The 56,751-nt window shown below is 69.5% G+C and carries 56 protein-coding genes, 2 tRNA genes and 1 pseudogene (1 of these 59 running past the window's edge); 30 read left to right on the top strand and 29 right to left on the bottom strand.

The genetic code is table 11. From position 1 onward, the window contains the following. The 5 genes in view from ACZ6D7_RS15180 to ACZ6D7_RS15200 are tightly spaced (at most 52 nt apart) and all read right to left on the bottom strand, a layout consistent with a single transcriptional unit that may run on beyond the window. Positions 1-676: the 5' portion of a class E sortase gene (locus tag ACZ6D7_RS15180; RefSeq protein WP_469489970.1), read on the bottom strand. The gene continues 440 nt to the left of window position 1, outside the view; the window shows 676 of its 1,116 coding nt (coding positions 1-676); the start codon lies at positions 674-676; its stop codon lies beyond the left edge, outside the window. Continuing rightward, positions 673-1,311, bottom strand: coding sequence for an aminodeoxychorismate/anthranilate synthase component II (locus ACZ6D7_RS15185; protein ID WP_469489974.1), 639 nt, complete (start codon positions 1,309-1,311; stop codon positions 673-675). Before ACZ6D7_RS15185 ends, ACZ6D7_RS15180 begins: the two co-directional genes overlap by 4 nt. Further along, positions 1,308-1,469: a hypothetical protein gene (locus tag ACZ6D7_RS15190; RefSeq protein WP_469489979.1), complete on the bottom strand. Its 162-nt coding sequence runs from the start codon at positions 1,467-1,469 to the stop codon at positions 1,308-1,310. Before ACZ6D7_RS15190 ends, ACZ6D7_RS15185 begins: the two co-directional genes overlap by 4 nt. Before the next feature lie 52 nt (positions 1,470-1,521). After that, a complete protein-coding gene (locus ACZ6D7_RS15195) occupies positions 1,522-2,214 on the bottom strand; it encodes a class E sortase (RefSeq protein WP_469489982.1) in 693 nt (230 codons plus the stop codon). A gap of 38 nt (positions 2,215-2,252) precedes the next feature. Beyond that, positions 2,253-3,020, bottom strand: a complete 768-nt coding sequence (locus ACZ6D7_RS15200) for a DUF881 domain-containing protein (protein WP_469489985.1) — start codon at positions 3,018-3,020, stop codon at positions 2,253-2,255. A gap of 139 nt (positions 3,021-3,159) precedes the next feature. Here ACZ6D7_RS15200 and crgA point away from each other — a divergent pair, with 139 nt between their 5' ends. Next, positions 3,160-3,414, top strand: a complete 255-nt coding sequence (crgA, locus tag ACZ6D7_RS15205; protein ID WP_093778975.1) for a cell division protein CrgA — start codon at positions 3,160-3,162, stop codon at positions 3,412-3,414. A 254-nt stretch (positions 3,415-3,668) separates the two neighbouring features. Here the strand turns inward: crgA and ACZ6D7_RS15210 are convergent, their stop codons facing one another. Both ACZ6D7_RS15210 and ACZ6D7_RS15215 read right to left on the bottom strand, forming a co-directional pair. Next, complete coding sequence (locus ACZ6D7_RS15210; protein ID WP_469489988.1) at positions 3,669-4,559, bottom strand: rhomboid family intramembrane serine protease; 891 nt, start codon at positions 4,557-4,559, stop codon at positions 3,669-3,671. A gap of 181 nt (positions 4,560-4,740) precedes the next feature. Next, on the bottom strand, positions 4,741-5,274 hold the full coding sequence (locus ACZ6D7_RS15215; RefSeq protein WP_469489992.1) for a peptidylprolyl isomerase: 534 nt from the start codon (positions 5,272-5,274) through the stop codon (positions 4,741-4,743). Positions 5,275-5,682: 408 nt separating this feature from the next. On the opposite strand from ACZ6D7_RS15215, the gene ACZ6D7_RS15220 reads away from it, so the two are divergent. Further along, positions 5,683-6,411 (top strand): DUF5324 family protein, encoded by a 729-nt coding sequence (locus ACZ6D7_RS15220; protein WP_469489996.1) that lies wholly within the window; start codon positions 5,683-5,685, stop codon positions 6,409-6,411. 70 nt (positions 6,412-6,481) lie between these two features. Here ACZ6D7_RS15220 and ACZ6D7_RS15225 read toward each other — a convergent pair. Beyond that, positions 6,482-6,554: transfer RNA gene (locus ACZ6D7_RS15225), tRNA-Ala, on the bottom strand. Positions 6,555-6,736: 182 nt separating this feature from the next. Here ACZ6D7_RS15225 and ACZ6D7_RS15230 point away from each other — a divergent pair. After that, positions 6,737-7,285, top strand: coding sequence for a helix-turn-helix domain-containing protein (locus tag ACZ6D7_RS15230; RefSeq protein WP_469489998.1), 549 nt, complete (start codon positions 6,737-6,739; stop codon positions 7,283-7,285). Between the two features lie 449 nt (positions 7,286-7,734). After that, complete coding sequence (locus tag ACZ6D7_RS15235) at positions 7,735-9,270, top strand: serine/threonine-protein kinase (RefSeq protein WP_469490001.1); 1,536 nt, start codon at positions 7,735-7,737, stop codon at positions 9,268-9,270. On the opposite strand, the gene ACZ6D7_RS15240 is transcribed toward ACZ6D7_RS15235, so the two are convergent. Beyond that, positions 9,234-10,637: a hypothetical protein gene (locus ACZ6D7_RS15240; RefSeq protein ID WP_469490004.1), complete on the bottom strand. Its 1,404-nt coding sequence runs from the start codon at positions 10,635-10,637 to the stop codon at positions 9,234-9,236. The two genes, ACZ6D7_RS15235 and ACZ6D7_RS15240, sit on opposite strands and share 37 nt — an antisense overlap. 337 nt (positions 10,638-10,974) lie before the next feature. After that, the gene (locus ACZ6D7_RS15245; protein WP_003999697.1) at positions 10,975-11,103 is read right to left on the bottom strand and encodes a DLW-39 family protein; all 129 of its coding nucleotides are present in this window, start codon (positions 11,101-11,103) and stop codon (positions 10,975-10,977) included. A 347-nt stretch (positions 11,104-11,450) separates the two neighbouring features. Here ACZ6D7_RS15245 and ACZ6D7_RS15250 point away from each other — a divergent pair, with 347 nt between their 5' ends. From ACZ6D7_RS15250 to ACZ6D7_RS15260, 3 genes are all read left to right on the top strand, one after another. Further along, positions 11,451-11,828, top strand: a complete 378-nt coding sequence (locus ACZ6D7_RS15250) for a DUF6344 domain-containing protein (protein WP_469490007.1) — start codon at positions 11,451-11,453, stop codon at positions 11,826-11,828. A gap of 269 nt (positions 11,829-12,097) precedes the next feature. Continuing rightward, complete coding sequence (locus tag ACZ6D7_RS15255; RefSeq protein WP_469490010.1) at positions 12,098-12,886, top strand: GntR family transcriptional regulator; 789 nt, start codon at positions 12,098-12,100, stop codon at positions 12,884-12,886. A 7-nt stretch (positions 12,887-12,893) separates the two neighbouring features. Next, positions 12,894-13,691 (top strand): glycosyltransferase family 2 protein, encoded by a 798-nt coding sequence (locus ACZ6D7_RS15260; protein WP_469490013.1) that lies wholly within the window; start codon positions 12,894-12,896, stop codon positions 13,689-13,691. An 81-nt stretch (positions 13,692-13,772) separates the two neighbouring features. Here ACZ6D7_RS15260 and ACZ6D7_RS15265 read toward each other — a convergent pair whose 3' ends face one another. After that, positions 13,773-14,354 (bottom strand): hypothetical protein, encoded by a 582-nt coding sequence (locus ACZ6D7_RS15265; RefSeq protein WP_469490016.1) that lies wholly within the window; start codon positions 14,352-14,354, stop codon positions 13,773-13,775. A 461-nt stretch (positions 14,355-14,815) separates the two neighbouring features. Between ACZ6D7_RS15265 and ACZ6D7_RS15270 the strand changes: the two genes are divergently transcribed. Then, positions 14,816-19,039, top strand: coding sequence for an NACHT and WD repeat domain-containing protein (locus ACZ6D7_RS15270; RefSeq protein WP_469490019.1), 4,224 nt, complete (start codon positions 14,816-14,818; stop codon positions 19,037-19,039). Between the two features lie 202 nt (positions 19,040-19,241). On the opposite strand, the gene ACZ6D7_RS15275 is transcribed toward ACZ6D7_RS15270, so the two are convergent. Beyond that, positions 19,242-20,291 carry a macro domain-containing protein gene (locus ACZ6D7_RS15275; protein ID WP_469490023.1) on the bottom strand — a complete coding sequence of 350 codons (1,050 nt, stop codon included), beginning with the start codon at positions 20,289-20,291 and terminating at the stop codon, positions 19,242-19,244. Between the two features lie 180 nt (positions 20,292-20,471). Between ACZ6D7_RS15275 and ACZ6D7_RS15280 the strand changes: the two genes are divergently transcribed. After that, positions 20,472-22,970, top strand: a complete 2,499-nt coding sequence (locus tag ACZ6D7_RS15280) for an SIR2 family protein (RefSeq protein ID WP_469490027.1) — start codon at positions 20,472-20,474, stop codon at positions 22,968-22,970. A 71-nt stretch (positions 22,971-23,041) separates the two neighbouring features. Here the strand turns inward: ACZ6D7_RS15280 and ACZ6D7_RS15285 are convergent, their stop codons facing one another. From ACZ6D7_RS15285 to ACZ6D7_RS15295, 3 genes are all read right to left on the bottom strand, one after another. Further along, positions 23,042-23,395: a VOC family protein gene (locus ACZ6D7_RS15285; RefSeq protein WP_469490761.1), complete on the bottom strand. Its 354-nt coding sequence runs from the start codon at positions 23,393-23,395 to the stop codon at positions 23,042-23,044. A 130-nt stretch (positions 23,396-23,525) separates the two neighbouring features. After that, positions 23,526-23,816, bottom strand: a complete 291-nt coding sequence (locus ACZ6D7_RS15290) for a hypothetical protein (RefSeq protein ID WP_469490034.1) — start codon at positions 23,814-23,816, stop codon at positions 23,526-23,528. A gap of 611 nt (positions 23,817-24,427) precedes the next feature. Then, positions 24,428-25,162 carry a GntR family transcriptional regulator gene (locus ACZ6D7_RS15295; RefSeq protein ID WP_469490037.1) on the bottom strand — a complete coding sequence of 245 codons (735 nt, stop codon included), beginning with the start codon at positions 25,160-25,162 and terminating at the stop codon, positions 24,428-24,430. 57 nt (positions 25,163-25,219) lie between these two features. Here ACZ6D7_RS15295 and ACZ6D7_RS15300 point away from each other — a divergent pair. Further along, positions 25,220-25,690: pseudogene (locus ACZ6D7_RS15300) on the top strand (tyrosine-type recombinase/integrase); the annotation flags it as partial. A gap of 627 nt (positions 25,691-26,317) precedes the next feature. Beyond that, positions 26,318-26,920, top strand: coding sequence for a hypothetical protein (locus ACZ6D7_RS15305; RefSeq protein ID WP_469490043.1), 603 nt, complete (start codon positions 26,318-26,320; stop codon positions 26,918-26,920). Positions 26,921-27,272: 352 nt separating this feature from the next. Here ACZ6D7_RS15305 and ACZ6D7_RS15310 read toward each other — a convergent pair whose 3' ends face one another. The 5 genes from ACZ6D7_RS15310 to ACZ6D7_RS15330 all read right to left on the bottom strand — a co-directional run bounded on the left by ACZ6D7_RS15310 (position 27,273) and on the right by ACZ6D7_RS15330 (position 29,779). After that, complete coding sequence (locus ACZ6D7_RS15310; RefSeq protein ID WP_469490046.1) at positions 27,273-27,758, bottom strand: hypothetical protein; 486 nt, start codon at positions 27,756-27,758, stop codon at positions 27,273-27,275. Then, positions 27,755-28,390: a hypothetical protein gene (locus tag ACZ6D7_RS15315; protein ID WP_469490051.1), complete on the bottom strand. Its 636-nt coding sequence runs from the start codon at positions 28,388-28,390 to the stop codon at positions 27,755-27,757. The genes ACZ6D7_RS15310 and ACZ6D7_RS15315 overlap by 4 nt, the downstream gene beginning before the upstream one ends. Positions 28,391-28,528: 138 nt before the next feature. Continuing rightward, the gene (locus tag ACZ6D7_RS15320; RefSeq protein WP_469490054.1) at positions 28,529-28,903 is read right to left on the bottom strand and encodes a hypothetical protein; all 375 of its coding nucleotides are present in this window, start codon (positions 28,901-28,903) and stop codon (positions 28,529-28,531) included. Beyond that, positions 28,897-29,325 (bottom strand): ATP-binding protein, encoded by a 429-nt coding sequence (locus ACZ6D7_RS15325; protein WP_469490060.1) that lies wholly within the window; start codon positions 29,323-29,325, stop codon positions 28,897-28,899. The genes ACZ6D7_RS15320 and ACZ6D7_RS15325 overlap by 7 nt, the downstream gene beginning before the upstream one ends. Before the next feature lie 46 nt (positions 29,326-29,371). Continuing rightward, positions 29,372-29,779, bottom strand: a complete 408-nt coding sequence (locus tag ACZ6D7_RS15330) for an NUDIX hydrolase (RefSeq protein ID WP_310717833.1) — start codon at positions 29,777-29,779, stop codon at positions 29,372-29,374. A 110-nt stretch (positions 29,780-29,889) separates the two neighbouring features. Here ACZ6D7_RS15330 and ACZ6D7_RS15335 point away from each other — a divergent pair, with 110 nt between their 5' ends. The 11 genes from ACZ6D7_RS15335 (at position 29,890) to ACZ6D7_RS15385 (ending at position 37,012) form a co-directional block, all read left to right on the top strand. After that, positions 29,890-30,678, top strand: a complete 789-nt coding sequence (locus ACZ6D7_RS15335) for a GntR family transcriptional regulator (protein WP_319276142.1) — start codon at positions 29,890-29,892, stop codon at positions 30,676-30,678. 170 nt (positions 30,679-30,848) lie between these two features. After that, the gene (locus ACZ6D7_RS15340) at positions 30,849-31,205 is read left to right on the top strand and encodes an SCO3933 family regulatory protein (protein WP_107443038.1); all 357 of its coding nucleotides are present in this window, start codon (positions 30,849-30,851) and stop codon (positions 31,203-31,205) included. Continuing rightward, a complete protein-coding gene (locus ACZ6D7_RS15345; protein ID WP_469490069.1) occupies positions 31,205-32,587 on the top strand; it encodes an FtsK/SpoIIIE domain-containing protein in 1,383 nt (460 codons plus the stop codon). The genes ACZ6D7_RS15340 and ACZ6D7_RS15345 overlap by 1 nt, the downstream gene beginning before the upstream one ends. An 83-nt stretch (positions 32,588-32,670) precedes the next feature. Beyond that, complete coding sequence (locus tag ACZ6D7_RS15350; RefSeq protein ID WP_469490072.1) at positions 32,671-33,315, top strand: DUF2637 domain-containing protein; 645 nt, start codon at positions 32,671-32,673, stop codon at positions 33,313-33,315. Between the two features lie 3 nt (positions 33,316-33,318). Next, positions 33,319-33,504 (top strand): hypothetical protein, encoded by a 186-nt coding sequence (locus ACZ6D7_RS15355; protein ID WP_469490075.1) that lies wholly within the window; start codon positions 33,319-33,321, stop codon positions 33,502-33,504. Between the two features lie 2 nt (positions 33,505-33,506). After that, the gene (locus tag ACZ6D7_RS15360) at positions 33,507-33,698 is read left to right on the top strand and encodes a mobile element transfer protein (protein ID WP_010985414.1); all 192 of its coding nucleotides are present in this window, start codon (positions 33,507-33,509) and stop codon (positions 33,696-33,698) included. 16 nt (positions 33,699-33,714) lie between these two features. Next, positions 33,715-33,909 (top strand): hypothetical protein, encoded by a 195-nt coding sequence (locus tag ACZ6D7_RS15365; RefSeq protein WP_469490078.1) that lies wholly within the window; start codon positions 33,715-33,717, stop codon positions 33,907-33,909. Positions 33,910-33,933: 24 nt separating this feature from the next. After that, positions 33,934-34,188, top strand: a complete 255-nt coding sequence (locus tag ACZ6D7_RS15370) for a SpdD protein (protein WP_469490082.1) — start codon at positions 33,934-33,936, stop codon at positions 34,186-34,188. 159 nt (positions 34,189-34,347) lie between these two features. Continuing rightward, complete coding sequence (locus ACZ6D7_RS15375) at positions 34,348-35,670, top strand: replication initiator (RefSeq protein WP_469490767.1); 1,323 nt, start codon at positions 34,348-34,350, stop codon at positions 35,668-35,670. Beyond that, positions 35,667-35,855: a helix-turn-helix domain-containing protein gene (locus ACZ6D7_RS15380; protein ID WP_359163764.1), complete on the top strand. Its 189-nt coding sequence runs from the start codon at positions 35,667-35,669 to the stop codon at positions 35,853-35,855. Before ACZ6D7_RS15375 ends, ACZ6D7_RS15380 begins: the two co-directional genes overlap by 4 nt. Further along, positions 35,855-37,012, top strand: coding sequence for a tyrosine-type recombinase/integrase (locus tag ACZ6D7_RS15385; protein WP_469490086.1), 1,158 nt, complete (start codon positions 35,855-35,857; stop codon positions 37,010-37,012). Before ACZ6D7_RS15380 ends, ACZ6D7_RS15385 begins: the two co-directional genes overlap by 1 nt. 78 nt (positions 37,013-37,090) lie before the next feature. Here ACZ6D7_RS15385 and ACZ6D7_RS15390 read toward each other — a convergent pair. The 9 genes from ACZ6D7_RS15390 to dnaA all read right to left on the bottom strand — a co-directional run bounded on the left by ACZ6D7_RS15390 (position 37,091) and on the right by dnaA (position 50,111). Continuing rightward, positions 37,091-37,167 (bottom strand) — tRNA-Ile (locus tag ACZ6D7_RS15390). A gap of 99 nt (positions 37,168-37,266) precedes the next feature. After that, positions 37,267-38,046, bottom strand: coding sequence for a DUF3566 domain-containing protein (locus ACZ6D7_RS15395; protein WP_469490090.1), 780 nt, complete (start codon positions 38,044-38,046; stop codon positions 37,267-37,269). Between the two features lie 18 nt (positions 38,047-38,064). Beyond that, on the bottom strand, positions 38,065-40,659 hold the full coding sequence (gyrA, locus tag ACZ6D7_RS15400; RefSeq protein ID WP_469490094.1) for a DNA gyrase subunit A: 2,595 nt from the start codon (positions 40,657-40,659) through the stop codon (positions 38,065-38,067). 42 nt (positions 40,660-40,701) lie between these two features. Continuing rightward, the gene (gene gyrB / locus ACZ6D7_RS15405) at positions 40,702-42,762 is read right to left on the bottom strand and encodes a DNA topoisomerase (ATP-hydrolyzing) subunit B (protein ID WP_469490770.1); all 2,061 of its coding nucleotides are present in this window, start codon (positions 42,760-42,762) and stop codon (positions 40,702-40,704) included. A 409-nt stretch (positions 42,763-43,171) separates the two neighbouring features. Continuing rightward, positions 43,172-43,708 carry a DciA family protein gene (locus ACZ6D7_RS15410; protein WP_469490100.1) on the bottom strand — a complete coding sequence of 179 codons (537 nt, stop codon included), beginning with the start codon at positions 43,706-43,708 and terminating at the stop codon, positions 43,172-43,174. Next, entirely contained in the window at positions 43,705-44,826 is a 1,122-nt protein-coding gene (recF, locus tag ACZ6D7_RS15415) for a DNA replication/repair protein RecF (RefSeq protein ID WP_469490103.1), read from the bottom strand. Before recF ends, ACZ6D7_RS15410 begins: the two co-directional genes overlap by 4 nt. A 69-nt stretch (positions 44,827-44,895) precedes the next feature. After that, positions 44,896-45,771 carry a phosphogluconate dehydrogenase (NAD(+)-dependent, decarboxylating) gene (gnd, locus tag ACZ6D7_RS15420; RefSeq protein WP_469490106.1) on the bottom strand — a complete coding sequence of 292 codons (876 nt, stop codon included), beginning with the start codon at positions 45,769-45,771 and terminating at the stop codon, positions 44,896-44,898. Positions 45,772-45,973: 202 nt separating this feature from the next. Further along, a complete protein-coding gene (gene dnaN / locus ACZ6D7_RS15425) occupies positions 45,974-47,104 on the bottom strand; it encodes a DNA polymerase III subunit beta (RefSeq protein ID WP_030795063.1) in 1,131 nt (376 codons plus the stop codon). A gap of 1,018 nt (positions 47,105-48,122) precedes the next feature. Then, positions 48,123-50,111, bottom strand: coding sequence for a chromosomal replication initiator protein DnaA (gene dnaA, locus ACZ6D7_RS15430; RefSeq protein WP_469490110.1), 1,989 nt, complete (start codon positions 50,109-50,111; stop codon positions 48,123-48,125). A gap of 374 nt (positions 50,112-50,485) precedes the next feature. Here dnaA and rpmH point away from each other — a divergent pair, with 374 nt between their 5' ends. From rpmH to ACZ6D7_RS15470, 8 genes are all read left to right on the top strand, one after another. Continuing rightward, positions 50,486-50,623, top strand: a complete 138-nt coding sequence (gene rpmH / locus ACZ6D7_RS15435) for a 50S ribosomal protein L34 (protein WP_018846094.1) — start codon at positions 50,486-50,488, stop codon at positions 50,621-50,623. A 21-nt stretch (positions 50,624-50,644) separates the two neighbouring features. Beyond that, positions 50,645-51,016 (top strand): ribonuclease P protein component, encoded by a 372-nt coding sequence (gene rnpA / locus ACZ6D7_RS15440; protein WP_469490113.1) that lies wholly within the window; start codon positions 50,645-50,647, stop codon positions 51,014-51,016. Continuing rightward, entirely contained in the window at positions 51,013-51,366 is a 354-nt protein-coding gene (gene yidD / locus ACZ6D7_RS15445; protein ID WP_469490118.1) for a membrane protein insertion efficiency factor YidD, read from the top strand. The genes rnpA and yidD overlap by 4 nt, the downstream gene beginning before the upstream one ends. A gap of 3 nt (positions 51,367-51,369) precedes the next feature. After that, positions 51,370-52,620: a membrane protein insertase YidC gene (gene yidC / locus ACZ6D7_RS15450; protein ID WP_469490122.1), complete on the top strand. Its 1,251-nt coding sequence runs from the start codon at positions 51,370-51,372 to the stop codon at positions 52,618-52,620. Positions 52,621-52,635: 15 nt separating this feature from the next. Continuing rightward, positions 52,636-53,148: a Jag family protein gene (locus ACZ6D7_RS15455; protein WP_469490125.1), complete on the top strand. Its 513-nt coding sequence runs from the start codon at positions 52,636-52,638 to the stop codon at positions 53,146-53,148. A gap of 117 nt (positions 53,149-53,265) precedes the next feature. Then, complete coding sequence (gene rsmG / locus ACZ6D7_RS15460) at positions 53,266-53,982, top strand: 16S rRNA (guanine(527)-N(7))-methyltransferase RsmG (RefSeq protein WP_469490128.1); 717 nt, start codon at positions 53,266-53,268, stop codon at positions 53,980-53,982. A 295-nt stretch (positions 53,983-54,277) separates the two neighbouring features. Beyond that, positions 54,278-55,351 carry a ParA family protein gene (locus tag ACZ6D7_RS15465; RefSeq protein WP_469490772.1) on the top strand — a complete coding sequence of 358 codons (1,074 nt, stop codon included), beginning with the start codon at positions 54,278-54,280 and terminating at the stop codon, positions 55,349-55,351. After that, complete coding sequence (locus ACZ6D7_RS15470) at positions 55,348-56,448, top strand: ParB/RepB/Spo0J family partition protein (protein WP_469490131.1); 1,101 nt, start codon at positions 55,348-55,350, stop codon at positions 56,446-56,448. Before ACZ6D7_RS15465 ends, ACZ6D7_RS15470 begins: the two co-directional genes overlap by 4 nt. The last annotated feature ends 303 nt before the right edge of the window (positions 56,449-56,751 follow it).

Consider the following 56,751-nt stretch of genomic DNA (forward strand, 5'->3'; position numbering starts at 1 on the left):
CGTCCAGCTTGGGGATGTGCAGGATGGCGAAGCCCTGTCCGGGCGAGAAGGTGCCCGGGTTGCGCTTGCCGTTCGCCCAGTCGTCCTGGAGGTTGTCGGCCTCCTGGCTGGCCTGCGCGTGCGCCCGGACGTTGGTCCACCACAGCTGGTAGGTGACGAACAGCAGCATCAGCACACCGGTGGTGATGAACACCTCGCCGACCGCCCGGCTCGCGACCACCGCCGCGCTCGGTCTGCGCGCCCGTTGCCGCCGGCGGGCCTCCACCCGCGACAGGGGCCGTTCGCCCTGCGACGGCATGTCTGACGGGTCGTGCGGAACCGGGGATGCGCCCCCGCGACGGCCACGGCGGCCCTTGGCTGCCTTTCTGCGGGCCGCGCGGCCGCCCGGAGCGGTTCCGGTGGCGGCAGAGGCCGTACGGGCGTCAGAGGCGGACAGGGGCCCGCGGCCGAACGTCGTCGGCGGTGGCTCCGGGATCCGCAGCGCCACCGTCTCGTCGTCGAGGGGCGGCAGGTACGGCTCCCCGCCCCGCGGCTGCCCACCGTGCGTCTGCCCGCCGCGCGTCGGTCCGCCGCGCGTCGGTCCGCCGTACGGTTCCCCGCCGTACGGATCACCGCCGAAGGACTCGTACGGCGCCGTGCCGTACGAGTCCTCGCGCTCGGGGCGCAGCGCGGTCACGCCGTGGCCCTGCCCACCACCGGGGCGAGCCCCGCCGACCTCGCCACCGCGCCCTGGTCGCCGCACTCCACCAGCCAGTTGGCCAGCATCCGGTGCCCGTGCTCGGTGAGCACCGACTCCGGGTGGAACTGCACGCCCTCGACGCGCAGTTCACGGTGGCGCAGCCCCATGATGATTCCGTCGTGGGTGCGGGCCGTGACCTCCAGCTCGGCCGGGACCGTCGCCGGCTCGGCGGCCAGCGAGTGATACCGGGTCGCCGTGAAGGGGGTCGGCAGGCCGGCGAAGACACCCTTGCCCTCGTGCTCCACCAGCGAGGTCTTGCCGTGCAGCAGCTCCGGCGCCCGGTCCACCACCCCGCCGTACGCCACCTGCATCGACTGCATGCCCAGGCAGACGCCGAAGACGGGGACATCGGTGGCCGCGCAGTGCCGGACCATCTCGATGCAGACGCCGGCCTCCTCGGGCGTACCCGGGCCGGGGGACAGCAGAACGCCGTCGAAGCCGTCCTGGGCGTGAGCCGTGGAGACCTCGTCGTTGCGCAGGACCTCGCACTCGGCGCCCAGTTGGTACAGGTACTGGACCAGGTTGAAGACGAAACTGTCGTAGTTGTCCACGACGAGAATGCGCGCGCTCACTGGTTGTCCACCGTCACATCGTTGAAGGGAAGCAGCGGTTCGGCCCACGGAAAGACGTACTGGAACAGGACATACACGACAGCCAGTACCAGCACGATCGAGATCAGCGCCCTGACCAAGGCGTTTCCCGGCAGATGCCGCCAGATCCAGCCGTACATGCCGTCCCTTCCGTCGCACCACGGCACCTGACTCACGCCGTACGCCACCAGACTAACGGCGTAGGGCCTTCGGTTCGCCTGCCTCCACAGGCTGTGTGGAGTCCAGGTGCGCCCAGACGATCAGCCGGTGACTGTGCCCCCATTCCGGATCGCACGTCGTCAGCGTCAGATACCGGCCCGGACGCGTATACCCCGACTTACGTGGCACAGCGTCGATCACCTCGACGTCCGAGGGCACGGTTTTGTAAGGCCCTTGGTCGATCCGATACGTGAACCAGGTCGTCCCGTCCGTCAGCACCACCGCGTCCCCCCGCCTGAGCTGGGGGAAGTCCTTGAAGGGGTCGCCGTAGGTGCGGCGGTGGCCGGCGACGGAGAAGTTGCCGGTCTGCCCGAGCCGGGCCGTGCCCGCGTAGTGCCCGAGGCCCTTCTTCAGGGTGCCGGTCGAGGTCCCTTCCAGGACCGGCTTGTTCCACGTGGAACCGAGCCGTGGGATGTACATGATCGCGAAGGGCCTGCCACTGCGGTACGGGGCCGCAGGCTCCGGCTCCCGCTCCGACTCCGCGCCGGGGGCCGCCGGGGGCCGTACCTCCTGGCGCGCCCACTGGTCCTGGAGGTCGGCGATCTGGTCGTCCATGGCGTTCTCGGCGCGGACGCCGGTCCAGAACAGCACGTAGACGACGAAGAGCACGATGACGGCGCCCACGGTGACACACAGTTCGCTGAACGTCCTGACGATCACCCGCACCGGCGGCTCCAGTAAGGACAGGACTCGCTCCCGACGCGCTACTCCACGGGCTTGGCGTAGTGCAGATCCACTGTGCCCGAGTAGCCCGGCAGAGTCACCGGCCCGTCCTCGGTGACTTTCCAGCCGAGGCCGTAGACATTGACGTAGACCATGTAGTTCTGGATCGCCGGTGCCTGCGCGAGCGCCTTCTGGAGCTTCTCCGAGTCCCCGACCGCCTGGATCTTGTACGGCGGTGAGTAGACGCGGCCCTGGAGGATCAGGGTGTTGCCGACACAGCGCACGGCGCTGGTGGAGATCAGCCGCTGGTCCATGACCTTGATGCCCTCGGCGCCGCCCTGCCAGAGCGCGTTCACCACGGCCTGGAGGTCCTGCTGGTGGATGACCAGGTAGTCGGGCTGCGGCTCGGGGTAGCCGGGGAGCTTGGCGGTGGCGTCGGGCGGGGCGTCGTTCAGGGTGACCGTGATCGCCTCGCCCTTGACCGGGTCCGTGCCCGCGGCCCGCTCCAGCCCGGCGAGCTTCTCGTCCTCGGCCGAGGTGCTGCCGTCACCGGCCTTGGCCAGGGACTCCACCTCGTCACGCAGGGTCGCGTTGGACTCGTCCAGATCGCCGTTCTTCTGGCTGCGCTCCTGGATGAGGTCGGAGAGCTTCAGCAGGGAGGCGTCCGTGCGCAGGTTGGTGCCCTTGGCCGTGTTGAAGCTGGTGATGAAGAGGAGACCCGCCAGAGCGAAGACCCCCGCGGTGAGCACGCGCACCGGACGGAAGCGGGGCGTTGAACCTGTCCCGGGGGAGTCGGCAGAATTGCTCAACGTACCCTTATCTCCTTCGGCGCCGTAGAAGCACTACGCTAACGGACGCCCGGGGGAGCCCTTCAGTCCCCTAGTACGCAGCCCCCGAGCCCGACCAGCACCTGCGCGGCCACGCAGCGCATCGACAGGAGAGACCCTCGTGCCGAAGTCACGTATCCGCAAGAAGGCCGACTACACGCCGCCGCCGGCGAAGCAGGCGACGGCGATCAAGCTCACCAACCGCGCCTGGGTCGCGCCCGTGATGCTGGCCATGTTCCTCATCGGACTGGCCTGGATCGTCGTCTTCTATGTGACCGACGGGTCGCTGCCCATCGACAAGCTGGACAACTGGAACATCGTCGTCGGCTTCGGGTTCATCGCGGCCGGGTTCGGCGTCTCCACCCAGTGGAAGTAGCCGCCCGACCAGTTCTGCCCAGGGCTGTTCGGTGAGTTATCCACAGCGGTTTTCCACATGGGGAAAAGAAAGACGATCTGTGGATAACTCGCCGAGGGTTGACGCCGGTGTGACGTAACTACCGGCTGTCACCACCACTCGAAAACTCGTTCGCCCCCTGTCTGACCAGCGCAAATGCTGGCCGATGACAGGGGGCACAGTTGTTCCCGCACGTTGTGCACAAGATTCGCCACCCACTGTGGACAACAGGGCGCTCAGGTGAGCTGGACGGTCCTCAGGAGGGTCGCCACGACCACCACCACGAACACCAGCGCACAGGTCCCGAACTGCACCAGGGCCCGGCGCTCACGCGGGGCGTGGACCATGCCGTACCCCATCACGACACCGGCGACCAGGCCGCCGATATGGGCCTGCCACGAGATGCCGCTCATCCCGAAGGTGATGATCAGGTTGATCACCAGCAGGGCGATGATCGGCCGCATGTCCTGGCGCAGCCGGCGCATCAGGACGGCCGTGGCCCCGAAGAGGCCGAAGATGGCGCCGGAGGCGCCGAGGGTGGCGGTGCCCGGGGCGGCCACCAGATAGCTCAGGGCACTGCCGGCCAGGCCGGAGACCAGGTACAGCGTCAGATAGCGGACCCGGCCGAGGGCCTGCTCCAGCGGTCCGCCCAGCCACCAGAGGCTCAGCATGTTGAAGGCGAGGTGCCACACGGCCTCGTGGGTGAAGACCGAGGTGAGCATGCGGTACCACTCGCCCTCCGCCACGCCCTCGGTGGGCGTGAAGGGGAAGGGCGGCCACTGGCCGACCAGGACCAGGGAGTCCAGCAGCGAGGAACGCACCTGCACCGCGATGAACACCGCGAGGTTGATCCCGATCAGGATCTTGGTGAGCAGCCGGGGGTCGGCCGCGACCACGCCCCCGGCGATCGTCCGCGGCCGGGACGCCGACGGGGCCGGACCCGTGCCCGAGCCGCCGCGGACGCACTCGGGGCACTGGAAGCCGACCGAGGCGCTGACCATGCACTCCGGGCAGATCGGGCGCTCGCACCGCGTGCAGCGGACGCCGGTCTCCCGGTCGGGGTGCCGGTAGCAGACGGGCAGGCCGCTGTGCGCGTCGTCCTGCCGGCTGCCTGGCGCCTGGTCCATGGGCTCCCCCAGTTCAGGTGGACGGTGGGGCGGGCGACGCGACCGCCTCGCTCCTCCATACGGACGGGCGGGACATTTGGTTCCCAAGGGTTCCCGATGGTGGCCGATGGTGAGCGATGGTGGCCGATGGAACCTGATGGGCGTTTTCGGCGCGGCGCCCGCCCGCCCGGGGCCGTCGGGGTCAGCGCTCGCGGGACTCCACGACCACCGATTCGATGACCACGTCGTCGAGCGGGCGCTCGGTGCGCGGGTTGATCCGGGCGCCGGCGATGTCGTCCACGACCTTCTGGCCGGCCGCGTCGGTGACCTCGCCGAAGATGGTGTGCTTGCGGTTCAGCCAGGCCGTCGGGGAGACGGTGATGAAGAACTGCGAGCCGTTGGTGGCCGGGCCGGCGTTGGCCATGGCCAGCAGGTACGGCCGGTCGAAACGCAGGTCCGGGTGGAACTCGTCCTCGAACTGGTAGCCGGGACCGCCGGTGCCGTTGCCCAGCGGGTCACCGCCCTGGATCATGAATCCGCTGATCACCCGGTGGAAGAACGTGCCGTCGTAGAGATGGCCGCGGGACCGCTCACCGGTGGCGGGGTGGACCCACTCCCGGCCCCCGGTGGCCAGCTCGACGAAGTTGCGGACCGTCTTCGGTGCGTGGTCCGGAAAGAGCCGGATCTCGATGTCGCCTCGGCTGGTCTTCAGGGTGGCGTAGAGCTGCTCGGCCACGGTGTGCCTCCGATGTCTTCCTGTGATCCCATCGATCCTCGCACGGCCGGAAACGTACGGTGCCCGATCCGCCCGCCCCCGCCCCCATCCGCCCAACCGCGCCCCGATCCGCCGACCCGTGCCCCGATCCGCCGACCGCGTTCCGTCAGGGGGACCCGGCGCCTCCGGTCCGGCGCGGAAAAGCGTGCCGGGTCGCCCCGGACGGGAGCGGGCGGCGCCGATCCGTGGCATTGTCGGCTGTGTCGACGACAAGCTCCCTGTTACCCCTCAGTTGCCCCGTATTCACCCGTTATCACAGGGATCGGCACCCGTATGCCCGTCCCTGCATGCCGGGACGGCTCACGGCAGGCATGATCCGTAAAAGGGTGGAAAGTCGAAATACCGTACGCCACCGAGGAGGAGGAACCCGTGACCCGCATCGACAGCGTGCGCGCCGCGACCGGCTCGGCGAAGGACAGCGTGCTGCACGCCGCGGAAGTGGTGGCGCCCTACGCCGACACGGCCAAGGAGAGGGCAGCGCTGTACGCGCAAGAGGCCCGTGTACGACTCGCGCCCAAGGTGTCGCTGGCCGCCGAACAGGCCCGCGTCCAGTACGACGCCCATGTCGCGCCCCGGCTCGAACAGGCGCTGGCGCATGTCCCGCCGAAGGTCGACCTGGCCGCCCAGGAGGCCGCCGCCCGCGCCCGGCTGGCCGCACGGCAGGCCGCCGAGTACTCCCGCCAGGCCGCCGAGTACTCCCGGCCGAGGATCGAGCATGCGGTCGCCGCGGCCGGACCCGTGAAGGACGAGGCCGCCGCCCGGGGCGTCGCCGCGCTGGCCGCGCTGCGCGGACAGGTGACGCCACAGGAGATCGAGAGGCTGGTGCGCAGGCACCGGCGGCGCGCGAAGGCGGGCAGGCTCGCCAGGGCACTGCTCGTGGTCGGCGTGGTCGCCGGTGGTGCCTTCGCGGCCTGGAAGTGGTGGGACAAGCAGGCCAACCCCGACTGGCTCGTCGAGCCGCCGGCCGCCACGGAGGTGCCCGCCTCGGGCGGTCTGGCCTCGGTGGACGGCAGCCCGGACGCCTCGGTGCTGGACCCCGAGGTGGAGGCGAAGCAGGCCGAGGAGGAAGCGGCCAAGCGCGACGACGAACGCGGCTGAACGCCTGCCGCCCCCACGAAGAACGCCCTCCGAATCTGCGTTTCCGCAGTTCGGAGGGCGTTTTTCTCTGTGGAGCCTAGGGGAGTCGAACCCCTGACATCTGCCATGCAAAGACAGCGCTCTACCAACTGAGCTAAGGCCCCGGAAGGGACGTCCGGCCGGTGGAAGGTGGTACCGGCGGGCGCCGCAGACCAGAGTACCGGGTCACCGGGGGTATCTCGCAAAAAGATTGGGGGTCCCCGCGGATGACCACTCTCCGTAAGATGCTCGACGTGGTTCGCTACAGCGAACCGTGGATGTTCTGGGGAAGCGATGGGGAGACGCAATGGACGCCGCACAGCAGGAAGCGACCGCTAGAGCGCGGGAACTTCAGCGGAACTGGTACGGAGAGCCGCTGGGGGCGCTCTTCCGTAAGCTCATCGACGATCTTGGTCTCAACCAGGCTCGTCTCGCGGGGGTACTGGGACTGTCCGCGCCGATGCTGTCCCAGCTGATGAGCGGTCAGCGGGCGAAGATCGGCAACCCGGCCGTGGTGCAGCGGGTGCAGCTGCTCCAGGACTTGGCCGGACAGGTCGCGGACGGCAGCGTCAGCGCCGCCGAGGCGACCGAGCGGATGGACGAGATCAAGCGGTCGCAGGGGGGCTCGGTGCTCAGCAACACCACCACGACGACGAGCAGTTCGGGGGCACCCACGGTCAAGCGGGTGGTCCGCGAGATCCAGTCGCTGCTGCGCTCGGTGGCCGCCGCCGGCGACATCATCGACGCCGCCGACACGCTCGCCCCGACCCACCCCGAACTGGCCGAGTTCCTCCGGGTGTACGGCGCCGGCCGTACGTCGGACGCGGTCACGCACTACCAGTCCCACCAGGCCTGACCTCGTCCCGGTCGCCGAAGGGGGTTCGGCAGCCGGTGAGTTGAGGGCCAGGGGGAAACAGGGGAACGCAGGGGGACGCGGACGACACGGGGGACGCGCACAGCCACGGGGGATGCGCACAGTCACGGGGGACGCGCACCGTACGGGGGACGCGGACGACACGGGGGCGCGGACGACACGGGGGACGCGCACAGCGCGGGGGCCAAGGGTTCTACGGGGGCTCGGGTTCTACGGGGGCTACGGGGGCTCGGGTTCTACAGGGGCTACGGGGGCCTCAGGTTCTACGGGGACTACGGGTTTTACGGGGGCCGCGGGGCCGCGGGGCCACGGGGGCCACAAGGAGCACAGGGGACTCGCACGCCACGAGGGCCACGGGGGTCGTATCGCTCGTCGAGGGGTAGCGAGGGGAGTAGCGGGGGGAATCCGGAGGGGAGGGGCGACGCACTGCCATGGGTGAGGTCTTCGCCGGACGGTACGAACTGGCCGACCCGATCGGGCGTGGAGGAGTCGGCGCGGTCTGGCGTGCCTGGGACCACCGCCGGCGCCGCTATGTGGCCGCCAAGGTGCTCCAGCAGAGCGACGCCCACACCCTGCTGCGGTTCGTCCGCGAGCAGGCGCTGCGGATCGACCATCCTCATGTCCTGGCGCCCGCCAGCTGGGCCGCCGACGACGACAAGGTCCTGTTCACCATGGACCTGGTGGGCGGCGGTTCCCTGGTCCATCTCGTCGGCGACTACGGCCCGTTGCCGCCCGCGTTCGTCTGCACCCTGCTCGACCAGTTGCTGTCCGGGCTCGCCGCGGTGCACGCGGAGGGCGTGGTGCACCGGGACATCAAGCCCGCCAACCTGCTCCTGGAAGCCACCGGAACCGCCCGCCCCCGGCTGCGGCTGTCCGACTTCGGCATCGCGATGCGGCTGGGCGAACCGCGGCTGACCGAGACCAACCTCGTGGTGGGGACGCCCGGTTACCTCGCCCCCGAGCAGATGATGGGCGCCGAACCCGACTTCCCGGCCGACCTGTTCGCCGTCGGCCTGGTGGCGCTGTACCTCCTGGAGGGCGCGAAGCCGGACGCCAAGGCGCTCATCCAGTACTTCGCCGAACACGGCACCCCGGGCGCGCCCAAGGGCATCCCCGAGCCGCTGTGGCAGGTGGTGGCGACCCTGCTCCAGCCGGATCCGCAGGCCCGTTTCCGTACGGCCACGGGGGCGCGCAAGGCGCTGGCTTCGGCCGTCGAAATACTCCCGGAGCCCGGTCCCGACGACGAGCTGATCGAGATCTTCGACCAGATCGGGCCACTGCCGAAGGGGTTCGGCCCCGAGGGCCCGCTGAAACCGGCGCGCGGCGCGGCACCCCCGCCCGTCGGACCGGCCCGGCCGCCCACGAACCCGCCCCACCCGGGCACGGGGTCCACTCCCCTGCCCGCCGCTCCGACCACACCACCCACACCCCTGCCTGCCCGCCCGGACCGGCCTCCCGTCCCGGCCCACCCGGCCACGGGGTCCGTCCCGGAACGCCCGAACATCCCTCCCCACCAGGACCGTCCGGGCACGGATTCGCTGCCCGCGAGCACCACCCCGTCCATGTCGGACACCGGCAGCTTCCCGCTGCCGCCCCCGCGGCCGACTCCGGCGGCGCCCGCCCTCGCGGCCCCGCCCCACGAATCCACCTTCGTGCTGCCCACCCGCGGACCTGCCAGTGGACCCACCCGTGGACAGGGACAGCGGAGCGGTCACTCCACCGGCCACTCCGCCAACCCCGCCAACCCCTCCACCGCCTCGTACACCGCCCAGGACGCGCCGATCACCGCGCCGCCCACCAGTACTCCGCCCTCCGCCGCGCCGACGGCCGCCGGGCCGGCGCGGCGCGGCCACCGGGCCGTACGGCGGCGCGCGCGGCCCGGGCCGCCGGTCAGGGTCGCGGTGCCGCTGCTGCTGCTCGCGCTGGCCTGCTACGCCGTCGGGTTCTGGGCGCTGGCGCGGATCTGAGCAGCGGCCCGGCGCCGGGCCGTCAGGGTCCAGCCGCCGAGGACGAGCAGCAGCGCGGTCCCGGCGCCGAGACCGGCCGCGGCGACGGCCCGCATGGCGGTGTCCCCGCCCGCCGCCGCCCGCACCTCGCCCGTACGGCCGTCTCCCCCGGCCCCGGGCGTCCCGGCGCCGCCCGTGTCCTCCCCGAAGATGCCGCGCGGCGCGGACCGCCCCGCGTATCCGGGCCCGGACTGCGCGCTCCCGCCGAGCCGGACGCGCAGCGTCAGCCCGTAGGGGCCGTCCCCGAAGGCCTCGGCCACCTGGGGGGCGAGATGGACGACGAGGTAGTAGGAGCCGGCGAAGCGCAGGCTCTTGGTGGGGTTGGTGGGGGAGTACCGGTTGACGTAACGCACGGGCGGGGCGGGGGCCAGGGTGGCCGACTTCTGGGTGCCGCCGTAGCCGACGCCCGCCTCCTCGACCCTGGCGCGCACCGGATTGTGGAGCGTGAGCTCCAGCGCGTCGACCACGAACCCGGAGCTCTTCTGCCCGCTGCCCACCTCGACGGAGGCGTACAGCTGGCGGCCCCAGTCGAGGGGGACCCGGTAGAAGAGGGTCTGGCCGGGGACGATCTCGTCGTCCCAGACACCCTGCTCCACGGCGGCGGCCTCGGTGAAGCCCGCGCCGCCGCGCACGGACAGCGGTTCGCCGACCGGCGGCGCGGGGGTGGCGGAGTTCCACGTCTGGGGCACGCTCGTCGCGGCGGACTTCGCCAGGGGCGGCTCGGAGACGGGCGCGAGTTCCAGCTCCCAGGGGTTCTCGCCGGAGGTGCCCGCGCCGGTGCTCAGGGGCTCGACGACGACGTAGTACGTGCCCGGCTCCTGGCACAGACCCATGCCCGGCCGGATCTCGCGCGCGGCCCAGGCGGTGATCGGCTGCGGGCTCTGCGCGGCGCCGACGGTCACGGAGTCGGAGGAGCAGGTCGCGCCGTCGGCGTTCTGCACGGCGACTCCGATGCCGTCGCCGGCGGCGAGCGCGGCGTCGGGGCGGGGGATCGCGGTGACGGAGACGTAGGTGGTGGAGGTGGAGTCGAGTTCGAGCCGGTAGTAGACCTTGCCGTCGTCCTCCTCGCCCTGCCCGTCCCCCGCGGCGCCGCCCGGGAGTGAGCTGCGGTAGGTCGCGCCCGGCTCCAGGCGCACCGCGTCGCCGGTGTCGTCGGCCGCCGGGGCGTCGCGGACGTCGTCGGCGAAGGCGTACGCCGGGACGTCCGGCGCGGCCACGGCCACGGGACCGGGCAGCGCCACCATCGACGTGCCGACCACCACGACCGCGACGGCACCCCGGACGACCGCCGTGCGGGCGATCCGTGCCGCCGCTCCTCGCCGGGCCATGCGAACCCGCCCCCTCGTCCTCGACCGAACGTGGGCCATCCTGCCCCGCCGCCCCGTCCCGCACCCGCGCATTCCGTGCGAGCGTCCGAAACGCCCCCTCTTAACCGCGGGCCGCCGCGCGCGCAACCCGAGACATACGCGCCCCGGGCACGGCCACCCGGGCGACCCGGGTCCGGACACCGTCCAGAACCCCACCGAAGCCCCACCGAAGCCCCACCGAAACCCCATCGGGACATCAGCCGGACCCGTCCGGACCCCTTCCGGAAGTCACCCGGACAACACAAAACCCCGACCGCGAAGGCGGCCGGGGTCCGGTTTCAGTTTTTGGTGTCGGTACTCACGAACCCGTGGGCACGGAGTCGGTCGCCTCCGTCCACAGATCCTGCTCGGCGCGATCCGCCTGGATCTGGCGGTACACGAGGAGCCCGCCGATGGCGGCCAGTGCGACCAGGAGAAGCTTCTTCACCGCGCGACCTCGTCTTTCCTTGACGTAAGGGGACCTCTGGCGCCCGACTATACACACCGACCGATATCGATCGGTGACCTGCGCCCTCCTCCCAACTGCCGCCTTCGAGGCCGCAGTACAAGCGGACGACACCGCTCCGATCTGAGGGTGATCACACCCCCACGGACGGTCACTTGAGCCTGATTTCCGGCTTTTCTTCCACTGTGCACCCATCCGGGTGGTGTTCATCGGAACAACGCCACGCCACGAGCGTCGGTCCACCACTTCGCGACCCTCATACACATCATGAGGAAAGTACGCAAATCGCCCAACCTGAAAGTGAGGGGCCCATGACCGGGAATAGGGTCATGAAACTGTGGACGACCATCGTCACCGCCTTCCTCGCGCTGTTCGCGGCGCTCGGACTCGTCACTGCGACGGCCACGACCGCGGCCGCGCAGACCGGACCGACGCAGACCGACGGCGAGAGCACCACCAGTGGCGGTGCCGCGGTCGGCACCGCCGCCGCGCACATGCCCGGCTGGCCGGCGGCGGCTCCCTGGGACCGGCCCCACGCCCGCTCCCTGCCCCCCACGATGAAGCAGCGCATCCGCGCCGAGGCCCACGGCAAGTCCCCGAGCTGCCGCCCCCGCCCCCTCACGGACACGGAGTCGGAGTCCTGCACCCCCGAAACCGCCGAGGACGCCGCCGAGCAGGACGACCCCGCCAGACCCCTGAACCTCTGAACCTCTGAACCTCCGGGCACGGCCCCGTTGTCCACACAGACCAGACACAGACCAGACTTCAACGATCCAGACCCGACGGACATGATGTAACGGCGATCTTGCGTACAGCCGCACGATGCAGGCCCGGCAGCTCCCCCCAGGGGCAACCGGGCCTTCGCCGTGCGGCCGCCGTGCGTCCGTCGCACAGCCGCCGCACGTCCTTCGTGCGTCCGCCCCGCATCCGTCGGTCCGGCCGGGCGTCGCGTGGTGCGCGGTCGTACGCTGAGGCCGTGCCCAAGGCCTACGAAGTGCTCGCGGAGGATCTGCGGCGGTCCATCCGCGCGGGGGAGCGCGGGCCCGGGGAGCCGTTGCCGTCGGAGACGGAGCTGGCGGCCTCCTACCGGCTCGGGGTGCCCGTGGTGCGGGACGCACTGCGCGCGCTGGACGAGGAGGGGCTGATCGAGCGGCGGGACGGGCATGGCGCCGTCGTACGGCACCGCCGTACCCCCACCCTGCGGGACAACGGCCGCCACCAGTGGGAGAAGGACCGGGCGCGGACGCCGCGCGCGGAGCGGGCCGGGAGCGGCGCGACGGAGTACGACACCGGGCTGGACTCCCGCGACCTGGTCTTCCACGCGGCGTACCGCGAGATCGAGGCGTGCGGGCAGCTCGCGGAGGCGTTCGGCGTCCCGCCGGGAACCGTGCTGCTGGAGCGCTCCTACCGGACCCGGTGCGTGGCCGAGTGCGCGCCCTTCGGCCTGGTCACCTCCTATCTCGTCCGCGCGATGGTCGCCGCCAACCCGGCGCTGCTGGACGCGTCTCACGAGCCCTGGCCGGGCGGCACCCAGGCCCAGCTGCACACCGTCGGCATCGAGGTGGACCGCGTCGAGGAACGGTTCACCGCCCGCCCGCCGACCCCCGAGGAGGCCGAGGAGCTGGACCTTCCGCCGGGGACCCCGGTGATCCTGCTCCGCAAGACCTCGTACGACATCGACGACCGCGTGGTGAACGTCGCCACCGTCACGCTTCCCGGCGACCGCACGGAGCTGCTGTTCACCACCCGACTGGAAAGGTGGTGAGTCCGCAGTGAGCCGGCGCATCGTCGTCGTCACCGCCGTCCACGCCCCCTCCGCCCCCTACCTGCCCGAGGCGTACGGCTCGCTGTGCGCGCAGGAGCTGCCCGGCGGCTGGGAGTGGCACTGGGTGATCCAGGAGGACGGCACGACGGACGACGTCCGCCCGTACGTCCCCGACGACGCCCGGGTGACCTTCCGTCAGGGCCGTCCCGGCGGTCCCGGTGTCGCCCGCACCCTGGCGCTCGCGCACGCCGAAGGCGAGTACGTGAAGGTCCTGGACGCCGACGACCGGCTCACGCCCGGCGCGCTCGCCCGTGACCTGGCCGCCCTGGAGGGCAACCCGGACATCGGCTGGGCGGCCTGCCGGGTTCTGGACCTGCTGCCGGACGGCACCACGGTCGGCTTCCCCGGCGACCCGGCCGAGGGACCGCTGGAGCGCGGGGACGTCCTGGCGTACTGGCGGGCCAACGACTTCCGCTCCCCGGTGCACCCCGCGTCGCTCTGCGTCCGGCGGGAGCTGCTGGCGGCCCTCGGCGGCTGGATGGCGCTGCCGGCCTCCGAGGACACCGGGCTGCTGATCGCGCTCGACACGGTGAGCCGCGGCTGGTTCTCGGCGGAGGTCGGGCTGCTCTACCGGAAGTGGGAGGGGCAGGCGACTGGCCAGGCCGCCCACACCGACCCGGCCGAACGGCGGGCCCGCATGGCGGTCGTGGAGGCCAGGGCCCGCGCCCTCACGTCCTTCGGCTGGCACCACCCGGCGACCCCGGCCGCGCCCACCACCCCAGCCACACCCGGCGCCCCGGGCTGACGCGACCGGCCGCCGGTCACGTCACGCGGATGGCCTGGGACGGGCAGCACTCGGCCGCCCCACGCACCTCCGAGTCGCCCGTCAGTGCCCGGAACCGGCTACGGCCAGCCAGTGCGCGAGCCTGCGCAGGGTGGTCTCGTCGACACGGTCGACCAGGGCCCGGACAGCCGTCACGTCGTCCGGGGCCAGGTCGTAGAGGCCCGCCTTGCTGAGGCCCGCCATGAGGACCTGGTGGCGGCGGTCCTCCATGCGCTCGGCGAGCTTGCCGGGGGCGGGGGAGGACTGGGCGGCCGGATCCGCCCCGGGCCCGATGCCGGTCGTCGCGGCGGGCTCCGGCGCGGGCGCGGGCGCGTCGAAGTGGTGCCAGGTGCCTTCCCGCGGGCCCCACAGCGCGACCGCCACCTCGTCGCCGCGCGCCCGCCCGACCTGGGCCATCTCGCCGATGGCGTACAGCACGGGCCCGCGGTCGGGTGATTCGGCGCCCAGGAGCCAGGACGTCGAGGCGGGGTCGTAGAACATCGCGGCCCAGCGGGGAGGCCCCGGCGGCTGCGGACTCCGGGGACGGGTCTGTCCGGTCTCGCCGGTCTGATTGGTCTCGCCGGTCTGATTGGTCTCGCCGGTCTGGCTGGTCTCGCCGGTCTGATTGGTCTGGCTGGTCTCCATGGCGCTCACCCCATTCCGAACGGGTACGGCGGCAGGGCGACCATATCTGACGGATCGTCAGCTATCCAGGGGCAGACCGGCCCTCCGGCCGGCCGGTGGAGGCATGGAGGCGTGAAGGCATGGAGAGGTGAAGGCGTGAAGGCGTGAAGGCGTGAGGCCGTCGAGGCTTGGGTACCGGTTCCGACGCCGGACGGTGCCGGGGGCGCAGGGGTGCCGTTTCAGCCGAAATCGGAGCGGAGCGCCGTACGGGAACCCGCACACGCCACACCGTTCGGAACCGGTCCCTCCCCTCGTGCGGACCGCTGCCGAACGGTGCGGGTGGCGTTGGGTTACAGGTCGGAATCCTGCCAGCTGAGGCCCCTCAGGAGGAGGGTTCCGGTGTCCGGTCAAGGCCTAAGCCGCAGGTCAGCCATATAAGGTGGGTTTTCCGGTCCGGATTCCAGGTGCGGGGGAAGTAAGGGGTGGAGACCTTGAGTTTCGACTCAGGGGCACGCACGGCCTTCGCGGAACGTCTCGCGCTGCTGTACAAGGAGGCCGGCAACCCGCCGCTCAAGCGGGTCTCCGAGGCCGTCGTCCGGCTCCAGCGGGTGGACGAGCGCGGGCGCCCGGTGCGGGTCTCCGCCCAGCGGATCAGCGACTGGCGACGGGCCCGGAACGTACCGGCCCAGTTCGCCGCACTCGCCGCCGTCCTCTACGTACTGATCCCCGAGGCGCGCCGCGCGCGACCGGCCCCGGTCTCCCCCGGGCTCTACGACCTGGCCCAGTGGCAGCGGCTGTGGGAGCGCGCGCTGGCCGGCCCGGTCGGCGACGGCCCCACCGCCGCGGAGCCGGAGAAGGAACCGCCCGCGGAGGGGGACTCGGCCGTCCCCGGCGGCGTCTGCCCCTACCGTGGCCTGGCCTCCTACCGGCAGCAGGACGCCCGCTGGTTCTTCGGCCGGGAGCGCAGCACCGAGGCCCTGGTCGCGCAGCTCCGCGCGGCGGACGGGACGGGCGGCCTGGTCATGCTGGTGGGCGCGTCGGGGGCCGGCAAGTCGTCGCTGCTGAGCGCCGGACTGGTGCCCGCCCTCCAGAAGGGCGGGCTCGGCGACGAGGACTGCCCGGGACGGCATGTCCTCCAGCTCGTCCCGGGCGCGGACCCCCTGGCCGAACTGGCCGCGCGGATCCCGGAACTGGCCCCGCTGCTGGGCACACCACGGCGTGACCCGCTCGACCGGCCTGACAGGTCTGACCGGCATGACCGGCATGACCGGGCGGAAGCCCCTCGGGCCCCCCTCGGTCCGGCGAGCCCCGCCGCGGCCGTCCCCGAGGAGCCCGGCAGCCCAGAGGCGGAACCTGACACTCCGACATCTGACACTCCGAAGCCTGACACTCCGAAGCCCGACGCTCCGGAACCCGATGCTCCGGATCCCGGCACTCCCCGGTTCGCGCGCGCCGTCCGGGACGCCGTCTCGGCCTGGGCGCTCCGCGAGGACCCCGAGAACGGCGCCCCTCCGGTCGTCCTCGTGGACCAGTTCGAGGAGACGTTCACCCTCTGCGCCGACGAGACGGACCGGCGCACCCTCATCCAGGTCCTGCACGCCGCCTGCACCCCGGCCGGTCCGGGCGGCCTCGCCCCCGTGCTGGTCGTCCTCGGCATCCGCGCCGACTTCTACGAGCAGTGCCTCGGCTACCCGGAACTCGCCGACGCCCTCCAGCACCGCCACATGGTCCTCGGGCCGCTGACCGGAACCGAGCTGCGCGAGGCGGTCACCGGCCCCGCCAAGGCCGTCGGGCTGGAGCTGGAACCGGGCCTGGCCGAGCTGATCGTCCGCGAGGTCAGCGCCGACGGCCCGCGCGGAGCGCACGACGCGGGCGTGCTCCCGCTCCTCTCGCACGCCCTGCTCGCCACCTGGCAGCGCCGCAAGGCGGGCCGGCTGACCCTGGCCGGCTACCGCGCGGCGGGCGGCATCCAGGGCGCGGTGGCCGCGACCGCCGAGCGGGCCTGGTCCGGCCTGGACCCGGCGGCCCGCACCGCCGCGCGGCTGCTGCTGCTGAGGCTGGTCCGGCTCGGCGAGGACACCCAGGCCACCCGGCGGCGGGGCACGCGCCGCCAGCTCGCGGCGGAGTCCACGGACCCCGGCAAAACGGAGGAATCGCTGGAGGCGCTGGTCCGCGCCCGGCTGGTCACCCTGGACTCGGAGTCCGTGGAGATCACCCACGAGGCGCTGCTGACCGCCTGGCCCCGGCTGCGCGAGTGGATAGACGAGGACCGCAGCGACCATCTGCTGCGCCAGCGGCTGGAGGAGGACGGCCGGTCCTGGGAGGGCTCGAACCGTGACTCCTCGCTGCTCTACCGGGGCTCCCGGCTGGAACAGGCCCGCACCTGGGCGAAGTCCGCCGGCGACACCTTCCTGACCCGCTCCGCGATGGACTTCCTGGCCGCCTCGGTACGACTGCGCCGGCGCACGGTGTGGATCGGCCGGGCCGCGGTGTCGGCGCTGGTCGTCCTGGCGGTGCTGGCGGTCGGCGCGGCGGTGGTCGCCTGGCAGCAGCGCAACGACGCCGTGTTCGAACAGGTGGTCGCCGAGGCCGACCGCGTCCAGTACACGGACCCGTCGCTCTCCGCCCAGCTCGACCTGGTCGCCCACCGGCTGCGGCCCGGCGACGAGGGCGCCGGCAACCGGCTGATATCCATCGTCAACGCGCCCCTGGCCACCCCGCTGCTCGGCCACACCGGCGCCGTCTACCTCACCTCGTTCAGCCCGAACGGCAAGCTCCTGGCGACCGCCAGCTACGACCGCACGGTCCGCCTGTGGGACGTGACCGACCCGTCCCGGCCCGAGCCGCTCGGCAAGCCGCTCACCGGGCACACCAGCTGGGTGAGCAGCGCGGTCTTCAGCCCCGACGGCCGCACGCTCGCCAGCGCCGGCGACGACGGCACCGTACGGCTGTGGGACCTGTCCGACTCCGCCCGGCCCAAGGCCCTGGGCAAGCCGCTCACCGGCCGCGACGGCACGATCTACCTGCTCGCCTTCGCCCCGGACGGCCGCACCCTGGCCACCGCCAACGAGGACGGCACGGTCCGGCTGTGGGACGTGACCGACCCGGCCCGCCCGGCGGGCCTCGGCACCCTCACCGGCCGCAGCGCCGCCGTGCGCTCCCTGGCGTTCAGCCCCGACGGGCGGACCCTGGCGGCCGGCGGCGACGACAACGCGGTCCGGCTGTGGAACACGGCCGACCCGCACCACCCGAAGCCGCTCGGCACCCCGCTCACAGGCCATGAGGGCACCGTGCACTCCGTGGCCTTCAGCCCGGACGGCCGCACCCTGGCCAGCGGCAGCGCGGACGACACCATCCGGCTGTGGAAAGTGACCGACCCTGCCCACGCGACCCGGCTGGGCTCGACCCTCACCGGCCACACCGGCCCCGTCTGGTCGGTGGCCTTCAGCCCGAACGGCTCGATGCTCGCCGCCGCCAGCGCGGACAGCACCGCGAGCCTGTGGAACGTCAGCGACCCGGTGTACCCCTCGCAGGTCGGCGAGCCCCTCGCGGGCAGCAGCGGCGAGATGTACGCCCTGGGGTTCAGCCCCGACGGCCGTACGCTCGCCACCGGCAGCGGGGACAACAAGGTGCGCCTCTGGTCGATCCCGACGTCGGACATGATCGGCCGCAGCGGCGCGTTCCGCCCCGACGGCAAGCTGCTGGCCACGGCCGCGCGCGACGGCCGGATCCGGCTCTGGAACGTGGAGACGCCCGACCGCCCCCTCGCGCTCGCCGAACCGTTCATGCCGGCCGACGGCGGCGACCGCTCCCTCGTCTTCTCCCCCGACGGCCGTACCCTCGCGGTCCTGACGGCGAGCCGGGCGGTGTACCTGTGGGACGTCACCGACCCCACCCGCCCGGTCTCCTCCGGCCCGCCCCTCACCCTCAAGACCCGCTTCATGGGCCCCGAGGCACTGGCCTACAGCCCGGACGGCCGCACCCTCGCCACGGCGTACGACGACCGCACCATCCGCCTGTGGGACATCACCGACCCAGGCCGTGTGGTCCCGCTCGGGGCGCCCCTCACCGGCCACAAGGGCTTCGTCCACTCGCTGCTGTTCACACCCGACGGCCACACCCTGGTCAGCGGCAGCGCGGACGGCACGATCCGGCTGTGGAACGTCACCGACCCGGCCCACGCGACCGGACGGGGCGCCCCGCTCACCGGCCACCTCGGCCCGGTCAACTCCCTCGCCCACAGCCCCGACGGCACCACCCTGGCCAGCGGCAGCGACGACGACACGGTCCGCCTGTGGGACATCACCGACCCGGCCCACGCGACCCGGCTGGGCTCCCGGCTCACCGGCCACACCGAGGCGGTCGTGTCACTGACGTTCAGTCAGGACGGGCACACCCTGGCCAGCGGCGGCAACGACAACACCGTCCGGCTGTGGAACGTCACCACGCCCTCCGACGCCTCCCCCATCGGCCAGTCGATGAGCCCCAACGCCAAGACCGGCAACTTCCTGTCCTTCAGCCCCAACAGCCGCATGCTCGGCGTCTCCAGCGGCGCCGACACGGTCCGCCTGTGGAACCTGGACGTCGACCAGGCCATCGACCGCATCTGCTCCACCACCCGAGGCGTCCTGACCCCCCAGAAGTGGCACGAGTACCTCCCGCGCCTCTCGTACGATCCTCCGTGCGACGAGGCCCAGGAAGAGTGATCCCGATCACAACCACCCATTCGTCCCGACCAGTCGCCTCCCGCTGATCAAGCACCCTTGTTAGCCTTGGCCATAGCCCGGTCGCTGGTGCATCCCCCGTCGCCAGCGACCGGGCCTTTTCATGCCCTCGTCCGGCCTGAACCTGTCGCCGGACCTCGGCGCCTCGGGCACACGGCAGGCTCGGGCACGCGGCCGGCTCGGGTCACCTGTCCTGCGTCGCGAGATCCGGTTCCCCGTCCAGGGCCGCCCTGCAGAGGGAGGCCTGTACATCTGTGTAGGCCAGCAGGTAGACGACGCGTATACGGGATGCCGGGTGGGAACCGAAGTAGCCCACGACCGCCGCCAGCAATCTCTCCACGGTCTTGGGCAGGTCGCTGTTACCGCCCCCGGTTCCGAGCAGTGGCAGTACCACCGAACGCAGGGGTTCACCCGCGGCACCCAGCCGGTCGACCTCGCCAAGAATGTTGCGGACACACCGTTCCAGATCGATGACCTGGCGGAACCCTGAGCCCGGCTCCCCCTCCACGGCGGCAACGTGGAGAATCCGGCGGACCTGGTGGCTCTCCCCGAGTTCTCCTGGACCGGTCACCAGCACCTGACCTGCCGACACATGCGACCGGGAGGCCATGCGCTCCGCCAGTTCTCCGGCGATGACGTCCTCGATCAGCTGGCCGGCGTCGTCCCTGCGCCCGCCGTGATAGCGGATGACCGCGGAAATGGTGGGCTCGTCGACGCGCGACATCTCCATCCGGGTGTTCTCGGGATTGACCCACACATCCGTCCCCAGGACGTTGACCAGGTTCCCCGTGATCATTCCCACCCGGTGCCGCCGGCCGCCGCGCAAGGGCACTTCGTACCGGGTGCTCCGAGTGAGCGCGCGCGGAGCGCCGTCCGCCGGGCGCTCGTCGAGCAGCTGCCGGCGCAACGCGGCGTTCTCGCGCTCCGCCTTCTTCAACTGCCCTGCCAGTTCGTCCCGTCGACGCGTCCTGGCGAGCCAGGTGAACGAGGCCGTCATGAAGAACGCGGCGAAGCCGGCGGCACCGCCCAGCCCGAACCCCAGCGCCCTGCCCTCGGTCAGCGAGTCGGGGAAGGCGGAGAAGAGGAACAGCGCCGCCGCGAGGGAGTAGAGCAGAATCACGGGCAGTTGGAGGGCGTACTGCCGCTCGGCCCGACGTGGCATCGACGACCAGATCTGCAGCGCGATGCCGGAGACGGCGAGGACCGCCGTGACGGCCAGGTCCAGCGGACTCACCCTTGAACAGCTCCTTCGGTACGTGGCGGCTTCCCGTGACACTCGGTCAAGAAGTGTCGAGCGAACCACAGAAGCCGGACACTCCGGAAGCCCTTGCTGGCTAAACTGCCGACAGGGCGTCAGGTGGCTGAAGCGGATTGCGGAACGCGAACGCGACTCGGGACAACGGGAGATGATGGCGTGACGACTACGACGACTTCCAAGCTGGGTCTCAACGCCAAAGATCTCAAGTCCGCACGGAATGCGGCAAGGGGCGGCGAATACAACCTGCTGTTGGGTGCGGGTGCAAGCAGAGGCGCCAGGAACAACAGGGGACCGCTGCCGGATGCCAGAGGCCTGATCCCCCTCCTCGGACAAGAGTTCAAGGGCGCCCGTATCACCGACTCCATCTCACTGCACCGCGCCTATCAAAGAGCGGTCAGGGTCAGCTCACCCGAAAAGGTCTGGCGGTTTCTGAAGTCCGTGTTCTCGGATGCGGAACACGATGGATGGTTCCAGCGGCTTGCCCTCATGCCGTGGAATCGCGTGTGGACACTCAATGTCGACGACGCCTTCGAGAAAGCGTTCGAAGAGGCGAAGCACAGCACCCGTCGGCGGCTGCGCACCGTGAATTTCGACGACCCGTTCTCGGAGACCGGTGGTCTCGAGGTCGTGCATCTCCATGGGCACGTGATCGGATCAGGCCCGAAGAATCTCATCTTCTCGCTCTCCGAGTACCAGCAGCTGGCGAGCGAGAAGCGGGTCTGGAAGCAGGTGCTCGATGGAAGTCTCAGCACCAAGCCGTTCGTCATCATCGGAGCGAGCATTCTCGGGGATCCCGACGTGGAGGCGGCACTGCTGGGATCGCCGCCCTGCGCGGCCGCACCTTCGATCATTGTCGATCCCGGAATTCCGGACGACAACGCCTGGGAACTCGAGGAGAGCGGCTATCGCATCCTCCGTATGACAGGTGAGGAATTCCTTGGCGCTTGGGAGGAGGACCTCGGGCTCAACGAGTCCACCCTGATGGAGCTCGAGGACGCCCAGATGCTGTCCATTCCCCAGTTCTCCCGGCTGCAGACCAACAGATCAGCGCCGTATCCCCGCGCCCATGACTATCTCGGCGGAGATACTCCGGTCTGGAAGGACGTACTGGACGGCAACGTAGCCGAGCTGGAATGGATGAAGGTAGTACGCAACGACTTCACCCAGTGGCTGGCGGATGAAACCGCGGGGTCGCGACTCCACATCATCTACGGCCGAAGGCTTTCCGGCGCGTCCAGTGGTCTCCTGCTGTCCGCACGCGATTTCATCCGAAATCACGTGGATGTGTTCATCTTCGACGGGTCATCCCGATTCGACGTGGATCTGGTGATCAAGTCCTGTCTCGACGGCAGGCCGACCGTGCTCCTCATGGACTCGGGTGCGGATTTCGCCAACGACGTCGACGAACTGCTCAACGAGGTGTCGCAGAACAACAACGTGCGCATCTACGTGGCCGTCACCGAGGACCCTCGGAATCACCTTCGGATGGAGGGTCGCCTCACCGGGAGTTATTCACGGTCGGTGACGAGGGTCCCGAACAGCCTGGGCCACAAGGAGGCCCAGCAGATCGTCAGGCATCTGGAGAAGTTCGGCCGCCTCGGCGCCCTGGAAGGATCCACCCACCAGGAGAGAGTGAGACAGCTGAAGGGGCGGGACATTTTCTCTGCCCTCGTGGACGTGGAGTACGCCACAGGCTTCCGCAAGAGGATACAGGCGGAGATCAAGGATCTCGACGGAACATGGAAGAAGAACCTCATTCTGCTCCTTGCCCTGTCGGCACAGGAAGCGCTCCAGGTAGGACTTCTGGAAGCATCCATCGCTGTCGGAAGGAAGAGCAGCGACATCACCGAGGCGCTCAAGAAGGACGGGCACCTCAGCGCACTGGTGGAGCAGACCGGCGACGTCCTCCTGGCTCGCCAGCGCGGGAACGCGGTGGATGCGGTCATCGCGGAGATCTCCGACCGGGTCGCCTTCAAGCAGTTCCTCGCCATGGTGCAGAATCTTTCCCCTCTCGTCACCCGAGCGAGCCTCCGCGAGCGCAACCGAGGTGCGCGACTGACCGGCTACCTGATGACGGTCAACCAGTTGCAGAACAATTTCCCGAAAGTGGAACTTGAGTCGGAGTTCTTCTCCAATCTCCATCCCATCTTCGGCGACTGGAACGGCCGCTTCTGGGAGCAGCGCGCGATCTACGCCAAGAGGCAGCGGCGGTGGGAAAGGGCGGATTCCTTCGCCGGCCGAGCCGTCACCCTGTACGACGACGTGTACACGAGGACCACGCACGGCACGATTCTGGTGAACAGAGCGGAAGATCTCGCGGAGGCGGGCGATCCGAAATGGTGGGACTTCTATCAGCGCGGCCGGGATCAGTTCGAAACGGCGATCCGTCGTGACCGACTCAATCGCGTGACAGCGTTCGCCTATCTCAACGCGACCTTGGCGTTGATGAAAGCGTTGAGTGAAACCCTGACAGAAGGGGGGACGCTACCGACGTCGGCCGAGAATCTGCACGAAGTGATGGGCGACTGGGAGCGCGAGTACGCCGTTCTTCGGCTGTCGCTTTCCGGCGAGGAGAACCTGGAGTCGGCTCGGCGCGCAGAGGCTCTTTCCCAGAGATGGGCGTCCCTCAAGATCAAGCCCGACGACTCCCGCTAGAGCCCCTCCTCCTCCTTGGCCCGGCTCAACGCCGGCCGGGCCAAGGTCTACGACGCCGCGGAACCCGGTTCTCACTGACGCCGTTGGCTGAGGACACAGAACTCGTTGCCTTCGGGGTCTGCCATGACGACCCACGGCTGGTCACCCTGGCCGATGTCGACACGCTTCGCGCCATGAGTCTCGAGGCGAGCCACCTCGGCGTCCTGGTCATCAGGCCTGAAGTCGAGATGGAGCCGGCTCCTGGCCTGCTTGCTCTCGTCGATCCGGACGAAGTCCAACCCTGGCAGGCGATCCGGCGCCGAGCGGATCTCGAACTCCACATCAGAGGAGTGGATCACAACCCAGCCAAGAGCCGTGGCCCACCACTGCCCGAGGGCCACCGGATCCACCGAGTGAACGATTACCTGTTCCCATTCCCACCCCAGGTCGCTCAGGTGAGCCTCGGGCGATCCTCGGGCGGGTCCCCGAGACCGTCAGCCGACCGGCACGGTCACGGCACGGATCTCGCTGTACGGCGAGTAATTCCCCGCCGCGTCAGAGCTACGGGCCCGGTACTCATAAGTGGCTACGGGCCCGGTACTCATAGGTGCGCCCGTCGCCCGGCAGCGGGTCGCAGACGGTGGCCGTGGCGGGGGCGACGCGCGGGTTGTACGCCTGGTGCAGGACGACCGACCAGGTGTTCGTCCCCGCCTCGCTGCGCTCGATTTCAAAGCCGGTGAAGTCGCGGATCGGGGCCGGCGTGCTGTCGGTGGCGGTCGCCTGGATGCCGCTCGCGCAGGAGCCCAGGGTCAGGTCGGGGGCGTAGGAGGGGGGCGATGCCGTCGGGGATCCCGAGCCAGAGCTCATTGGTGGCGTTGGCGTCGAGCCACAGCGGGTTGTAGTGGTGGTGCCGCCGTCGTTGGTGACGAGGACGCGGTAGTGGCGCCACTCGTAATCCGCCAGACCGCGGGACCTCGTCCGTCCACGATCGGCGCATCCCGCAGGGTGGTTTTGCCCCCCGCCTCAAGGGCACACGGCCAGTGAGATTCCGCGGAGGTACCGAGATGAGCGCCGGAGAAAGAGCCAAGGCAAAGGCCGAGAAATTCGTCGGAAAGACCGTGCGGAAGGCGGCCCACGCAGCACACAAAGGAACCCTCGAAGCGAAGGGCGCCGCACTCGAAGCACGGGGCATGATGCGGGACGCGAAGGAGCGGGGCAAGGGGTCCCTCAAGAGCTGACACGGTCATGAAAGGCAGTGGCCCGCCGCAAGCTCGTGGACAGATGTCTTCCCCACACCGTGGAGCGGGCGTGGTTCCTGGCGTCCAGGTGGAGCGCGCCACTGTACGAACGACCTGGACGCCAGGGGCCGCGTCTGCTCGGCTCTGCCTGGGTCGACGGCGTAGGGGACGGGCGGCCCTATTCGCCCGGCGGAGCGGAGCGCAGCTGGAGCTTGATGAGGTAGAGATTCCTGTAACGGCTCAGCTGCTCAGGCGGTACTCCAGGACGTACGAACCGGCGTCCAAGAGCATCTGGTCGACCTCCACGGGACGCTCGTCCTCGGTGAAGGCGGTGCGGCAGATCTCCAGGATCGGTGTGCCGGCCGCGAGGCTCAGGGCAGTGCGCTCTTCCTCGCTGGGCATGCGGGCACGCAGTTCCTCGGAGAACGCGACCGGTTCCGCTCCCAGCTCGGCCAGGCGGGCGTCGCTGCCTCCCGGGCCTGTGTTCGGCTGGGCGATCGCCGTGTCCCGGACCAGATCCGCGGGGAGGTACGACGTCGCGATCTGCACCGGGCGGTCCTCGACGACGAACTTACGGCTTCGCACGATGACGGCCGCCCCGGGTTCGAGGTTCAGCAACCGCCCGATCTGGCGCGGAGCTTCGGCCTCGTAGACCTGGACGTCGGTGATCAGAGGGCGCTGGGCCACGTCGGCAGACCAGATCGACTGACCGGCCTCGCGGCGGGACTTGGAGAGACGGTCGTTGGCCACCCTGCGGATCGGCCTGAACTCCCGTACGTAGGTTCCGGATCCGGGTCGCGCGACCACCAGGCCCTCGCTCACGAGGATCTTGAGTGCCTGGTTGGCGGTCATCTTGGCGACGCCGTACGTCTTCACCAGCGAGGGTTCACCGGGCAACCGATCGCCCGGCACCAGCTCTCCGGACTCGATACGCGCCCGGAGATCGTCGGCGATCTGCCGCGCAGTCTCGGGCATGTCTCTGTCCACTCGTCGATGCTCCCTAGGGTGGTCAGCCTACCCCCCACCCCCTTCCGCGCGCACCGCCTCTACCCGGCCTGTGTCCTGGTGCTCGTCCTCGGCCTGCGCCGCAGTGAGGTCCTGGGCCTGCGCTGGCAGGACATCGACTTCGAGGCCGGCCGGTTCACCCCGGTCAAGCAGGTGCAGCGGGAGAAGGGCGTGGACCTGGTCCTCAAGGACCTCAAGACCGAGTCGTCACAGGCGGTGCTTCCGCTGCCCGAGTTCTGCGCCCGCGTCCTCGAGGAGCGGCGGGAGCTCCAGGAGCTGGAACAGAAGATCGCCGGTGCCCACTGGGCCCAGCAGGACGGACACGACCTGATCTTCTCCGCGGAGCACGGCGGCATGATCGACCCCACCGGCTTCTCCCGGACCTTCGATCGCCTCGTGAGGCGGGCCGACGTCCGCCGCATCACCGTGCGGCTGGCCCGCCACACCTGCGGCACCCTCCTGGCCTTCCTGAAGATGCATCCCAAGGTCGCTCAGGCAGGGGTGTCAAAAGACCCCCGGTCCTAGTGGACCGGGGGTCTTTTCGCATGTGGGGCTAACAGGATTTGAACCTGTGGCCTCATCCTTATCAGGTCGGTCACAGGGGGTCGGCGACCTTGGTCAACTGGCCGTGGTGCTCGGCTGAGGGTTCGCCGGGGTTCGGTGTTGATCGCTGCCGTCCGGGGCTGTTGGTGTCAGGCGGTGGTGTCAGCTGCCTGGGGTGGTCTTGACAGGTTCGCCATGCGACCTCTCAGGCTCAGCACAATTATCCCTGCAGGCGGATCCGGGGCCCGTCTGGACCTCAGCCGACGACAGTCAGCCACGACGGTGGGCGCGCCGACCGACCACGCACGCGTGTGCCTCGCCGCACCCCCACCGGCCTCAGCCACGCTGCCATGTCTTGATCGTCGGTCGGGGCAAGCCGTGCCGCGTGTGTCAACGCATGGGCCGGGAGCTCACCTTCCAGGGCGATACTCGCGGCGGGTGTTTCGGGCACGGGTTGCGGGGCGGTTGAGGTGTGCGAGTCGCCTGCTGCGCCCAACCCGACGCCGCACCGGTAGTTCTCCGGGAATATGTTGCCGAAACGCGCTGGAGGAATTTGACCGATCCCCACTCTCGTCACTTTACGTGCTCGCTCGATTGCTCTTTGCTGTCGCCATCCCGGCCGGTCCACCCATCGTGCACCTCGGTCCGGCGGGCCTCTACGGCGGCGACGGCGGCTACCTCGACGTCAACGGCGGAGCGAGCGGCGGTGGCGCCAAGTATCAGGTGTCCACCGCGACCGTCTCCAACCGCGACGGGCTCTCCGGAACGTGGGAGATCGTCTCTGGCTCCTGCCAGGCCGCAGGTTCGCCGGTGAAGAGCGGGGACATCATCTACCTGCGCAACCTCTACCAGAACGACGGCGGCTACCTCGACGTCAACGGCGGCGCCAGCTCCACCCAGAAGAACTCCGGCGGCATCTACGACGTCTCCACCGCCTGGGGCAAGGACCGCGACGGCAACAGCAGCCGCTGGCAGATCTTCGACGTCAACAGCTCACCCCAGGACGGCCTCGTCCGCCTCAACGACACCGTCCAGCTCTGGAACACCTACGCCAACCGCGGCGGTTTCCTGGAGACCAACGAGACCAGCTCCGCCACCGGCGCCCGCTACGACGTGGACACCAACGCCTACTCCAACCGCGGCAACACGAACGTCACCTTCTGGAAGGTCCTGCCGGCGGTCTGACGCGCTGGACTTGGAAACGGCGGGGCGGCTCATCGGTCGCCCCGCCGTTCTTCGCTTGAAAGGAAACATCTGCGGAACACCTCTTCTGAGGCATCAGACGGCTGACTCCTGTGTGCGCGGCACGGGCACCGGCCGGGCTGGAGCGGGACGCAGGCAGGAGCGCAGGCCCGGCCGGGGGCCGGGCCGCGCGCGGGGAGCGGAGCGAGCCGCACTTGAACCAGTAGAGAAAGTTGTAACTCAGTTGGCCGCACGGCCACTTACCGCTGCCCTCAACTTCGGCTGGCCGGCCAGCACACGTACAGCAGTCCCCCCAGAGTGGGCTGGAGGGCACTGGCGGGTTGGCTGGGCTGGATCAGATGGCGTCGATCTGCCAGGCGAGCACGCCTGTCGACTCGGCCGTGCCATCGACGTCGAGTCGAATCGGTCCGTCCGGCGTGATCCGTTGCTGGATCACCGACTGATCGCACGACAGCTCGCTCTCGGCGCCGGCCCTTTTCGGACTGAATGCCAACTGGGCACTCCCGCTGCCGAAGCACACCAGGCTGAGTCTGTAGGTGCGCCCCTTCTTCAGGGTGGGCTCGGTGTGGATGCCGTCGGTCACGCGCTCGGAACCTGCCTCGACCAACGTCCCACTGTGGACGGCGGCCAAGGCTTCCTGAGCCTGTTGGGCGAGCTGTTTTTCGGAGGGCGCAGTCCCGCTCCGGGAGATGCTCGGCGTCGCACGTGCAGTGCTGGCCGCCTGGTCCTTCTCGCCGCCGGGCGTGCACGAAACGAGCAGGATCGCTGATGCCGCCGTGGCGCATCCGGCGATCCGGACACGGGAGCCCAGAGAGGTCATGACTTGGTCTCCCAGTACTTCCATCCGGTCTCGGTGGTGGGCAGTGTCGCTGTGCCACGGCCGATCTCGACGCCGCTGCACCCGGTACCGCTGGACCGGTACTTCTTCCATGTCACTTTCCACCCCCAGTCGCCGTATTGCAGGTGGCCGTACTTGTTCCTGCTAATCTCGTGAGTGTAGTTGTGTCCAGTGGTGATCGATACAGTTCCGGTGACCTTGGCGCTCACCTGGGCTTTCGCCTTGGCGATGATCGCGTTCGACGACCACTCGATTGATCCCGCAATTTCGAGGGCCAGCGAGCCGCCCCTGGTTACGGACACGGCCATGGTGCCACCCGGCCCGTCCTTGAACGAAGTTCCGTTCCACCACGACGGAATGAAGTACTTCTTTTTCGACGTGATGTTATACCAGGTCGACGGGCCATCGCACCGATACGGCTCCTTTTCCAGGATCGGCTGCTCGGTATCGTCCTCCCAATCCTGCCTGTCGTTGATGTCGGTCGTCTGATCGGCGGACGTCGCCGTATCGTCGGCCGGCACCTCCTCTGCGGCAGCAGTGCCCGCCGTTGCAAAGCAGAGGAGGATCGCGGCAGTGGCGGCGCTGGTCGAGGCGCGCCTTGTACCGATGCCCACGTGACACCTTTCCGGTGGACCGCCCCCGTGGCGATCAAGCATCTGAAAGCTACCTGCAGGGCATGCACGCGACAAGCCAAGCGCCGTTTGTCTGAGGAGCATTTGAGGAAGCATTCAGAGGTGCTGGCGGGATTGCCTTCAGCGTGGCTTGAAGTCGTTTCTGCAGGCTGGAAGTTGAATACCTTGACGGTGTGCGATGGGCAGGAAGAGCGCCGGTCGGACTGTCCATGTGATGCGCAGGCTGGCATGCTCGACGGACGCCGCCCAAGGCTCCCGACGCAACAGAGCCCGCCTCGTGTCAATGCGGTGGTCGTGGAGCCGCTGCCAAGCCTCCTGTGATGCAGCCATGTCGAGTGCTGGTGAGATCGTGCGAAGGACCGTCGCCACCCAGTTGTTCGCCTCAATCACCGAGTACGCGTCGTAGGACCCCACCAGAGCTGACGCCTGCTGACCAGCCGCGTCCTGCGTCCAGCACTCGCACCAGAAGCCGGGCTCGATCATTGCCCTCAGCATGGGTGCTCTCCTTGGTGTACGTCGGTGAAGAGCTCCGCGGTGACCGTGTGGCCGGCCTGGCTCTGGTGGACGGCGACGCGGTGGGCGAGTGTGCTGACCATGTCGAGTCCGCGGCCGTGTTCGGCGTCCTGGTCCTGGTGCTCGATCTTCGGGGCCGTGCCTGTGCCTCCGTCGTCCGTCACCGATACGGCAACCACCTGGGCGGACACCGCGACGGCCAGGTGAAAGCTGCCCTGGTCCCGGCCGCTGGCGGTGTGGAGGATCGCGTTCGCGCTCAGCTCGCTCACGATCAGGGCGGCGTCTTCGGCAAAAGGGGAGCCGCGCAGGATGTCGCGGGTCCAGCGGCGGGCCCGGCTCACCTCTTCCGGGAAACCTGGGCAAGACAGTCCCCAGACCCGGGCAGTACTCGTATACTCGTGCATACAAGTTCCTTCATGCTGGTAGGCCGCCATGTGCAGCGGGTTCGGACTAGACGAGTTTCACGCCGTCGTGGGCGCGGACGGCCGGCGGGGACGCCGCGTCGAGTGCGTCTATGACGCGGATCGCGTAGGCCTCGTCGGCGAGTTCGGAGACTTCTTCACGGGTCACCCAGCGCAGAGCGCGGGTCTCGTCCCCGGTGGTCGGCGTGCCGTCGGCCGCCTCGCAGCGGAAGACCAGCGAGACGATCAGGCCCGTCATGTTCTTGTAGATGCCGGTGAGGGTAGCGGGAAGCGCGATCTTGATGCCGGTCTCTTCGAGGACCTCGCGCTGAAGGGCTTCGGGAACGGTCTCCTCGCGTTCGAGGATGCCGCCCGGCGGTTCCCAGTGACCGTTGTCCCGGCGCTGGATCAGGAGGGCCCGGCCCTGGGCGTCGACGACGACCCCGGCCACGCTCACGGAGTGCGGGCGTTCTGTGCTCACGTTCCTCGGCCCTCTCGGATGGCTAGGCTCTCCACCGTAGCAACAAGCACTCGCCCACTCGTCTAGATACCTAAAGGAGTACACACGTGAGCCCTCTTTCCTCGGGCCTGCTCGGTGATCTCGACCCCACGAGTGATCGTGCGGTCTTCCGACAGATCGCCGACCAGCTGCGTGACGCCATCGACCGTGGGCGATTCCGGGAAGGCGAGAAGCTGCCTTCGGAGGCGGAGCTCGTCGACCACTACGGGGTCTCTCGCATGACGGTCCGCAACTCCTTCTCGATCCTCCAGGGGGAAGGCCTGGTCCACGCCGAGCACGGCAAGGGCGTCTTCGTCCGGCCGCGTCCGCCCGTGAGGCGTCTCGCCTCGGACCGGTTCGCCCGTCGTCATCGCGAGCAGGGGAAGTCCGCGTTCATCGTGGAGGCGGATGCGGCCGGCAGCCACCCGCAGGTCGACAGCCTTGAGGTGAAGGAGGAGAAGGCCAGCCAGGACATCTCCACCCGGCTCGGGTCCGTGCGGCGGGTCCTCGCGCGTCGGCGCCGCTACCTCCTCGACGGTCGGCCGGTCGAGTTCGCCACCTCCTACCTGCCGCTCGACATCGCCCGCGGCACGCAGATCGCCGAACCCAACCCCGGCCCCGGCGGCATCTATGCACGTCTCGAAGAGCTGGGCCACCGCCTCGACCACTTCGAGGAGGAGATCCGGGCCCGGATGCCCTCGCCGGACGAGGTACGCACGCTGAGGCTGGCGGCCGGCGTGCCGGTCATTCACCTGATCCGAACCGCCTTCGACACGGAGAAGCGGCCCGTCGAGGTCTGCGACACGGTCATGGCGGCGGACGCCTACGTCCTGGCGTACCAGCTCCCGGCCACGTGAGCGGGTGAGTGGCGGTGGTGCGCGGGGGTGCCTTCCTCGAACTCGTACACCCCAACACGCTTACTCGTATAGACGAGTGGGCAAGTTGTGTGTCAGAGTGATCGTCGTGAGCCCGGGAAATCGGGTTCGCAGATCGCATCTTGTATAGACGAGTAGATAGGAACGCAACTGTGCGCACCATCCGTGTGGAGACCTCCGCCGCGACGATCCTCCTGACGGAGGCTCCCGAGCCGAAGGTCCGCGACCGACAGACCGGCGAGATCGCCAAGGACGCCGTCAGCGGCGAGGCGCTGATGACCATGGGCGTCGTCTACATCGAGGACGGGGAGTCCTCGCTGATCAAGGTCACCGTCCCGGAGGGCGGTGTCTCGGAGGGGCTGAACCTCGGTGCGCCGGTCTCGCTGCCGGGGCTCGTCGCCCGGCCGTGGGAGTCGGTGTTCAACGGGCAGCAGCGTCACGGCATCGCCTTCCGTGCCGCCGCCGTCACCCCGGCCGCCTTCCCGGCCGCCATGGGGGCTACGGCCTGATGACCGATCTCGCGACACTTCTGGAGGTGGGTGGTCCTGTCGCCGCGCTCGGCGGTGGGGCCGCCTACACCCGGGCCAACCACCCGGCCCTGTACTGGTCCGCCGTCGGCGGGCCGATATCCACCGTCCGGCTGCTCAGCTCGTACGCCTCGGTCATGGAAGCCTGCGGTCTGACCGTCACCCCGTCCCGGCTGCGCATCCTCGCCGTCAAGGCCACCACCCGGCGGGAGGTGCGGCCCGTCCCGCCCCGCCGGGGCATCATCCGGCCTACCTCGACCGGCTTACGGCTCCGCCTCCGCCTCGCTCCGGGGCAGGAACCCGCCGACGTCGCCGCCTCGGCCGAACGGCTGCGGCACGCCTGGGGCGTCCACGCCGTCTACGTCACCACCGTCAAGCCGGGCGTCGTCGAGCTGCGGTTGGTCGGCTTCGACGTCCTGCGCAAGGTGCGGATGCCTCGCAAGATCGACGGCGGGTTCCTCACGGTGCCGGTCGCGCTGCGGGAGGACGCCATGCCCTTCGTGCGCGACTACCAGGCCGTTCCCCACCAACTGACCCTCGGCGCGACGCTGTCGGGCAAGTCCATGTACCTGCGCCATCTCGTCTCCGGCCTCGCCCCGCAGAACGTCGCCCTGGTCGGCATCGACTGCAAGCGGGGTGTCGAGCTGGCCCCGTTCGCCGCGCGTCTGTCGGCGCTCGCCACCGACCCGGACGAGGCCTCAGAGCTCCTGCCCGTCCTGGTCAAGGAAATGGAGGACCGATACGACCTGATCAAAGCCCGGCAGGGCATCGCTCCCAGCACTCCTGAGGAAGAGATCACCTCGGACATCTGGGGACTGCCCGAGAGTGAACGTCCCGTGCCCGTCGTCCTGTTCGTCGACGAGGTGGCCGAGCTCTTCCTGACCGGCACCCGCAAGGACGAGGAACGGCGGGACGAGATGGTCACCCACCTCATCCGCCTCGCCCAGCTCGGCCGCGCGGCCGGCATCTACCTCGAAGTCTGCGGGCAGCGCTTCGGTGCCGAACTCGGCAAGGGCGCGACCATGCTCCGGGCCCAGCTCTCCGGCCGGGTCTGCCACCGCGTGAACGATGAGGCCTCCGCGAAGATGGCCCTGGGCGACATCGCGCCGGAAGCGGTCCTCGCCGCCTGCGCCATCCCCGCAGAGCGCCCCGGCCTCGCGGTCGCGGGGGACACGTCCGGCGGTTGGTCCCGCATCCGCACCCCGTATCTCTCCCTCGGCGACGCCGCCGACGCCTGCCGGGAGACGGCCCACCTGGTGCCGGACCTCCCCGCGCTCAAGCCCTTCAGGCCTTACGTGCCCGTACCGCCGCAGCCCGCCGAACAGCCGGGGCCTGTCGTCCAGCCGCGCCCCATCACGGACTGAGTCCACTCCCACCCCGGTCGGCGTGACCGCCTCGCGCCACGTCCCTACCCCTCCCATGCCTGAACCCGGAAGGAGACGCCCTCATGCGCGCCCAACTGGCCCGGGTAGACGCGGTGCTCGTACAAGCGCTCATCGCCGCCGCGCTGTCCTTCGCCCACATTCACGACGTCGCCGTTGCGGCCGGACAGGACGGCTGGAAAGCCTGGGCCTACCCCGTCTCCGTAGACCTGCTGCTCGTCGCCGCCTGGCGTCGACTGCGCTCCGGGTCGTCCAAGGGTGCGGCCTGGTGCTGGTTCGTCATCGCGCTCGCCGCCTCCCTCGGCGCGAACGTCGCCACGGCCGGCCTCCTCGACCTCGGCGACGTCCCGGCCTGGCTGCGCATCCTCGTCGCGGGCTGGCCCGCCGTCGCCTTCCTCGGCGGCACCCTCCTCGCCCACTCGCCCACAAAGGCGGCTGCGGCCGTAGAGGCGACCGAGGACCAGGAGGACGAACCCGAACGGCCCGCACCCGCACCCGATCCGCCCGACCGCCCCGCCAACGACGCACCACCGGAACGCCCCGCCGTCCCGGTCCCGGCCGCCCTCATCAACCACGCCCGCAAGGTCGCCGCCGAGCACCACACCCGCACTGGTGCCCCGATCGACACCCCGACCCTGCGCGCCCGCCTCGGCGTCCCGGCGCCCATGGCCGACGCCATCGCCGCCCACCTCACTCCGACAGGAAGTTGACCCGTGCCCCTCCTCACCTTCAACACCGCCGCCGACTACATCGACGCAGCCCGCCAGATGGCCGCCACCGGCCGAACCACACTCGCCCGCCTCCTCGCCGAGGAAGCCGCCGACCGCACCCAGAACCCCGCCGCAGCCGCACGAATCCTCGCCGAGTTCCCCGCCCCGAGTCTGCGGCAGGAGGACTGACCGTGACCGCCAACCGCCGCTTCCGCAACGTCACCCGCATCGGCCCCGTGCAGGTCGGCACCGCCTACGACCACCGCGGCCGAGAGAAGCACACCGCCGCCTGCACCGCCCCGCGCTGCAACTTCTCCGCCGACTACGACAGCCGCGCCGCCGCCGAACTGGCCGCCCGCACCCACCGCTGCCCCGTCCGCTGAAAGGACCCTGTACCCCGTGACCCTCAACCTCCCGCTCGTCGTCGTCCTCGGCTTCTTCGCCTGGGCGGCGGTCAAGTACCTCGGCGTCCGCACCTGGATCGTCGTCCTGGTCGCCCTCTTCGGCTTCTGGCTCTCGCACACCTTCCTCGCCCCCGCCATCGAGTCCGGCACGCGCTCCGGCGTGACCGTCATAAACGGCCAACACATCTAGACGAGTAGACAGGAGGTCTCGGCCGTGTTCCTGCCCAGGTACCCGGACAACCCCACCCCGCCGCCCGCCCACACGCACACCCCGACCGACCCGGCGGCACCCGCCCCGGTCCGCCGCTCGCTCCCGGCAATCTCCCTCGACCAGAAGACCGTAGCGACCGTGCTCGTCGGCGGAGTCGTCCTCACCGCGCTCCTGGCCGCTGTCGCCGTCACGGCCATCTCGGTCACCGTCGCCGCCGTGGTCCTGCGCTCCCTGCTCCGCGACCACCACCGCCGCTGATCTGCGGCCAGACCTCCGGGGCGGCGTGACACAGCCACGCATCCGCCGCCCCGGCGGCCCACCCCTCCTGAAGTGCCCGTCAGAAGGAGAACCGTCATCTTCGCCCGCGCCACCCCGCCCCCACTCCCGGAACTCAGCAAGCTCGCATCCGGCGGCACCCTGCCCGGTATCCTCCGGCAGCTCTCCGGGCTCGGCGGCTGCACCCACCCCATCCACCTCGACGGCCACCGCACCGACTACGACGTCGACACCACAACCGGCGAGATCGGCCGCATCCTCCGCCACCTCGACTCCTCGGACCTCCCGGCCGGCCAACTCCTCGTCCGCTGCAACAACCGCCGCACGACCCGCTGCCCGGCCTGCTCCGAGGTCTATCGCCGCGACACCTTCCAACTGATCACCGCCGGACTGCGCGGCGGCAAAGGCACCCCGGAACACGTCGCCACCCACCCCCGCGTCTTCGCCACCTTCACCGCCCCCGGCTTCGGCCCCGTCCACAACCGCCGCACCGACGGACGCCCCTGCCGCTGCGGCACGCGGCACGACCAGGAGGACGAAGCGCTCGGCACCCCGCTCAACCCGGACACCTACGACTACGAAGCCGCTGTCCTCTGGAACGCCCACGCCGGTCCCCTCTGGCGCCGCTTCTCGACCTACCTGCGCCGGGAGGTCGGCAAGCGCGCCGGTCTGTCACAGCGCGAGCTTCGCGACCACGCCCGCGTCTCCTTCGCCAAGGTCGCCGAGTACCAGAAGCGCGGCGCGGTCCACTTCCACGCCGTAATACGCCTCGACGGTCCCGGCGGCGGCGCGACTCCGCCCCCGGCCTGGGCCACCGCCGAGCTGCTCACCGACGCCATCAACGCTGCCGCGTCCAAGGCCCGCGTCGACGGCCCGACCATCGACAGCCGCACCCACACCTTCGCCTTCGGCCGCCAACTCGACGTCCGCACCATCCGATCCGCCGACTTCAACGAAGGCCAGGAGCTCACCGAACGCGCCGTCGCCGCCTACATCGCCAAGTACGCCACCAAGGGCGCGGAGACCGCCACAGGAGCTCTCGACCGGCCGCTGAAGTTCGCCGCCGAACTCGCCCAACTCGACATCAGCGAGCATGCCCGCCGCCTCATCCGCACCGCCTGGACCCTCGGCGCACGCAAGGACCTCGAACACCTTCGCCTGCGTGCCTGGGCCCACATGCTCGGCTTCCGCGGCCACTTCTCCACCAAGTCCCGCCGCTACTCCACCACCCTCGGCGCACTCCGAGACGCCCGCGCCGAATGGCGACGAGCACAGGCAGCAGCGGTCACCGACCGCCTAACCACATCCGGAAATCCGGAGGTGCCCACGCCCACGACTCTCGTGCTCGCCCACTGGGCCTTCGCCGGAACCGGCCTCTCCGACGCCGAAGCCTGGCTCGCAGCCAGCCTCAACAGCGACGGGCAATCCGACCACCAGACCTCCCCGGAAGGAGCCGCAGCATGACCACCGCCGCCCCTGAACTGCTCACCGTTCCTGAGGTCATGACCCGGCTCAAGGTCGGCCGCACCAAGGTCTACGACCTCATCCGCACCCGCCGCCTGGTCTCCATCAAGGTCGACGGCTGCCGCCGTATCCCGGACGACGCCGTACGGGACTTCATCCGCCGGGGGATCGGGGAGGCCGCCTGATGGCCAAGAGGCGGCCCAACGGCGGGGGCACGATCTCAAGGCGGGCTGACGGCCGGTACATGGGGCGTGCGTACGTCACCGACACGGACGGCAACCGCGTCCGGAAGACCGTCTACGGGGCCACGTGGGACGACGCCAACGAAAAGCTCGGCAAGCTCCAGGACCAGGAGCGCAACGGCGTCCCGGTGCCGTCCCGCTCCTGGTCGCTCGGCGAGTGGCTGAACTACTGGCTTGAGCACATCGTGGAGCCGGAATGCGAGCACAACACGTACGTCAAGTACGAGTCGAAGGTGCGGCTGTACCTGCTGCCCCAGCTCGGTAAGAAGCCTCTGGTCAAGCTCACCCCGGCCCAGCTCCGGGCCTTCATGGCCGTGCTGAAGCGGGAGAAGGTAGGCGCGGCCACCCGCTTCGAAGTGCTCCGTGTCCTCCGCAACGCGCTCAACCGGGCCATGCGTGAGGAGCTGCTGACGCGCAACGTCGCGCTCCTGGTCGACATGCCCAAGGTCTCCAAGGACAAAGGCACGGCGTGGAACGCGCGGGAGGCGATCACGTTCCTCCGGTCAGTCCGCGCGCACCGCCTCTACGCCGCGTGCGTCCTGGTGCTCGTCCTTGGCCTGCGCCGCAGCGAGGTCCTGGGCCTGCGCTGGCAGGACATCGACTTCGAGGCCGGCCGGTTCACCCCGGTCAAGCAGGTGCAGCGCGAGAAGGGTGTCGGCCTGGTCCTCAAGGACCTCAAGACCGAGTCGTCACAGGCAGTGCTCCCGCTGCCCGAGTTCTGCGCCCGCGTCCTCGAGGAGCGGCGGGAGCTCCAGGAGCTGGAACAGAAGATCGCCGGTGCTCACTGGGCCCAGGAGGACGGGCACGATCTGATCTTCTCCTCGGAGCACGGCGGCATGATCGACCCCACCGGCTTCTCCCGGACCTTCGATCGCCTCGTGAAGCGCGCCGGCGTTCGCCGCATCACCGTCCGCCTCGCCCGGCACACCTGCGGCACCCTGCTGGCCTTCCTGAAGGTGCACCCCAAGGTCGCTCAGGCGATCCTCCGGCACAGCCAGATCAGCATGACCATGGACGTGTACACGCACGTCGTAGGAGACAGCGAGCGGGAAGCTGTGACGATGCTCGCAGAGCTGCTGGAGGACCCGCTGATCGGCTGACCGCAGCCGTTCGCCGCCGTTGGTGTCAACCACTGGTGTCAAAAGACCCCCGGACCGATGGTCCGGGGGTCTTTTCGCTGGTGGGGCTAACAGGATTTGAACCTGTGGCCTCATCCTTATCAGGGATGCGCTCTAACCAACTGAGCTATAGCCCCGCCGCGCTCTGCGGTGTGTGTCCCGCGCGCTGACTCCTGAAGATTAGCGCACGACCGGGGCAGTCCCAAAATCGATAGTCGGGAAGGCTCCGGAAGGGGTCACTCGTCCTCGGCGAGCGTCAGCTCGACGCCGCCGACGAACCCCGCGGAGAGGTTGTAGATGAACGCGCCGAGCGTCGCGAGGGCCGTCGCGAGGACGACGTCGATGACCGCGATGATCGACGTGAACATCAGGACGTGGGGGAGGGACAGGAAGGACTGGAGATCGAAGCCGTTGGACTCGTTCGAGCCCGTCGCCTCCGAGATCGTCCCGCCGACCGTGGAGAAGACGCCCATCGCGTCCATGACCATCCACAGCACCGCGGCCGCCACGATCGTGCAGATGCCCAGCGCGATCGACAGCAGGAAGCTGACCTTCATCACCGACCACGGGTCGGCCTTGGCCACCCGCAGCCGCGCCTTGCGCACCCGGGGCGTGGTGCGGGCGCCGGTGCGCGGCCGGCGTACCGTCCCGGGCGGTGTCGCCGCCGTCGGGTAGGCCTGCGGCGGGTGGTACGGCCCGGCGGGCTGCTGCGCCTGCCGCTCCCCGGGGAGCGGCGAGGCCGGCTGCTGTGCCTGGCCCCGGGTGTCCGTCACGGTTCCCCCCTGGGATCCCTTGGATCCTTGCGTGTCGGCCGCGGTCGGCTTGATCGCCTTCAGCTGGGTCGTGTGGGTGTCCGCCACCCGGCCCTCGGCGCCCCGCGCGTCGGTCGAACGCGCGTCCCCCGCCGCCGCGGCGGAGCCACGACCGCCGCCGTCCTTGTCCGAACCGGCAGCCGTGCCGGCAGACTTACCGGCAGACGACCCGGCAGACGTACCGGCGCCCGTGGCTCCGCTCACGATGACTCACTCCTCGTGCTACTCGGCAGAGGGCGTGTCACCCTCGTCCGTGCCGGTGGTCGCGGTGCCCTCGGCGGTCTCGTCCACGGTGTCGTCACCGTCGACCTCCTCCGCCTCACGCCCCGCTTCGGCGTTACGTGCGATACCCACGACGGCATCGCGCTTGCCCAGATTGATCAGTTGGACGCCCATGGTGTCACGGCCCGTCTCCCTGACCTCGTTGACTCGCGTACGAATCACACCGCCCGACAGCGTGATGGCGAGGATCTCGTCGGTCTCCTCGACCACCAGCGCGCCGACGAGCGAACCACGGTCCTCGACGATCTTGGCAGCCTTGATACCGAGGCCGCCACGACCCTGGACGCGGTACTCGTCGACGGCGGTTCGCTTCGCGTACCCACCGTCCGTAGCAGTGAACACGAACGTACCGGGTCGAACAACATTCATCGAGAGCAGTTGGTCTCCCTCGCGGAAGCTCATGCCCTTGACGCCCGAGGTCGCACGGCCCATGGGCCGCAGGGTTTCGTCCGTGGCGGTGAACCGGATCGACTGCGCCTTCCTGCTGATCAGCAGCAGATCGTCATCGGCCGAGACGAGTTCGGCTCCGATCAGTTCGTCGTCGGAACCGTCCTCCGTCTCCCGGAGGTTGATCGCGATGACACCGCCGGAGCGGGGCGAATCGTAATCCTTCAGAGGCGTCTTCTTGACCAGACCGCCCTTCGTGGCCAGCACCAGGTACGGCGCCGCCTCGTAGTCGCGGATCGCGAGGATCTCGGCGATCGCCTCGTCCGGCTGGAAGGCCAGCAGGTTGGCGACGTGCTGTCCACGCGCGTCACGCCCGGCGTCGGGCAGCTCGTAGGCCTTCGCCCGGTACACCCGGCCCTTGTTGGTGAAGAACAGCAGCCAGTGGTGGGTGGTGGAGACGAAGAAGTGGTCGACGATGTCGTCTTCCTTCAGCTTCGCGCCGCGCACGCCCTTGCCGCCGCGCTTCTGCGCGCGGTAGTCGTCCGCCTTGGTGCGCTTGACGTATCCGCCGCGCGTGACGGTGACGACGATGTCCTCCTCGGCGATCAAGTCCTCGATGGACATGTCACCGTCGTAGGGCACCAGCATGGTCTTGCGGTCGTCGCCGAACTTCTCGACGATCGCGGCCAGTTCCGCGCTGACGATGCCGCGCTGGCGGACCGGCGAGGCGAGGATCGCGTTGTACTCGGTGATCTTCGCCTGGAGCTCGTCGTGCTCCTGGATGATCTTCTGGCGCTCCAGGGCGGCCAGGCGCCGCAGCTGCATCTCGAGGATGGCGTTGGCCTGGATCTCGTCGATCTCCAGGAGCTCCATCAGGCCCGTGCGCGCGATGTCGACGGTGTCGCTGCGCCGGATCAGCGCGATGACCTCGTCGATCGCGTCCAGCGCCTTGAGCAGACCGCGCAGGATGTGCGCGCGCTCCTCGGCCTTGCGCAGCCGGAAGCGCGTACGGCGGACGATGACCTCGATCTGGTGCGTCACCCAGTGCCGGATGAACGCGTCGAGGGACAGGGTGCGCGGGACGCCGTCGACGAGCGCCAGCATGTTGGCGCCGAAGTTCGTCTGCAGGTCCGTGTGCTTGTAGAGGTTGTTCAGGACGACCTTGGCGACCGCGTCCCGCTTGAGGACGATGACCAGACGCTGGCCGGTGCGGGACGACGTCTCGTCGCGGACGTCCGCGATGCCGCCGATCTTGCCGTCCTTCACCAGGTCGGCGATCTTCTGCGCGAGGTTGTCGGGGTTGACCTGGTAGGGCAGCTCCGTGACCACCAGGCACTGGCGGTTCTGGATCTCCTCGACCTCGACGACCGCCCGCATGGTGATCGAGCCACGGCCCGTGCGGTACGCCTCCTCGATGCCCTTGCGGCCCACCACCAGCGCGCCGGTCGGGAAGTCGGGGCCCTTGATGCGCTCGATGAGCGCGTCCAGCAGCTCCTCGTGGGAGGCGTCGGGGTTCTCCAGGTACCACTGGGCACCGGCCGCGACCTCGCGCAGGTTGTGCGACGGGATGTTGGTCGCCATGCCGACCGCGATACCGGCCGAGCCGTTGATCAGCAGGTTCGGGAAGCGGGCGGGCAGGACGGTCGGCTCCTGGGAGCGGCCGTCGTAGTTGTCCGTGAAGTCGACGGTCTCCTCGTCGATGTCACGGACCATCTCCATCGACAGCGGCGCCATCTTGCACTCGGTGTAGCGCATGGCCGCCGCCGGGTCGTTGCCCGGCGAGCCGAAGTTGCCGTTGGAGTCGACGAGCGGCATCCGCATCGACCACGGCTGCGCGAGGCGGACCAGCGCGTCGTAGATCGAGGAGTCACCGTGCGGGTGGTAGTTGCCCATGACGTCGCCGACGACGCGGGCGCACTTGTAGAAACCGCGCTCGGGCCGGTAGCCGCCGTCGTACATCGCGTACAGCACGCGGCGGTGGACGGGCTTGAGACCGTCACGGACGTCCGGCAGGGCGCGCGAGACGATGACGGACATCGCGTAGTCGAGGTACGAGCGCTGCATCTCCGTCTCGAGCCCGACGGGCTCGATGCGCATGGCGATGTCGCCGCCCTCTTCAGGGGTGACGGGTGTGTTCTCGTCGGTCATTGCTGGTGGGGGTCCTTCCTGGTGCGGTCAGCTGAGACCGACTCAGATGTCGAGGAAGCGGACGTCCTTGGCGTTGCGCTGGATGAACTGCCGGCGGGCCTCGACGTCCTCGCCCATGAGGACCGAGAACAGGTCGTCGGCCTGGGCGGCGTCGTCGAGAGTGACCTGGCCGAGGACGCGGTGCTCCTGGTCCATGGTGGTCACGCGCAGCTCCTCGGCGTTCATCTCACCGAGACCCTTGAAGCGCTGGATCGAGTCCTCACGCACGCGCTTGCCGCGCTGGCGGCCCATCTCGATCAGCGCGTCGCGCTCGCGGTCGGAGTACGCGTACTCGATGTCGTCCCGGCCCCACTTGATCTTGTAGAGCGGGGGGCGGGAGAGGTACACGTGCCCGGCCTCGACCAGCGGCCGCATGAAGCGGAACAGGAAAGTCAGCAGCAGGGTGCTGATGTGCTGGCCGTCGACGTCGGCGTCCGCCATCAGGATGATCTTGTGATAGCGGAGCTTCTCGATGTCGAAGTCCTCGTGGACCCCGGTGCCGAAGGCGGAGATCAGCGCCTGGATCTCCTGGTTCTGCAGGATCTTGTCGATCCGCGCCTTCTCCACGTTCAGGATCTTGCCGCGGATCGGGAGGATCGCCTGGTACTGCGGGTTGCGGCCGGACTTGGCCGAGCCGCCGGCGGAGTCACCCTCGACGATGAAGATCTCGCACTTGGTGGGGTCGTTCGACTGGCAGTCGGAGAGCTTGCCCGGCAGGGACGCCGACTCCAGCAGGCCCTTGCGGCGGGTGAGGTCACGGGCCTTGCGGGCCGCCACGCGCGCGGTGGCCGCCTGGATGCCCTTGCGGATGATGTCCGCGGCCTCGACCGGGTTGCGGTCCAGCCAGTCGTTGAGGTGCTCGTAGACCGCCTTCTGGACGAAGGTCTTGGCCTCCGTGTTGCCCAGCTTGGTCTTCGTCTGGCCCTCGAACTGCGGCTCGCTCAGCTTGACCGAGATGATCGCGGTCAGACCCTCGCGGATGTCGTCGCCCGTGAGGTTGTCGTCCTTCTCGCGCAGCAGCTTCTTGTCGCGCGCGTACTTGTTGATCAGCGAGGTCAGCGCCGCCCGGAAGCCCTCCTCGTGCGTACCGCCCTCGTGGGTGTGGATGATGTTGGCGAAGGAGTACACACCCTCGCTGTAACCGCTGTTCCACTGGAGCGCGACTTCGAGGGAGAGGGCCTTCTCCTTGTCCTCCGCCTCGAGGTCGATGACGGAGGGGTGCACCAGCTCTCCCTTGCGGGAGTTCAGGTACTTCACGAAGTCGACGATGCCGCCCTCGTAGTGGTACGTGACGGTCTTGACCTCGTCCTTCTCGTCCGCACCCGCCTCGTCCGCCCCGGCCGTGGCCTTCGCCGACTCGCGCTCGTCCGTGAGTTTGATCGTCAAACCCTTGTTGAGGAACGCCATCTCCTGGAAGCGCCGCGAGAGCGTCTCGAAGGAGTACTCGGTGGTCTCGAAGATGTCCGGGTCCGCCCAGAAGGTGACCGAGGTGCCGGTCTCCTCGATGGCCTCGTGCTTGGCGAGCGGCGCCGTGGGCACGCCCATCTTGTAGTCCTGCGTCCAGCGGTGGCCGTCGGTCCTGACCTCGACGGAGACCTTGGTCGACAGGGCGTTCACGACGGAGACGCCCACGCCGTGCAGACCGCCGGAGACCGCGTAACCGCCGCCACCGAACTTTCCGCCCGCGTGCAGCACCGTCAGCACGACCTCCACGGCCGGCTTGCCCTCGGAGGGCACGATGCCCACCGGGATGCCACGGCCGTTGTCGACGACGCGCACGCCGCCGTCGGCGAGGATCGTCACGTCGATCGTGTCCGCGTGCCCGGCCAGGGCCTCGTCGACAGAGTTGTCGACGACCTCCTGCACGAGGTGGTGCAGACCGCGTTCGCCCGTGGAGCCGATGTACATGCCAGGGCGCTTGCGGACGGCGTCGAGGCCCTCGAGGACGGTGATGGCGCTCGCGTCGTACGAAGCCGTGACCTCGCCGTTCGAGGTGGTGGCAGTGGCGGTCACGCCTTCGTCGGTGGACGGGATGTTCTCGTTGGGGTTGCCGGAATCGGCCACGAAGCGCCCTTTCTGGCACAGCACGAGCCAGGCTCCTCGGCAGGTTGCCGGAGCGGCTGCGGCATGTTGCGTTGGTAAGCCTTGATCAGCGTTGCTCAGCTTTTCCCGGGCGGTCCCCACGTTTGGGGCGGGATTGGCTTCCAGTCTACCGGTAGCACTGACAGTGATGGGGGTTTGCCGGTACCTGAGTCCGGATGTGCCGCCCTCAACCGGTCTCCGACGGGTCCCGATATGTGGAAGGGGGCTCCAAGAGGCTCACGGAGGCACTCAGCGCTTCCGGGTGTCAACCCTTGGCTACCGAGGAGTCAGGTAGGAATTCGCCCCCGCGCGCGGGCCGTTCGAGGGCATACAAGAAGGCGGCCGGGGTGGTACGCAGGTACCATCCCGACCGCCTCATGAGTGATGCAAATCACCCGTAGGTATCACCGGGACCCGTGCTGCCCGGGGCCCGCAGCGGGCCGTACCGGCGGGGCGGGCCGCCCGGCCCCTGCACCTTGAGGTGGCGGACCCGCCCGTGCCCCAGGTCCTCGTTGAGCCGGGCCACCAGCGTCGGCGCCAGCAGCCGCAGGTTCGTCGCCCAGGCCGTGGAGTCACAGCGCACGACCAGGACCCGCTCGTCCTCGTCGTACCGCTCCGGCACACAGTGCTTCGCCACGTCCTCGCCGACGATCTGCGGCCAGCGGCCCATCACCCCGCCCACCGCGGCCGGCGCCTCCCAGCCGCGCTCGGCGAGCAGCCGGTTGATCGCCGAGCCGAGCGCCATGGGGTCGCGCCCGTCCGCACGCGCGCCGGAGCGCAGACCGCCGCCGCGCCGCGCCTGCTTCTTCTGCTGCGCCGCGTCCCCACGCGCGCGTGCCTGCTCGCGCGCCGCCCGCAGCGCCACACGCGCGAGATCGACGCCGGACGGCTCGGGCGTCGTCTTGCCGGGATCCTGCCGCTCACTCATGCGCGTTCCACCGTTCCGTCCGCCACCACGTACCGTGCCCCGGCCAGGAGATCCGGTACGTCGTCGTCGACCGCCGCCGTCACCAGCACCTGCTCGCCGGGCGCGACCAGCTCGGCCAGCCGCTCCCGCCGACGGGCGTCCAGCTCGGCGAACACGTCGTCGAGCACCAGCACCGGCTCGTTCCCCTCGGCCCGCAACAGGTCGTAGGAGGCCAGCCGCAGCGCCAGCGCGTAGGACCAGGACTCACCGTGCGAGGCGTATCCCTTGGCGGGCAGCTGCCCGAGCTTGAGCACCAGATCGTCCCGATGAGGGCCTACGAGGGTGACACCCCGCTCGATCTCCTGCTTGCGGACGTCCGCGAGCGCCGCCGTCAGCTGGACGTACAGGTCCTCGCGCGTGTGGGCCTCGCCGGGCGCGGACGGCTTGTACTCCAGGGCGAGCGGACCGCCGCCGGGGGCCAGCTGCTCGTACGCCTTGTCCGCGAGCGGCTGGATCGTGGCGACCAGGTCGAGCCGCTGCGCGAGCAGCTCCGCGCCCACGCGCGCGAGGTGCTGGTCCCACACGTCGAGCGTGGACAGGTCCATGGACCGCCCACCGTGCCGCCGCGCGAGCGCCGCCGTCTTCAGCAGCGTGTTGCGCTGCTTCAGCACCCGCTCGTAGTCGGAGCGCACACCCGCCATCCGCGGCGACCGCGCGGTGATCAGCTCGTCGAGGAACCGCCGCCGCTCCCCGGGATCCCCCTTGACGAGCGCGAGGTCCTCGGGCGCGAACAGCACGGTCCGTACGATGCCCAGCACGTCACGGGGTCTGACCTGCGAGGACCGGTTGATGCGGGCGCGGTTGGCCCGGCCCGGGTTCAGCTCCAGCTCGACCAGCTGCTGCCGCTCGCCCTGTCTGACCTGGGCCCGGATGATCGCGCGGTCGGCGCCCATGCGCACCAGGGGCGCGTCGGAGGCGACCCGGTGGCTGCCGAGGGTGGCGAGATAGCCGACGGCCTCGACGAGGTTCGTCTTGCCCTGCCCGTTGGGGCCGACGAAGGCGGTGACACCCGGGTCGAGCGGGACCTCGACCCGGGCGTACGAGCGGAAGTCGGCCAGCGACAGATGCGTGACGTGCATGGTCGTTCGCCGACCTCCCCAGAGTGCTCAGGTACCGCTTGGCGCTGTTCCTGCTGTTCCTGCTTGTGGTTACTTCGTCTCGACCGCGTGGCCGCCGAACTGGTTGCGCAGCGCCGCGATCATCTTCATCTGCGGCGAGTCCTCCTGACGCGAGGAGAACCGCGCGAACAGCGAGGCCGTGATCGCGGGCAGCGGCACGGCGTTGTCGATCGCGGCCTCCACCGTCCAGCGGCCCTCGCCGGAGTCCTGCGCGAACCCCTTCAGCTTGTCGAGGTGCTCGTCCTCGTCGAGCGCGTTGACCGCGAGGTCCAGCAGCCAGGAACGGATGACCGTGCCCTCCTGCCAGGAGCGGAAGACCTCGCGCACGTCCGTGACGGAGTCGACCTTCTCCAGCAGCTCCCAGCCCTCGGCGTAGGCCTGCATCATGGCGTACTCGATGCCGTTGTGGACCATCTTGGCGAAGTGGCCGGCGCCGACCTTGCCGGCGTGCACCGAGCCGAAGTCGCCCTCGGGCTTCAGCGCGTCGAAGACCGGCTGCACCTTGGCGACGTTCTCCGCGTCACCGCCGTACATCAGCGCGTAGCCGTTCTCCAGGCCCCAGACGCCGCCGGAGACACCGCAGTCCACGAAGCCGATGCCCTTGGCGGCCAGCTCCTCGGCGTGCTTCTCGTCGTCCGTCCAGCGGGAGTTGCCGCCGTCCACGACGACGTCGCCCGGCTCCAGCAGCTCGGCCAGCTCGTCGATCGTCGACTGGGTGGGGGCACCGGCCGGGACCATCACCCAGACCACGCGCGGGGCCTCGAGCTTGCCCACAAGCTCTTCGAGGCTGTGGACATCGGCGAGGTCCGGGTTGCGGTCGAATCCGACGACGGTGTGGCCGGCGCGGCGGATCCGCTCGCGCATGTTGCCGCCCATCTTGCCGAGGCCGACGAGACCGAGCTCCATCAGTTGTTTCCTTAGGTCGCTGTGTGGCGTGCGGGGCACCTTCGTACCCATGTCCGAGCCTAAACCCGGACCGTCACGCACAGCTGTGGGCATACGCGCTCAGACGTACAGCCTCACCTGCGGGTTTCCCCACAGGCCGGGGACTCTTTCTCCACGGCCTGTGGACAACGTCCGGCGACTCGGCCCCACACCGCGAGCAGGCTCAGCCGCTCAGCCGCACCGGCATGATCAGGTACTTGTAGGCGTCGTCCGCCTCCGCGTCCAGGGCGGGCTTGCCGCTGAGCAGCGCGGGCTTGGTGGACGTGGTGAACGACAGCTGGGCGACCGGGGAGTCGATCGCGCTCAGGCCGTCCAGCAGGAAGGTCGGGTTGAAGGCGATCGAGATGTCGTCGCCCTCCAGCTGGGCGTCGACCCTCTCCACAGCCTGTGCGTCGTCGCTGGAGCCGGCCTCCAGGATGAGCACGCCCTGCTCGAAGCTCAGCCGCACCGGGGTGTTGCGCTCGGCGACCAGGGCCACACGCTTGACGGCCTCCACGAAGGGGGCGGTCTCGATCACCGCGACGGAGTTGAACTCGGTCGGGAACAGCGTGCGGTACTTCGGCAGGTCGCCCTCAAGGAGGCGGGTGGTGGTGCGTCGTCCGGCGCCCTCGAAGCCGATCAGGCCCTCGCCGGCGCCCGAGCCGGAGAGCGCCAGGATGACGCTGTCGCCGCTGGTCAGCGCCTTGGCGGTGTCCAGGAGTGTCTTGGCGGGCACCAGGGCGACGGCGGAGGCCTCGGGGTTCTCCGGCTTCCACAGGAACTCGCGGACCGCGAAGCGGTAGCGGTCGGTGGAGGCCAGCGTGACGGTGTCGCCCTCGATCTCGATGCGCACACCGGTCAGCACGGGCAGCGTGTCGTCACGGCCGGCGGCGATGGCGACCTGGGCGGCGGCGGAGGCGAAGACCTCGCCGGGGACCGTGCCCGTCGCGTTCGGCATCTGCGGCAGCGAGGGGTACTCCTCCACAGGCAGGGTGTGGAGGGTGAAGCGGGAGGAGCCGCAGACCACCGTCGCCCGTACACCGTCTGTGGAAATCTCCACCGGGCGGTTGGGCAGGGCGCGGCAGATGTCGGCGAGCAGCCGGCCGGAGACGAGGACCGTGCCCTCCTCCTCGACCTCGGCCTCCACGGACACCCGTGCGGAGACCTCGTAGTCGAAGCTGGACAGGCTCAGCGCGCCGTCCTCGGCCTTCAGCAGGAGGCCGGCGAGGACAGGCGCCGGCGGACGGGCCGGGAGGCTGCGCGCCGCCCAGGCCACTGCCTCCGCGAGTACGTCGCGTTCCACCCGGATCTTCACTCTTGCCGCCTCCTGCTGTTGCCGGCGCTTCTCGGCCTGCCTGGCTTCGTCGTCTGGTCTCGGTGTGATCGGCCCCTGTGACGGGAAGGACCACCGGGTCCAGTCTGACGCACCGCACTGACAGTAGGTGCCTCTCGGGGTCAAGTCGTGACGAGGGGCAGCCTGACGCCGGAGAGCGAGTTGTGCACAGGACCCTCTTCGAAGCGGATTCCGAGCTCTCTCTAGTCGGGAGTAGTAGTAGGGCCTGTGGATACCGTGGATAACCCTGTTTTCGCAGCTCAGAGGCGAGATTTTGTCCACGGGCCCTGTGGGCGGAGGCGGTGGACAACCGGGCCGATCTGTGGAGAACAAAAAGTTCTGCACACTCCATGCACAGGCGGGCGGCACTTCTCCCCAGCGCCGTCCCCAGGTTTACCCACCTTTCCCACAGCCCAACCCGGCACCTTCGTGTGACGCCTTTCACTCGACACGGTGAGCAGGCGCGTCCCGTTGCCGAACAGTGGACAGTGATGTGGAGAAGCGGGTGATCGCTGGGGACAACCGGCCACAGGCTGTGGGCGGCCGGTGGACAACCGCGTGCACAGGCTGTGGATCATTTCTCTGTCCACAGCCTGTGGACATCCTTCGTCCACGAATCCACACCCGGGTGACCTGGTCTGATGGTCTTTCAACCGGGCTCCCTGTGGATACAGTCTGGACAACTTCCGGGTCCCCAGGGTGTGGACGGGAAAAAGTCACCGAATCTGTGGAGAGTGGCCGTAACCCGGCGAGTATTCGAACAGCGGATGACGGGCGGGACTCGGCGGGGACGCGGTGACGGGCGCGGAGTGGGGCGCGGAGTGGTGGCCGGCGGGCCCGGCGGCGCGTGGAGCGGGCCCCGTGACGGCCGCTGAGGGGCGATCTCCGGCGCGGTCTCCGGCAGGGTCTCCGGCATGGTCTCCGGGCACGGCCTCGGCACGAGGAAGGGCGCCCCGGGAAGTGCTCCCGAGGCGCCCTCGACGGCGGGTGCGCGGTGTTCTCAGCCGGCCTTGATGCGGTTGGTCAGCTCGGTCACCTGGTTGTAGATGGAGCGCCGCTCGGCCATCAGATTGCGGATCTTGCGGTCCGCGTGCATCACCGTCGTGTGGTCGCGGCCGCCGAACAGCGCGCCGATCTTCGGCAGCGACAGGTCCGTCAGCTCACGGCACAGGTACATGGCGATCTGGCGGGCCGTCACCAGCGCCCGCCCGCGCGAGGTGCCGCACAGGTCCTCGACGGTGAGGCCGAAGTAGTCGGCCGTGGCGCTCATGATCGCCGTGGAGGTGATCTCGGGCGCCGAGTCCTCGCCGCCCGGGATCAGGTCCTTCAGGACGATCTCGGTCAGGCCCAGGTCCACCGGCTGCCGGTTGAGCGAGGCGAACGCCGTCACCCGGATCAGCGCGCCCTCCAGCTCACGGATGTTGCGCGAGATCCGTGAGGCGATGAACTCCAGCACCTCCGGCGGGGCGTTGAGCTGCTCCTGCACCGCCTTCTTCCGGAGGATCGCGATACGCGTCTCCAGTTCCGGCGGCTGGACGTCGGTGATCAGCCCCCACTCGAAACGGTTCCGCAGCCGGTCCTCCAGCGTCACCAGCTGCTTGGGCGGCCGGTCGCTGGAGAGCACGATCTGCTTGTTCGCGTTGTGGAGCGTGTTGAAGGTGTGGAAGAACTCCTCCTGCGTCGACTCCTTGTCCGCCAGGAACTGGATGTCGTCCACCAGAAGGATGTCCATCTCGCGGTACCGCTTGCGGAAGCTGTCGCCCTTGCCGTCGCGGATGGAGTTGATGAACTCGTTGGTGAACTCCTCCGAACTGACGTACCGCACACGCGTGCCCGGGTAGAGGCTCCGCGCGTAGTGTCCGATCGCGTGCAGCAGGTGCGTCTTGCCGAGGCCCGACTCGCCGTAGATGAAGAGGGGGTTGTACGCCTTCGCGGGCGCCTCGGCGACGGCGACCGCGGCCGCGTGCGCGAACCGGTTGGAGGCGCCGATGACGAACGTGTCGAAGAGGTACTTCGGGTTCAGCCGCGCGGTCGGCTCACCGGGTCCGCCCCCCGCGGGCGGCTGCGCGGACGGCCCGCCGGGTCCGCCGGGTCCACCGGCCCGGTGCGGATGACCACCGCCGGCCGACGGCTCGGGCAGCTCACGCCGGCCCCCCTCGCGCGGGTCGTAGTCGGGACGCTGCTGCTCGTACGGCGACGGGTCGTACGACGGCCGCTCCATCGGCTGCGGACGGTAGTCCTGCGACGGCGGACCGTAGGAGTCCTGGGACGGCGAGCCGTACGGGTCCTGGCCGCCGTAGGAGTCCTGCGACGGGGACGCGTAGGGGTCGCGCTCGGGGAAGCCCAGGCGCTGCTGCTGCCAGCCGTAGTCGTCCTGCTGCTGCGGCCGCGGCCAGGCGCCGGGCTCGGGGCGCTGGTACTCCGAGGGGTACGCGGGGCGCGCCGTGGGCATCTGCTGGTCCTGGCGGGCGCCGGGATGCTGCTCCTGGCGGCCGCCGGTGTGCTGCTCCGGCCGCGCGCCGGGGTGCTGGTCACGATCGCGGTCGCGGTCGCGGTCGCGGTCGCCGGGCGGCTGGTCGGCGCGGTGCCGGCCGTAGCCCTCGTACGGGCTGTCGTAACCCTTGTCGTACCCGCTGTCGTACGACGGGAGTTCGGGCTCCTCGTAGCGCTGCTGCTGCTGCTGGACCGGGGGCGCCGGCGGGGCCGGGGGCTCGCCGACGGAGTCGTCGACGGTGATCGCGATCCGGATCGGTCGGCCGCACTCGCGGCTGAGGGTTTCGCTGACGATCGGCGCGAGCCGACCCTCCAGCACGCCCTTCGCGAATTCGTTCGGTACGGCGAGCAGGGCGGTGTCCGCCACCAGCGCGAGCGGCTGGCAGCGCCGGATCCAGCGCTCGTCCTTCGCCTCGACACCCTGGCCACGGCCCTCGAGGAGCTGCTCCAGTACGCGTGGCCACACTGCGGCAAGATCGGCAGGTACGTCAGCCACAGGGCACGCTCTCTCGTGGGTCCCACGTTCGTGTGATGGTGGGACGGTCGGGATTCAAATCGGGTGGGGGCAGGGACAAAGGAACGAATCGGAGTTCAGCCACGGTAGTCAGGGCGACGGGTGCGGTTCAAGTTGTTGTCCCCAGCCTGTGGATAGTGTCTCCCGTAGGTCCCTGGTTTGACCGGATGGCGTAGCCGCGCGTACCGTAACCAGGTCGAGTTGTCGATGGCTGCTGCCGCCTGCCTCCGATGGGCACAGATCGCGTCAGGTGATCGGGAAGCGGTGCACTCGGGCGTAACGAGAGCTACTCGTGGGCGCACGGTGACAGCCAGGACGGCACCCCGCCACCACCGATTAGTTTCTGGAGCCCCCGAGTGAGCAAGCGCACCTTCCAGCCGAACAACCGTCGTCGCGCCAAGACCCACGGCTTCCGCCTGCGGATGCGCACCCGTGCCGGTCGCGCGATTCTCGCGAACCGCCGCAGCAAGGGTCGCGCCAACCTGTCCGCCTGAGCCTGATCAGGTCATGACGTCGTGCTGCCTACCGAGCATCGGCTGAGGCGGCGCGAGGACTTCGCGACCGCGGTACGAAGGGGTCGTCGGGCTGGACGCCCGACCCTCGTCGTCCACCTTCGAAGCGGTGCCACGGACCCGCACGCGCCTGGGGAGAGCGCTCCCCCGACGCGTGCGGGTTTCGTCGTGAGCAAGGCCGTGGGTGGAGCCGTCGTGCGCAACAAGGTGAAGCGCAGACTGCGTCACCTGATGCGCGATCGAGTCGTTCTGTTGCCCCCCGGTAGCCTGGTAGTCGTACGGGCGCTGCCCGATGCGGGTGACGCCGACCACGCACAGCTGGTCCAAGACCTTGATGCCGCCCTTCAACGGCTGCTGGGAGGGGGCGCGCGATGAAGTACCCGCTGCTGGCCCTGATCAAGCTCTACCAGTGGACGATCAGTCCGCTGCTCGGGCCGGTGTGCAAGTACTACCCGTCGTGCTCCCACTATGGCTTCACGGCCATCGACCGGCACGGCGCGATCAAGGGAACGGCACTCACTGCCTGGCGCATCCTGCGGTGCAACCCGTGGTCGCTGGGGGGTGTGGACCATGTCCCGCCGCGGAAGCGTCCGCGGTGGCACGAAATGCTGCGCGACGCCTGGCGTGCACGCAGGGGCGGGACCTCCGCCGCCGAAACGGCCACCGAGGAGAATCGCTCCTCGAGCCCGGCCGCAGAGAGCCCGTCCCATGCCCAAGGAGCATGATTAGTGGACACGATTGCCAGCTTCTTCAGCTTCATCACGACACCTGTCTCCTGGGTCATCGTCCAGTTCCACACGGTGTACGGCGCCATCTTCGGCGAGGACACCGGGTGGGCCTGGGGCCTGTCCATCGTGTCCTTGGTGATCCTGATCCGTATCTGCCTGATCCCGCTCTTTGTGAAGCAGATCAAGGCGACCCGGGCGATGCAGACGCTGCAGCCCGAGATGAAGAAGATCCAGGAGCGCTACAAGAACGACAAACAGCGCCAGTCCGAAGAGATGATGAAGCTGTACAAGGAGACGGGCACCAACCCGCTCTCCTCGTGCCTTCCCATCCTGGCGCAGTCGCCCTTCTTCTTCGCCCTGTACCACGTGCTCAACAGCATCGCGAACAACGACACCATCGGTGTCATCAACGAGAGCCTGCTGCAGAGCGCGCAGAAGGCGCACATCTTCGGTGCTCCGCTGGCGGCGAAGTTCACCGACAGCGCCGCGGACGTCGAGGCGCTCGACGCCTCGCTGACCACCGTGCGCATCGTGACTGCGGTCATGATCGTCCTGATGTCGGCGTCGCAGTTCTACACGCAGCGCCAGCTGATGACGAAGAACGTCGACACCACGGTGAAGACGCCGTTCATGCAGCAGCAGAAGATGCTGATGTACGTCTTCCCGATCATGTTCGCCGTCTTCGGCATCAACTTCCCGGTCGGTGTCCTCGTTTACTGGCTGACCACCAACGTGTGGACCATGGGCCAGCAGATGTACGTGATCCGCAACAACCCGACCCCGGGTTCCAAGGCCCAGGCCGCCTACCTGGAGCGCCTGTCCAAGCGTGTCGCGCACCACGGCAAGACCCGTGGCCGCGGCGAGAAGGCCATCGTCAAGGCCATCGTGGCCAAGGGCCGCGACCGCAACGACGCCGAGCGCAAGTTCATCAACGGGCTGACCAAGGTCGGCCTCGCGGCCCAGACCGACGGCAACGTGATCAAGGGCGAGTCCCAGGTCGCCGTCGAGACCGAGGACGGCACGTCCACGAGCGCGGCCGCCAGGCGCCAGCAGCCCAGGCGGCAGACCAAGTCTCAGCGCCAGTCCGGCCCTAAGGCGGCCGGCGAGACCACCTCGCTGAGCAAGTCCGACGAGCCCGAGGACGCCAAGCCCTCCGGCGCGGCCAAGCCCGCCGGCGGAGGCCGCAGCAAGGCCCAGTCCGGGCAGCGCAAGGGCGGCCCGCAGCGCCCCAAGTCCCCGTCCAAGAAGTAAGAAGGAGCCCATCCCGTGACGGAAGGCACCACCTCCGCCGCCGCCGAGGGTGCAGACACCCTGTCCCGCCTGGAGCAGGAGGGCGAGATCGCCGCGGACTACCTCGAAGGTCTGCTGGACATCGCCGATCTCGACGGCGACATCGACATGGACGTCGAAGCCGACCGCGCCTCGGTGTCGATCATCAGTGACGCGGGCGGCCGCGACCTCCAGAAGCTGGTCGGCCGGGACGGCGAGGTGCTGGAAGCGCTTCAGGAGCTGACGCGCCTGGCCGTGCACCGGGAGACCGGCGACCGCAGCCGGCTGATGCTGGACATCGCCGGTTACCGGGCCAAGAAGCGCGCCGAGCTGTCCGAGCTGGGCGCCAAGGCCGCGTCCGACGCGAAGAACAGCGGCGAGCCGGTCAAGCTGAAGCCGATGACGCCCTTCGAGCGCAAGGTCGTCCACGACGCGGTCAAGGCCGCCGGGCTCCGCAGCGAGTCGGAGGGCGAGGAGCCGCAGCGGTTCGTCGTCGTCCTGCCCAACTGATTCGGTACGTACGTTCCCCCGGCCCCGTCTGTTGCGCAGACGGGGCCGGTCTTTGTCAGCCTGTAGTTCTGGTGGTCGGCGCTAGACGCGCTGATGCGGTACGGAAGGACGGTCCCCGTGACGGAGGCAGCGGAGCTCCCCCCTGCGCCTGAGGTGGCACGCGAGGTATTCGGTGATCGCTTCTCTGATGCGGTCCGGTACGCCGAGCTCCTGGCCGAGGCCGGAGTGCAGCGCGGGCTCATCGGCCCGCGTGAGGTGCCCCGCCTGTGGGAGAGGCACATCCTGAACTGTGCGGTCCTCTCCGAGGTCGTGCCCGAGGGCGTGACGGTGTGCGACGTCGGCTCGGGCGCCGGCCTGCCCGGAATCCCCCTGGCACTGGTGCGCGAGGACCTGAAGATCACCCTGCTGGAGCCGCTGCTGCGGCGCACCAACTTCCTCAGCGAGGTCGTCGAGCTGCTGGGCCTGGACCATGTGACCGTGGTCCGCGGCCGCGCCGAGGAGGTCATGGGAAAGCTCACACCCGTCCACGTGGTGACCGCCCGCGCCGTGGCCCCGCTGGACCGTCTGGCCACCTGGGGCATCCCGCTGCTGCGCCCCTACGGCGAGATGCTCGCCCTCAAGGGCGACACCGCCGAGGAGGAGCTGAAGAGCGCTGCCACCGCCCTGAGCAAGCTCGGCGCGGTCGGCACCTCGATCCTCCATGTCGGCGAGGGCGTGGTCGATCCCCTCTCCACCGTCGTGCGGGTCGAGGTCGGGGAGAGCCCCGGCGGTGTCCGGTTCGCGGCCAAGCGGGCCAAGGCGGCCCGGACGGGGCGGACCCGTCGCCGTCGGTGAAGCCGATGCCGGTGATCTGAGACCGGTACCGGTGATCTGGGGACAGGCGGTACTCCACACAAGGTGCCCGACCTACGTATGACGGAGTGTCGCGGCAGTTCGGCCGTGGGTGCTGTGCATCGTGTTTCACGTGAAACGTCGCTCACTGCTCCACGGCATCATCAGCCGCGGCCGCGCCGCTGCTGAACCCCGCGACCGCAAGCCTCTTGGGTCACTCGATAAGGGACGGGAGTTGTCCACAGAGGTGGATTTCTCCACAGAACCCCAGGCCTCACTGGTTCACGACCCCGAAGACATGGCAGGCTCTGTTCATTGCGAGCTTGAAGTCGAGGAGAGTGAATCCTTGCGGTCCGACGCCAACATCGCGGGACCGATGGCCGACCCGGTCCCCGGTCCCCGTACCGAGTCCTTGGGGGAGGATGTTTCACGTGAAACACCGCCCCCGATGGACGACACCCCGATCGGTCGTGCTGCCCAACTGGCGGTGGAGGCACTGGGCCGCGCCGGCGAGGGTCTGCCACGCCCTGAGCAGACCCGAATCATCGTCGTAGCCAACCAGAAGGGCGGGGTCGGCAAGACGACGACGACCGTCAACCTTGCCGCTTCCCTGGCCCTGCACGGTGGCCGCGTCCTGGTGGTCGACCTCGACCCACAGGGCAACGCGTCCACCGCCCTGGGGATCGACCACCATGCCGAGGTCCCGTCCATCTACGACGTGCTGGTCGAGAGCCGCCCGCTCGCGGAAGTCGTCCAGCCGGTCCCCGATGTCGAAGGCCTGTTCTGCGCCCCTGCCACGATCGATCTCGCCGGTGCGGAGATCGAGCTGGTGTCCCTGGTGGCCCGAGAGAGCCGACTGCAACGGGCCATCCAGGCGTACGAGCAGCCGCTGGACTACATCCTCATTGACTGCCCGCCGTCCCTCGGCCTGCTGACGGTCAACGCACTGGTGGCCGGCGCGGAGGTCCTCATCCCGATCCAGTGCGAGTACTACGCGCTGGAAGGCCTGGGCCAGCTGCTGCGCAATGTCGACCTCGTGCGGGGGCACCTCAACCCCGCCCTGCATGTGTCGACCATCCTGCTCACCATGTACGACGGCCGGACGCGTCTCGCGTCGCAGGTCGCGGAAGAGGTGCGCACCCACTTCGGCGAAGAGGTGCTGCGGACGAGCATTCCTCGTTCGGTCCGTATCTCCGAGGCGCCGAGCTATGGGCAGACGGTGCTGACCTACGATCCGGGATCGAGCGGCGCCCTCTCCTATCTTGAGGCGGCCCGAGAGATCGCGCTGAGGGGCATCGGCGTCAGCTACGACGCGACGCACGCCCATATCGGCGCCCAGAACAATCCGAGCATGGTGGAGGGGATCCAGTGAGTGAGCGACGGAGGGGGTTGGGCCGTGGTCTTGGCGCGCTGATCCCTGCTGCCCCGACGGAGAAGAATCCGGCGCAGTCCGCGGTGGGAGGCATGGGTGCCGCATCACCGACGGCTGTTCCGGTCCTGACGACCGAGCGTGGGGTGGCCGCGGCGAAGGTGGCCACGCTGCCGCCTGTTTCACGTGAAACAGAGGAGCCGTCGGCGATCAGCGTCGTGGAGACTCCCGCGCCGCCCGTCGGCGCGTACTTCGCGGAGATCCCCCTTGACTCCATCGCGCCGAACCCGCGCCAGCCGCGTGAGGTCTTCGACGAGGATGCGCTCCAGGAGCTGATCACCTCCATCAAGGAGGTCGGCCTCCTCCAGCCGGTCGTCGTACGGCAGCTGGGGCCCGGTCGCTATGAGCTGATCATGGGTGAGCGGCGTTGGCGTGCCTGCCGTGAGGCGGGTCTGGAAGCGATCCCGGCGATCGTGCGGGCCACCGACGACGAGAAGCTTCTGCTGGACGCCCTGCTGGAGAACCTCCACCGGGCCCAGCTGAACCCGCTGGAAGAGGCCGCCGCCTACGACCAACTGCTGAAGGACTTCAACTGCACGCATGACCAGCTGGCGGACCGTATCGGCCGGTCCCGCCCGCAGGTCTCCAACACGCTGCGGCTGTTGAAGCTCTCGCCGGCGGTCCAGCGCCGGGTCGCGGCCGGGGTGCTCTCGGCCGGACACGCTCGGGCGCTGCTCTCCGTGGACGACTCGGAGGAGCAGGACCGGCTGGCCCACCGGATCGTGGCCGAGGGGCTTTCGGTGCGGGCCGTCGAGGAGATCGTGACCCTCATGGGTTCCCGGCCCCAGACCGCCCACCGTGCCAAGGGACCGCGCGCCGGTGGCCGGGTCTCCCCGGCGCTGACCGACCTGGCGACCCGGCTCTCGGACCGCTTCGAGACGCGGGTGAAGGTCGACCTGGGCCAGAAGAAGGGCAAGATCACCGTCGAGTTCGCCTCCATGGAGGACCTCGAGCGGATCCTCGGCACCCTCGCTCCCGGCGAGGGCCCGGTCCTTCAGCGGGGCCTTGTGGAGGGCGACTCCGAGGAGACGGACGACTGAGCCGAGGCTCGACATCCCGTCCTTCGAGGACTCTCTGAGCGAGCCGTGTCCGGTGTACCCGGAACACGGCTCGCTCTTTGCTTTCAGGCGGTATCGATGCAATCGCAGGGTGGATACGATGCGGTGGGGTTAAGGCGCATCCACCGAAGCATCACCTCGGACTGGGAGGCGGGGGCCATGCGAACGATGAGCCGGACCGGACTGGTGGGCGCAGGGCTGGGGCTGGGCGCGGTCGGCGGCTTCGTCGGCAGTCTGCTCAGGGAACGCAGCGCTCTGACAGCCGCTCGCGACGCCGCGGGCGAA

This window comes from Streptomyces sp. NPDC041784, from assembly GCF_055591025.1.

Excerpts from the sequence above, each read along its gene's own strand:
- ACZ6D7_RS15190 (WP_469489979.1), bottom strand. The coding sequence starts at position 1,469 with ATGTACGGCTGGATCTGGCGGCATCTGCCGGGAAACGCCTTGGTCAGG.
- ACZ6D7_RS15210 (WP_469489988.1), bottom strand. The coding sequence starts at position 4,559 with ATGGACCAGGCGCCAGGCAGCCGGCAGGACGACGCGCACAGCGGCCTG.
- ACZ6D7_RS15230 (WP_469489998.1), top strand. The coding sequence starts at position 6,737 with ATGGACGCCGCACAGCAGGAAGCGACCGCTAGAGCGCGGGAACTTCAG.
- ACZ6D7_RS15235 (WP_469490001.1), top strand. The coding sequence starts at position 7,735 with ATGGGTGAGGTCTTCGCCGGACGGTACGAACTGGCCGACCCGATCGGG.
- ACZ6D7_RS15240 (WP_469490004.1), bottom strand. The coding sequence starts at position 10,637 with ATGGCCCGGCGAGGAGCGGCGGCACGGATCGCCCGCACGGCGGTCGTC.
- ACZ6D7_RS15250 (WP_469490007.1), top strand. The coding sequence starts at position 11,451 with ATGAAACTGTGGACGACCATCGTCACCGCCTTCCTCGCGCTGTTCGCG.
- ACZ6D7_RS15265 (WP_469490016.1), bottom strand. The coding sequence starts at position 14,354 with ATGGAGACCAGCCAGACCAATCAGACCGGCGAGACCAGCCAGACCGGC.
- ACZ6D7_RS15290 (WP_469490034.1), bottom strand. The coding sequence starts at position 23,816 with ATGAGCTCTGGCTCGGGATCCCCGACGGCATCGCCCCCCTCCTACGCC.
- ACZ6D7_RS15295 (WP_469490037.1), bottom strand. The coding sequence starts at position 25,162 with ATGCCCGAGACTGCGCGGCAGATCGCCGACGATCTCCGGGCGCGTATC.
- ACZ6D7_RS15310 (WP_469490046.1), bottom strand. The coding sequence starts at position 27,758 with ATGACCTCTCTGGGCTCCCGTGTCCGGATCGCCGGATGCGCCACGGCG.
- ACZ6D7_RS15320 (WP_469490054.1), bottom strand. The coding sequence starts at position 28,903 with ATGCTGAGGGCAATGATCGAGCCCGGCTTCTGGTGCGAGTGCTGGACG.
- ACZ6D7_RS15325 (WP_469490060.1), bottom strand. The coding sequence starts at position 29,325 with ATGCACGAGTATACGAGTACTGCCCGGGTCTGGGGACTGTCTTGCCCA.
- ACZ6D7_RS15345 (WP_469490069.1), top strand. The coding sequence starts at position 31,205 with ATGACCGATCTCGCGACACTTCTGGAGGTGGGTGGTCCTGTCGCCGCG.
- ACZ6D7_RS15350 (WP_469490072.1), top strand. The coding sequence starts at position 32,671 with ATGCGCGCCCAACTGGCCCGGGTAGACGCGGTGCTCGTACAAGCGCTC.
- ACZ6D7_RS15380 (WP_359163764.1), top strand. The coding sequence starts at position 35,667 with ATGACCACCGCCGCCCCTGAACTGCTCACCGTTCCTGAGGTCATGACC.
- ACZ6D7_RS15385 (WP_469490086.1), top strand. The coding sequence starts at position 35,855 with ATGGCCAAGAGGCGGCCCAACGGCGGGGGCACGATCTCAAGGCGGGCT.
- gyrA (WP_469490094.1), bottom strand. The coding sequence starts at position 40,659 with ATGACCGACGAGAACACACCCGTCACCCCTGAAGAGGGCGGCGACATC.
- ACZ6D7_RS15410 (WP_469490100.1), bottom strand. The coding sequence starts at position 43,708 with ATGAGTGAGCGGCAGGATCCCGGCAAGACGACGCCCGAGCCGTCCGGC.
- recF (WP_469490103.1), bottom strand. The coding sequence starts at position 44,826 with ATGCACGTCACGCATCTGTCGCTGGCCGACTTCCGCTCGTACGCCCGG.
- gnd (WP_469490106.1), bottom strand. The coding sequence starts at position 45,771 with ATGGAGCTCGGTCTCGTCGGCCTCGGCAAGATGGGCGGCAACATGCGC.
- yidD (WP_469490118.1), top strand. The coding sequence starts at position 51,013 with ATGAAGTACCCGCTGCTGGCCCTGATCAAGCTCTACCAGTGGACGATC.
- ACZ6D7_RS15465 (WP_469490772.1), top strand. The coding sequence starts at position 54,278 with ATGGCAGGCTCTGTTCATTGCGAGCTTGAAGTCGAGGAGAGTGAATCC.